This window comes from Mameliella sp. LZ-28, assembly GCF_012274245.1.
GTDB lineage: Bacteria > Pseudomonadota > Alphaproteobacteria > Rhodobacterales > Rhodobacteraceae > Antarctobacter > Antarctobacter albus.
Genome location: NZ_JAANYX010000022.1, coordinates 507,967 through 551,243, shown reverse-complemented (window position 1 = coordinate 551,243; position 43,277 = coordinate 507,967). Strand labels below are relative to the sequence as shown.

Below are 43,277 nucleotides of genomic sequence, written 5' to 3'. Positions count from 1 at the left end.
GCCCACCAGCACCACCGCCAGGCCGGGCGTGATGCCGTTCTCATCCTTCAGCCGCGCCACATGCGCCGCCACCTTCTCGCGGACCGTGGCCGCAAAGGCCTTGCCGTCAATGATTGTTGCGCTCATCCGTCTATCCCTTCCTTGCCGATCACCCGTTCCTCGCGGGCTATCACCGTCTCGATCATGAGTGTCCAAATCGCCCGGGCGAGCTCCGGGTCCAGCCCCTCGGCCCGGGCCCTGTCGCCCACGTTGGCCAGAACCGCCTCGATCCGGCGCGGTGCCCGGGCCGCGATGCCCTCGCGCGCCTTCAGGTCGGGCGCGCGGTCGGTGTAGCCTTCACGCTCTGCCAGAAGGCGCACAAGTTCGCCGTCGATCTCGTCGATGCAGAGCCGAAGTTCCGCCATGCTCTCAATGGTTTCGGGGGCAGGACGCGTCATGGATTTCCCTTTTCGCAATTGAACCTGCCCCTCCCTACCGTCATTTTCCTTCGCCGTCCGGCCCCGGGAAAACAATCCCGCAATATTCCAGGAATTTCTTCCAGAGCCACAGAACCGGCAGCAACAGCACGAACCCGAGTTGGCCTTCCCTGCCGCTGTCACCAGGGATCAGCCAACTTGCCAGAACCGCCCCAATCATCGCCGTCACGATGGTCAGGACCAGCAAACCGAACACGCCCGCGACGATGGTCGTTCCGCGCGGGCGTGTCCTCTTTGTCACTTAGAACAGGCCTTCGATCAGACCTTCGTCGTTCAGGCGGATCGATTCCGCTGCCGGCACACGCGGCAGGCCCGGCATGGTCATGATCTCACCGCAGACCACCACGATGAAGCCAGCCCCGGCCGACAGGCGGACCTCACGCACGGGGATGTCAAAGCCGGTGGGCGCGCCGCGCTGGGTCGGGTCGGTCGAGAAGGAGTACTGCGTCTTGGCCATGCAGACCGGCAGGTTGCCGTAGCCCTGGGCTTCCCATTCCTTCAGCTGGTTCAGGATCTTGCCGTCCATCACCACGCTGTCGGCGCGGTAGATTTCCTTGCAGACGGTCTCGATCTTCTCGGCCAGCGACAGCTCGTCGGCGTAAAGCGGCGCGTAGTTGGCCGCCCCGCTTTCACAGAGCTCGACAACCTTCTTCGCGGTCTCGGTGATGCCTTCGCCGCCCAGTTCCCAGTGCTTGTTCAGGATCGCTTCGACACCCAGCTCGGCGCAGTAGTCCATGACCGCCTGCACCTCTGCGTCCGTGTCGGTGACGAAGTGGTTGATGCCCACGACCGCCGGCACGCCGAACTTTTTCATGTTCTCGATGTGGCGGCCCAGGTTCGGACAGCCCGCCTTGACGGCTTCGACGTTCTCGGTGCCCAGGTCAGCCTTGGCCACGCCGCCGTTCATCTTCATCGCGCGCACGGTGGCGACGATGACAACCGCGTCGGGCTTGAGGCCCGCCTTGCGGCACTTGATGTCCATGAACTTCTCGGCACCCAGGTCGGCGCCAAAGCCCGCCTCGGTCACGACATAGTCGGCCAGTTTCAGCGCGGTCGTCGTCGCGATGACCGAGTTGCAGCCGTGCGCGATGTTGGCGAAGGGACCGCCGTGGACGAAGGCCGGGTTGTTTTCCAGCGTCTGCACCAGGTTCGGCTGCATCGCGTCCTTGAGCAGGACGGTCATCGCGCCTTCGGCCTTGATGTCACGGCAGAAAACCGGCGACTTGTCGCGGCGGTAGGCGATGATCATCGAACCAAGGCGCTCTTCGAGGTCCTTGAGGTTCTTTGCCAGGCAGAGGATCGCCATGACCTCGGAAGCCACGGTGATGTCGAAACCGTCCTCGCGCGGGAACCCGTTGGAGACACCGCCGAGCGAGGAGGTGATCTGGCGCAGCGACCGGTCGTTCATGTCCACCACACGGCGCCAGGTGACGCGGCGCTGGTCGATCTGGGCCTCGTTGCCCCAGTAGATGTGGTTGTCGATCATGGCCGACAGCAGGCTGTGGGCGCTGGTGATGGCGTGGAAGTCACCGGTGAAGTGGAGGTTCATTTCCTCCATCGGCACGACCTGCGCCTTGCCGCCCCCGGCGGCGCCGCCCTTCATCCCGAAGTTCGGGCCAAGCGAGGCCTCACGGATGCAGATCATCGCCTTCTTGCCGATCTTGTTCAGGCCGTCGCCCAGACCGACCGTGGTGGTGGTCTTGCCTTCACCCGCCGGCGTCGGGTTGATGGCGGTGACGAGGATCAGCTTGCCATCGGGGCGCTCCTGGACGCTGTCGATGAAGGCCTGGCTGATCTTGGCCTTGTCATGGCCGTAGGGCAGCAGGTGCTCACCCGGAATGTTCAGCGCATCCCCGATCTGCTGGATCGGCTTCTTGTTGGCCTCGCGGGCGATTTCGATGTCGGACTTGAATGCCATCTTGGTGCTGTCCCTGTTGCGGATGGTTTCGCGATGGCCCAGCCATAGCGATGTGCCGGACCGCCTGTGAAAGCGAATCCGACCTTTTCTTGCGTAACTGCGGCGAAGGTTGCCCGCGTCAGCAGCCATGTGCCGCTGATCGGAAACCCCAGGCTCCGACGGGGCGGATGGTGATCCCGCTGCGCCTATAGATCACTGCTGCACGGGCGCAGAGCAACACGAACTTTCGTATCGGAAACTTCGGTCTCAATTCGTGGAATTCGGCCAAGATCGGCCCGGCTTCAGCCCTCGGGCTGCCAGGCGCGCTGATCGGGGATGTGCAAGCGCAGGACATCGCCGATCGCCACACTGCCCTCTCGGGCGACAGAGGCGGTCACGCCGCGCCGTCCCGCGGCGGCGGGCTTGAAGCCGCGCCCCTTGCCCGGTGCCACTGCCTCGATGCTCTTGGCGGGAAACTGGCAAGGCCGGTTCTGCATGTCCACGGTCAGCGTCGCCCCCGAAGGCGCCTGCAGCCTGGATGATGGCGGGACAAAGCTGAAATCCGGCAATCCGCTGAGAACCATAGAGGCACCCAGCCGCGCCGGGTCAATCGCCTCCACCCCGATCAGGTTGGCGATCTCGGCCAGCTCCTCGGCGCTGATGATGCTCAGTTGACGTTCGTTCCGGATTTCCGTGCCCTTGGGATACTGTGATTTGACACGCGTACAGGAAGACCGCGTCGCCCCGCCGTGGAACGATCCCGCCACGCCGGCAAAGGTCAGGTCCAGCCGCTCTCGCGGTTCGGACAGCAGTTCGACACGGTCGGCATTCGTCACGACCCCCAACCATGTGACGGTTGCTGTGTAATCAGTGGGTTTGAGCGCGGGCATAGGGGCCTTTCTAGGGGGCGGGAACGGATCGCCCTTCACGGGTCAGGGTAAAGAACATGCGCCTCAGGGGGAACAACGCGCCCCCATCGGCGGACAACGGGTAGGCCTTGGGAATCAGTTCGTCATAAGCGGCCACCAGCCTGGCGCGGGCCGTTTCGGGCATGGCCCGCAGGATGGGCCGGGCATAGGTCGCCTCTGTAAACCGGCGTACCGGATGCCCTTCATCGCAGGGCGGAAGCTTCTGGAAATACTCCGTCTCCCAGAGGCTGATTTCTCCCAGGCCTTCAAGCAGGTGATAATACTGCGCCGGTTTCAACACCTCGGGCAGGTGCACGTCCTGAAGCTGCCCGGGGCAGAGTTCCTCGGCCAGAGTGCGCCACAACCGGTGCGAGGGCGCGTTGTTCTGATGCGGCACCTGAACGGCCAGCACTCCGCCGGGGACCAGGCTGTCAACAAGGTCGGACAGGATGGCCTCGTGACCGTCGATCCAGTGCAGAGCGGCATTGGAGAATATCAGTGCAGGCGCCTTTTTCGGTCGCCATTCCGCGATGTCTCTCTCGTCCAAGCGGTCATAAACCCCCTGCCCCCTTGCCTGTTCCAGCATCGCCGGAGAACTGTCGACTCCGATCAGCCTGGCGCCGGTCGTCTTGCAGAACCGCAGGTGAAGGTCGGGCGCCACGTCCCCGGCCCCACAGCCAAGGTCCACAACGTCGCCCACCGGCAATGGCCCGAGCCGCGCCAAGAGATCCAGCGCGGGCAGCAAACGATAACCCCGGAACCTGTGGTAGGTCCCGGGGTCCCAATCGTCTTCTGTCTTCCCGGTCGTCATGCCGAGGGCTCAGGCTCCAGTCCGCCGTCGCCGGAGGGTTTGGACTTGGGCTTGGTCTTGGGGATCGCGGTTAGCGAGGGCTTGTCCTCGACCGCGCCGGAGCCGCCGTCGTCGTCGCCCGCATGGGGCGGATCGCCCCGCATCACGCGCTTGATCTCTTCGCCGGTCAGGGTTTCGTATTCCAGCAACCCTTTCGCCAGGCGTTCCCACTCGTCCTTGCGGTCGGTCAGGATCTGGTAGGCACGTTCATAGGCTTCCTGGATGAAGCGTTTGACCTCGTCCTCGATCAGTTCCTTGGTATGCGCCGACACTGACAGACCCGCGGTATTGCCCTGGTAGCCCTCGTGCGCCTCGGCATAGTCGATGTTGCCGACCTTGTCGGACATGCCCCAGCGCAGCACCATTGCACGGGCCAGCGCGCTGGCCTGCTGAATGTCACCCGCCGGACCGTTCGAGACGTTGGGCTCGCCGTACTTGATGATCTCGGCGGCCTTGCCGGCCATCGTCATCGCCATCTTTTCCTCGCACTCGGACTTGTGCCAGTTCAGACGGTCGATTTCCGGCAGGCTGACCACCATGCCCAGCGCGCCGCCGCGCGGGATGATCGTCGCCTTGTAGACCGGGTCGCACTGCGGCAGGGCCAGCCCAACCACCGCGTGACCGGCCTCGTGGTAGGCGGTCTTTTCTTTCTGGTCGTCGGTCAGGACCATGCTGCGCCGCTCGGCGCCCATCATGACCTTGTCCTTGGCGTTCTCGAAGTCTTCCATCGTCACGAAACGGCGACCGACACGCGCCGCCATCAGCGCCGCCTCGTTCACGAGGTTGGCAAGGTCGGCGCCCGAGAAACCGGGCGTACCGCGCGCGATGATGCGCAGATCGACGTCCGGGCCCAGCGGGGTCTTGCGGGCGTGCACCCCAAGGATCTTTTCGCGGCCCTTGATGTCGGGGTTCGGCACCGTCACCTGGCGGTCGAAACGCCCCGGGCGCAGCAGCGCCGGGTCCAGAACATCGCGCCGGTTGGTGGCGGCCACGATGATGACGCCTTCGTTCGCCTCGAAACCGTCCATCTCGACCAGCAGCTGGTTGAGTGTCTGTTCACGTTCGTCGTTGCCGCCGCCATAGCCCTGGCCACGGGCGCGGCCCACGGCGTCGATCTCGTCGATGAAGACGATGCAGGGCGCGTTCTTTTTCGCCTGCTCGAACATGTCGCGGACACGGCTTGCGCCCACGCCGACGAACATCTCGACGAAGTCGGAACCGGAGATGGTGAAGAAGGGCACGCCCGCCTCGCCCGCGATCGCACGCGCCAGAAGCGTTTTACCAGTACCCGGAGGGCCGACCAGCAGCGCACCCTTGGGGATCTTGCCGCCCAGGCGGCTGAATTTCTGCGGGTTGCGCAGGAATTCGACGATCTCTTCAAGTTCTTCCTTGGCCTCGTCGATGCCCGCAACGTCGTCAAAGGTCACGCGGCCATGTTTCTCAGTCAACAGCTTGGCCTTGGACTTGCCAAAGCCCATCGCTCCACCTTTGCCCCCGCCCTGCATCCGGTTCATGAAGTAGATCCAGACACCGATCAGCAAGAGGAAGGGCAGAAGCGACAGCAGGAAGGACTGGAATCCCGATTGTTCCTGCGCCTCGGCCTTGACCGGAATATTATTGTCCAACAGCAGGTTGGTCAGTTCCGCATCCTCGGGCTTGATGGTGACATAGTCCTGCCCCTCGTTGGTGCGATAGCGCACCTGTTCGCCGTCGATCGTCACAGAGCTGACGTTCTGCGTCTCGACCGCGCGGACGAAATCGGAATACCCGACTTCGCGGCTCTGCAGCGTGGTGCCGCCGCCCGAGAACAGGTTGAAGAGCGCCAGGATCAGGAGGAACAGAACGACCCAGAAGGCGATGTTTCTTGCGTTACCCAAGGGGGGAACTCCTTTGTAAGCTTTGCAGGCTCATAGCACAGCGAGTTGCAGTGTAACATAGAGATCGGCGCCCCGGCTTCAATGCGAGAGCAGGAAGTCGCGGAACACCCCGGCGCGGCACAGGCGCGCAGTATTGCCGGGGCCGACACCCAGGGCATCGCAGGCCAGCAACGTGTCATCCTGCCAGATCGACGGCAGGGACAAGGCGGCGCGAAACGGCGGAGCGCATGGCGGCGTCTCGGCAACCTGCCGCCAGCCGTCCTCTCCAAGGGCGCGGATCGTGCGTCCTGCGTGGTCGGGCGTCGTGACATGCCACCGTCCGTCCCACGTGATACCCGGGGCGATGGCTGTCGCCTCGGCAACCGCAGCCGCCTCGCGGAACATCAGCACCCGGCCCCGGTGGTGGATCACCTCACAACCGTGCAGCGTTCCGCCGCCCCCGCTGACCAGCCGGTCACGCAGCCCTTCCAATGCCTCGGCCCGCGGCGCGTAGTCGGCGCCGGACACAAAGCGCAGCATGGCCGACAGCAGGCGTCGCTGCGTGGCCGGTTCGACCTGTTCGTGCCAATCCGGCGCCAGCGTCAGCCCGCCCCAGCCGGTCTGTGTGCCAACCCCGTCCCAGATCGTCGCGGCGCGCATGGCAAGGGCCAAACGATCATCGCGCAGACGGGCCGCCGTGTCGGCCAGCGTTTCGGCGCCCAGCCCTTCGGCCTGCAAGTCCGCCAACAGGCGCCGCATCCGCACCCGCCCATAGGCCGGATCATCATTCGACGGATCCTCGACCCAGCGCCCTTTGAGGACCGTCAGGTAATGGCGCAACTCGGCACGGCCCATCTCCAGGCAAGGACGCAGGATCTGCATGCCGCCCACATGGCGCCGGGCCGACATGGCCGACAGGCCGTCCACGCCAGAGCCACGCGCCAGGCGCATCAGGAATGTCTCGGCCACGTCATCACGCGTGTGGGCCATCAGCACGTGGGACAGGGATCCGCGCCATGCGTCGATCAGCGCCAGCCGACCACGCCGCGCCGCGTCCATCTTGTTGCCCGTGCCGTCCCAGTGCCAGCGCAGCGTTGTGTGGGGCCAGCCAAGCTCCGCACATTCCCGGGCTACCATCGCCGCCTCATCCGCGGATTCGGGCCGCAGCCCGTGGTCCACCGTCACCACGCGAAGGCGCACACCCCAGACATGGCTCCAGTTATGCGCAAGCGTCAGCATCGCCATGCTGTCGCCGCCCCCAGAGACGGCCAGGCCGATTTCAGAAGGGAAACCCGGACCGATCAACTGGCCCATCGCCTCGGCAAACCGCTGGTCGAGGTTCACCGTCTTACTGGCACCCAAGGCTCTGGCGGCTGGCGGTCGCGCGGGACACCGCGTCCGAGCCGGGATAGCGCAACGCGACCTCGCCCAAGGTGATGCAGGCCTCGCTTACCGAGCCCAGCGCCCCAAGCGCGTCGCCCAGGCGCCACAGCGCCTCGGGCGCGACCTTGGCATCCGGAAAGCCCGAATAGGCCGACAGGTAGCGTCGCGCGGCCTCGCGCGTGTCCCCCTGCGCCTCCAGCGCGCGGCCCTCGCCGATCAGGGCCGCAGGTTCCAGCGGTCCCATCGGGTAGGTTTCGCGGAACTGGGCAAACAGCATCTCGGCGCCTGCGTAATCGCCCTCGTCCAGGGCCTCGAGCGCGGCACGGAAATCGGCTTCTTCGCTGATCGCCAGTTCTCCGTCGAACGGCAGCGCATCCGTGGCCGGGGGCGGCGCGGGCTGCGCCGCGACCGGCGCCGGGCCGACATCACCGCCCAAGGGGTCCGTCTCGCTCAGGCGGCCAATATCACAGTCGGGTTCCAGCTCGCAGATGCGGAACTTCAGGTCGCCGATACGGTTCGTGCCGTCCCTGACAACCTGCCCGATACGGAACTCCAGCTCCTCGGTCTTGGCAGTCACGCGCTGCAGCTCGCTCTCGATCGCGGTGATCCGGTCCAGCGCGGACCCGCCCACCGCGACAGAGGGCGCCCCCGTGGTGTTCAGCTCAGCCCGCAGCTTGCGCAATTCGACCGTCAGGACGGCAAGGTCCTGCTTGACGTCGGCCAGCGTTTCGCCCTGCTGGGCCGCCGCCATACCGCCTGCCAGCAGGCAGGCCCCGAACACCACCGCGCGCAGCATGGCTTACCCCGTCAGGCTGCTGACCGAGATCACGGTCACGGCACGGCGGTTCTTGGCATAGCAGGCCTCTTCCGAGCAGATCTCGAGCGGGCGTTCCTTGCCATAGCTGACGAATTTCAGACGGCTTTGCGGGATGCCCTTGGCCACCAGGTATTCCATCACCGCGTTGGCACGGCGGGCGCCCAGCGCAAGGTTGTATTCCCGCGTGCCCTGCTCATCCGCATGGCCCTCGATGATGGCCAGGTAGTCGGGGTTGTCCATCAGCCACTTGGCCTGCCCGTCCAGCACCACGCGCGCCTCCGCCGACAGGGTCGACTGGTCGACCGCGAACAGCACCCGGTCCCCGACACGGGCCGAGAAATAGGCCGGCGAAGCCGGATCGTCGACGCTGCCCGGCGCATAGGTTCCCGGACCGCCCGCCCCACGCGAAGCGTCGTCGCCACCGAACCGCGACGGGTTGGTACAGGCCGCGGTGGCCAGCGCCGCGCCGATCAGGATGGCCTTGGTGAGATGTTTCATGGATCAGGTCCTGCTCTTGTCATTGCGGCCTGTCTATCACAGGGCGCAATATATGGGAAATGACGTCTTATTGCAGCGGGCCCCAGCTGGGGTCCGAGGCGCCCGCCGGGGTGCGCACCCGTTTCAGGTTACGCCCCGAGATATCGACCGAGTACAGAGCCGACGAGCCCTGCGCGCCCTGCGTCTCGCGCGAGAACATGATAACGCGGCCGTTGGGGGCCCAGGTCGGGCCTTCATCCAGGAAAGAGGCGGTCAGCAGGCGCTCCTCGCCGCCGTCGGTGCGCATCACGCCGATGTGGAACCGGCCTGCGTTCTGCTTGGTAAAGGCGATGCGGTCGCCACGCGGGCTCCAGACCGGGGTGCCGTAGCGTCCGTCGCCGAAACTGATCCGCTGCGCCTCTCCGCCCATCGCCGGCATGACGTAGAGTTGCTGTGTGCCGGAGCGGTCGCTTTCAAAGACGATGCGCTGGCCATCGGGCGAAAAGCTCGGCGCCGTCTCGATCGAGGGTGCAGAGGTCAGCCGCCGTGTCGCCCCGCTCGCCAGGTCCATCGCGAAGATGTCGGTGTTCGATCCCTGCGTCAGCGAATAGACGACCATCCGCCCGTCCGGGGAGAACCGCGGCGCAAAGCTCATCACACCTTCGCCCACCTGCAGGATCTGGCTGGCCACGTCGCCCACGGTCAGGACGTGGATGCGCGGAAAGCCGGTCTCATAGCTGGTGTAGAGGACCCGCCCGCCATTGGGCGAAAAGCGCGGCGCCAGCACCAGCGACGAGTCGTCGGTCAGGTACTGCACATTGGCGCCGTCGTAATCCATGATCGCCAAACGTTTCTGGCGTGCGTCCTTGGGTCCGGTTTCCGAGACAAAAACCACGCGGCTGTCGAAATAGGGCGTCTCGCCGGTCAGCCGGCTGTAGACCTGATCGGCCACCTTGTGTGCCAGCCGGCGCCAGCCGCTGGCGTCAGAGGCAAATTGCATCCCCTGTCCCAACTCCTGGCCCGCGAAGACGTCCCACACCCGGAACTTGACCACCACGCGGCCAGAGGCATCGGCGGAAACGGAACCGGTGATCAGCGCCTGCGCGTTGATCGCCTTCCAGTCGGCGAACTGGACCGGCGCGCCAAAGCTGCTGACGCGGGCGATATGCGCGTCGCGCGGGATCTCGCGGAACAGGCCGGTGCCGGTCAGGTCGGCGGCGACGACGCGGCTGATCTCGGCCGCGAACTGTTCCGCAGCCTGGGTTTCGGCAACGAAATCGGGCACCGCGTAGGGCAAGGGTTCGATCACACCTTCGGTGATCTCGATGCGCAGGGGACCGGACTGGGCCTGGACGGCCACAGGCAGGAATGCCGTGGCACAGGCAAGGACCAGGGCGGCTAGGCGTGCGATCATCTCGGAAAACCCTCCTTCGGGCACTGCTCGGACCGGATGTGGCGGGTCTGTGCCCGCTCTGCGTTAACCTATCCTGATTTCCCCCGCCGCAAAACCGGCAATACCGGGTCGCAGAGGGGGAATTTGCGCAGGAAATCGCTCATTCAAGGCGCAACTCGTGAGGATCGAAGGTCATCTCGACCGCCTTCCAGCGCGCGTAGTCCGAGGCGGACAGGTCGTAGCCCCCGCCCCACTGGCACCGCAGAACCACACGGCGCGCGGATTGAAAGGCCCGGTCGATGGCGGCCTTGCTGCCGGATGAGGCACGGACCAGATGCACGCTGTCCGGCTGGATCTTGCCGTCCGGCAGCACCGAATACGCCAGCGTTACCCCGATGTCCGCGGCCTCGCTGTTCACGTCGATCACCCAGCAGCGCTCAACCGCCTGCGCGAACTCTGCGGCGTAGGATTGCGCCAAGACCGTACCGGGCGCGGCCATCAGGCACAGGACCGCCAGAGCCGCCGTGCCCCTCACCGCAACCTCATCTGGTCGGGATTGAAGGTCATCTCGATCTCTTTCCACTGCTCGTATTTCTCGGCGGGCAGGTCATATCCCCCCTTTTCGCAGCGCAGGACCGCGCGCCGCGCTGCCTGGAAAGCAGTCTGCACCGCCGCCGCGCTGCCGTCAGAGGCGCCGACCATGCGCAGGCTGCCGGGCACGACTCGTCCGTCCTGATCGAGTTCCATCCCGACCGTCACCGTGACGTTCGACGCCTCGGAGCCGTTGTCGACGATCCAGCAGGCCTGCACTGCCAGCCGCAGTGCCTCGCGTTCGCCCCGTGTCATGGGGGGACCGGCGGGAACATCGGGCGGCGCAGCCGACAGGGCATCCGCCAGCGCCGAGGTGATATCGGCGTTGACGTCCGGCAAGTCCGGCGCCGAAGGCTCCGGGTCCGGCGTGCCGGAGGGTTCCGGGGTCGCATCGGGGGCGGGATCGGGACGGGGTGTCGCCGCCTGCGCGACGCGAGGCGTGCGCGCCTGAGGACGCAGCGATTCCGTCGGCGCGAAACGCGGGCCGCCCTCGGGCACGATCTCTGTCGCGGTTTCCGGCGGCGCGGTCGGCACGCGCTCTTCCTCGACGACCTCGGGTGCGTCTGCCTCGGGGTCCACCGCCTCGACACGCTCTTCGGCGCGTTCGGTGTTCGGATCGGGCGGCGCCACGGGTTCGCTGGCCACGCGGTCTGCCGGGCGTGCCTGTGGCCGCAGCGAGGCACTGGGCGCACGCGTTGTGGGCACCGGGGCTGGCTGCGGCGCGATCGGCGCCGGAACGGGTTCGGGATCCGGCAGCGGCGTCGGGGCTGGCACGGGATCGGGTTCCGGAACCGGCTGGGGTTCGGGCACGGGTTCAGGTTCGGGCTGCGGCACGGGCTGGGGTTCGGGCACCGGTTGGGGTTCGGGTTCGGGCTCCGGCACGGGAGCCGGCTCCGGCGCGGGGGCCGGCTCGGGTTCTGGCGCAGGTTCAGGCTCTGGCTCCGGCGGCGGTGCGACGGGCGTTTCCGCTTCGGGCACAGGGTCAGGGACCGGCGGCGCCGTCAGCAGGGCGAAATCCTCTTCGCTCAGCACGGTCACGTCCGATACCTGCATGTCCGGCGGTTCCGCCGAGAACACGTCACCCAGCAGCAGCCAGGCAAACAGCAGGGCATGTGCCCCGCCGGATATGTAGAAATAGCGGTTCATCCGCGCCTCAGCCGCCGTCGGGCCCGTCAAGCGCCGGGCCGCCCACATCCGTCACCAGACCGATCGACGAAAACCCGCCGGCGTTCAACGCCCCCATGATCTGGGCCACGTCCGAATAGGTCACCGACCCGTCCGCGCGCAGGTAGACCCGGTCGTCCGAGCGTTCCGCCGCGATGGCCCGCAGCCGGTTCACCAACTCGTCGCGGGCGATCTCGGTGTTCTGGATCAGCACCTTGCCATCTGCCGACAGCGTCACGGTCAAGGGTTCCTGCGGATCGCTGGGCAGCGCCTGCGCCGCCGTCTTGGGCAGCTCTACCGGCACACCCACAGTCAGCAGGGGCGCCGCCACCATGAAGATGATCAGCAGCACCAGCATGACGTCCACGAAGGGCGTCACGTTGATTTCGGCCATCGGCTGTGCCCGGCTCCTGCGCGATCCGCGCCGCCGCTTGCCGCCTCCGGATTTGACGACCCCTGCCCCCATCGCTCAGGAGTCCAGCTGGCGCGAGAGGATGGTGGCGAATTCGTCGGCAAAAGCCTCGTAGTTGCCCACGATCCGGTCCGCGTCGGCAGAGAACTTGTTGTAGAAGACAACCGCCGGAATGGCTGCCAGCAGGCCCAGGCCCGTGGCCAGCAGCGCCTCGGCGATACCGGGTGCGACCACCACCAGCGATGTGTTCTGCTGTTCGGCAATCTGGATAAAGGAATGCATGATCCCGAAGACGGTGCCGAACAACCCGATGAAAGGCGCGGTAGACCCGACGGTGGCCAGCACCGGCAGACCACGCTGCAACTGGTCCGCCTCTTTCTGGATGGCGACATCCATCGACCTGTCGATCCGGCTTTGCGCATTGGCGATCAGCCCGCCGTCCTCGCGGTGGCTGCGTCGCCATTCCATCATCCCCGCGGCAAAGACGCGTTCCGACCGCCCCGAAGGTTCCGGGCCAAGCTGTTCGAACAGCTCGTCCAGAGGTTCCCCGGACCAGAAGGCCCGGTCGAACCGCGTCGCCTCACGCCGGGCACGGCGGTAGCTGACGAATTTCTCGATGATGATCGCCCAGGCCCATACCGAGGCGACCATCAGCAACAGCATGACGAGTTTGACCGTCAGCGTCGCGCGCATGAAAAGACCCCAGAAGGAGAAATCGATCTCCGAGGCGAGGGCAAGCGTTCCTGCTTCCATAGACCTGCTCATTTCCTGTCGGCCCCTGTGGCCGGGGCTCTGATTACAGCGATTTCTACCCGATTTGCAGGGGAAAGGCCAACACATTGGCACTGTACCGCCTCTGCACATGCAAATGGGCGGTTCCATGCCGGGCACAAGCCCCCGAGAGTTCGATTTGGCTTGGCTGCCGAAAGTGTTACAGTCGGGATCAGATCCAATCAGGAGGTTTCATGCCCCGCCCGCTCTGCCTCATCATCGGGCACGGACCGGGCCTTGGCGCAGCCTATGCCCAATGCTTCATGGAAGCGGGCCATGGTCTCGCCCTGCTCAGCCGGTCAGGCGCGCGGTTCGAGGGACGCGCCCAGCCCGGCGCCACGGTCTCGGCCTTAGCTTGCGACGCCGCCGATCCCACGGTGCTGACGCAGGCCCTGGACGACGCAACCCGCGACCACGGCCCACCCGATGTGCTGATCTACAATGCCGATCTCGCCATGTTCGGCACGCTCGACGATCTGGACGAAAACCAGTTCGAGCAAAGCTGGCGGGTCGGGACGCTTGGGCTTTATACCGCCGCCCGTACGCTGGGCCGCAAAATGGCGGCACGCGGCTCGGGCACGATCATCGTTTCCGGCGCCACCGCAGCGCTGCGCGGGCGCGACTGGACCACGGTCTTTGCCCGACCAAGGCGGCGCAACGCGTCCTTGCGCAGTCACTGGCCAAGCAGCTGGGCCCAAAGGGAGTGCATGTGGCCTATATCCTGATCGACGGGGTCATAGATACCGCCGATACACGGTCGGATTTTGCCAAGGGGAAACCGGACGATTTCTTCATCCAGCCCGACAGGATCGCCGCCACCGCCTTGATGCTTGCCCGACAGGACCGCTCGGCCTGGACCTTCGAAATCGACCTGCGCCCTTTCGGCGAAACCTGGTAGGACGGCTCAGTGCACCTGCTGACGCAACGCCACAGGCAAGCGCGCCGGCTGGCCTTCACGCGTGACACAGACCGCCGTCACCTCGGCCCGAAAGATCACCTCTTCGCCCCGCACGACCTCTTGCGACATCACCAGGCGCACGCCGGTCATGCTCTTGACCGCTGTCCGCACCTCAAGCGCATCGTCGTATTTCGCAGTCATCAGGTAATCCGCCTCGATCCGCCGCACGACAAAGACGATACCCTCCTCCTCGCGCATGGCGTTCTGGTCCAGGCCCTGCTGCTTGACCCAGTCGCTGCGCGCACGTTCGATGAATTTCAGGTAGTTGGCGTGGTAGACGATCCCCGCCATGTCGGTGTCTTCATAGTAGACGCGGATCGGGAAACGATGCATGGGCGGGCTCCTTCCTGGCAGCGCGACCCTAGGCGCGGCACCCGGCACGGGCAACCCCGTCTCAGCGCTTGCGCCGTCCACCGGCGCTGCGGCTGTGAAAGGTCGGCGGCCGCTTGGCGACCCAGGCGAGGAATTTCGCCATGTCGGGATGCGCGCGCAGTTTTTCGACCGTGTTCAGATCGCGCGCCAGCTCGGCCTCGGTGAACCGGGCGTGGATCTCGCTGTGACAGATCTGGTGCAACAGGACGACCGGCCCGCCCTTGCCGCCCTTCAGCCTTGGCACGAGGTGGTGCAGGCTCTGCCGGGCCTCCGGCGGAATGCGGCGCAGGCACAACGGACAAATCGGTTCTGATCCCTGTTCCAAATCGCTCCCCTTGTGGCCGGTACTGGCATTGGGCAAGAGAATGTGACGACGACGCCAAGGATCAAGCCAAATGGATTTCGACCTGACCAACCAGCCCGAGATCGTGCAGCAGGCCTATGCCTATGTCCTGCAGGGTTGGGAGATCGCCCATGAATGGCTGGTCTCGCCCGCCGCCTGGTCACAGTTCGGGCTGCTGGCCGCCGCCTTTCTGCTGGCCTGGCTGCTGACCCGCCGGCTGCGCCCCTGGCTGACCCGCGTCCTGACGCCTGAGGCCTCTCGCCAGTCCCTGCTGGCCTCGACACGGCGGTTCCTGCTGATCTTCGTGCCGCTGCTGCTGCCCCTCCTGGCCTGGGCATTCACCGGCATCGGCGAGAGCCTGACCAGGGCGATCTTCAACTCGGGCGCGGTGATCGCCTTCGGCAAGCGCGTGTTCCTGCTTCTCGCCGCGCGTATCCTTGTGCGCGAGATCGTGCAGGACGGCTTCCTCAAGGTGTTGGGACGGATGATCCTGCTGCCGGTCATGGCGCTGTATGCCGTCGGCCTGCTGGACGTGGCCACGGAACGCCTGAACGAGCTGACGGTCAGCCTGGGCAACATCGAGTTCACCTTGATGTCGGTGATCCGGGGCATCATCGCCGGGTCGATCCTGTTCTGGCTGGGTCGCTGGTCCAACGACCAGACCGGCGCCTATATCCACAAGCAGGAGGACATGCGCCCCGCCACCAGGCAGCTGGCCGCCAAGGCCGCCGAGTTCAGCATCTTCGGCCTGGCCTTCCTGCTGCTCATGAATATCGTCGGCATCCCCCTGACCTCGCTGGCGGTTCTGGGCGGTGCCATCGGCGTCGGCCTTGGCCTCGGCCTGCAAAAGATCGCCTCGAACTACATCTCGGGCATCATCCTGCTGTTGGAAGGGCAGGCCACGGTGGGTGATTACGTCGAACTGGACAGCGGCGAGGCCGGGACCATCGTCAAGACAACCGCTCGGGCGATGATCCTGGAAACCTACGATGGCCGTTGGATCGTCGTCCCGAACGAGGATTTCATCACCACCCGCGTCATCAACTATTCCGACCAGGGCAGCGCCAACCGCTACGAGGCGCCGTTTTCGGTCAGCTACAAGACCGACATCAACCTGGTCCCCGACATCGTCGAGGCAGCGGTGGCCAAGCATCCCGGCGTGCTGGACACGCCTTATCCTCCGGATTGCGAGCTGCGCGGCTTTGGCGATTCAGGCGTGGATTTCGCGGTCGAATTCTGGGTCAACGGGATCGACGACGGGGCGAACAAATATACCTCTGACGTGTTGTTCCTGATCTGGAACGCGCTCAAGGACCACGACATCGAGATCCCATACCCACATCGTGTCATCGAATTGCAGCACCCGACCGAAAGCCCCGCGCCCGAGGCGCAGGAGGCGTGACGGGACAGGCGCTTGTGATCGGCGGAGGGCCTGCCGGGCTTATGGCCGCCGACGCCCTGCTGAGCGCAGGCCGGTCGGTGACCTTGGTCGAGGCCAAACCCTCGTTGGCACGCAAGCTGCTGATGGCCGGAAAGTCGGGGCTGAACCTGACCAGGATGGAAGAACCGGGTCGTTTTCTGGCCGCCTATGGCGCGGCGGCGGCGCACCTCGCGCCGATGATTGGCGCCTTTGGCCCCGGCGAGGTCGCGGCCTGGGCCGAGGGACTGGGCCAGAAGACCTTTACCGGATCGACCCTGCGGCTGTTTCCCGAGGTCATGAAAGCCTCTCCCCTGCTGCGCGCCTGGCTGGCCCGGCTGGATGCCCTGGGGCTGGAGGTGCGGACCCGCTGGCGCTGGATGGGCTGGGACACGGACGGCGGGCTGTGTTTCGACACGCCCGAGGGGCCACGGACCGAATATCCCGACATCACCGTTCTGGCCCTCGGCGGTGCCAGTTGGGCACGGCTGGGCTCGGACGGGGTCTGGGCCGGGCATTTCCGGCACGCCGGCCTGCCGGTCACGCCCTTTGCGCCCTCCAATGTCGGGCTGGCGGTGGACTGGTCCGATCACATGAAACGGCACTTCGGCGAACCGCTGAAAAACATCACGCTCACCGCCGGGGACATGACCAGCCGGGGCGAGGTGGTGATCTCGGCCCGCGGATTGGAAGGTGGAGGCATCTATCCGCTGACACCTGCGCTACGGACCGGCCACACCCTGCAGATCGACCTGAAGCCGGACATGGATCTCGCCTCGCTGACGGCACGGCTGTCCCGTCCGCGGGGCAAGCAAAGTCGGGCCAACGTTCTGCGCAAGGCCTTGGGCCTGACAGCCGCCGCGCAGGCCCTGTTGATGGAATATGCGCGCCCGCTGCCGGATGATCCGCAGGCACTGGCCAAGACCGTCAAGTCTCTGGTTCTGCACGGAGCAACCCCCAGGCCGATGGACGAGGCGATTTCGACCGCCGGCGGTGTCCCTTTCGCGGCGCTGGACAACGGGTTGATGCTGCGTGACCTGCCCGGCACCTTCTGCGCCGGCGAGATGCTGGACTGGGAGGCGCCCACGGGCGGCTACCTGCTGACCGGCTGCCTGGCCACCGGCCTCTGGGCCGGGCGCCACGCGGCGGACTGGCTGGCCGCGCAACCTGTGCGCAATCGGGATCGCTGAGGAGACGCCCTACTGGATCGACTGACCCGGCGTCGACCAGGCCAGCGAGATACGACGGTTCAGCGCCCGCCCCTCCGGCGTGGCATTGTCGGCCACCGGCCGGTCAGGACCATAGCCCAGCACCTCCATCGCGGCGACAGGCACCCCACGCTTGGCGATCTCTTTCGCCACGACTTCGGCCCGCAGGCGGCTCAGCATCCGGTTGACGCCCTCGGCACCGAAATTGTCTGTATGCCCCCCGACGCGCAGGGTCAGCCCGCCCTGCCCCACGCAGACCCGTGCCACCGCCGAAAGCGCGTTCACGCCCCGGATCGACCGCGCGTCCAGCCGTGTCTCTCCCGAGAGAAACCGCACCGGTTCATCGCTTTCGGCCAGGCGGCTCTGGCGGGCGCATTCGGCCACCGAGGGCGCGAACTCCAGCAGCGGCAGCCAATAGCCCGCCAGAAAAACCTGCTCCGCCCCCAGGGCGATGTTCTGCCGCCGCGTGTCGGCGGGCGGGTAGTCTTGCAGCAACGACAGCGTCAGACTGTCATTCGGTCCCAGAGCCGCGCGGGTCGCCGCCTCGATCTGCTCCAGGTCGACGCCGGGAGAGAGGACAGCCTCGACAGAGAGCTGCCCCGGCGCAAGCGTGATGGTCAGTGTTTCCGCCTCTCCCAGCCAGGGTTCGACGGCCCTCAACAAGGGCGCGGCGCCCGGCAGCGCGGTATCCCTATCCTGCTGCAGGGTGCCACCGACAGGCGGCAGCCCCAACAGCCCGGCAATCGTGGCCGCATCCAGATCGACGGGCAATACACCGCCAAGCGACAGCCCGGTCTCGGGATGATAGATCAGGGTCGCATCCGGATCGCGGCCATCGTCCTGCAACTCGACACGGCTGCGCAGGTCAGCGCCTTGCGGCAAGGCCGCAAGCAGCGTCTCGACCCTTGCGGCACTGTCTGGATCGGCAAGAACCGCGTCCAGCGTGATGGAGGCCTCCTCCAGCAGGAGCTTCCCCTCGATCACCTCGGCAAAGGCCTCCTCTACCGCCGCAATGCTGGCAGCCCAGCCAAGCGTGTCCGGGTAAGGCGACTGCGACAGGCGCGAGACGTCGGCGCCCAGTGCCTTGGCCACACCCTCGGACGGGATGCCGTCCGGCAGAACCCCGCTGGCGGAGACCGCACCGTTCACCCGGTCAAGCTGTAGCCAGAAAGGTTGCGGCAGCGCCTCGGGCAGTTGCGACACGTCCAGACGGTAGCTGGCCGGCAGGGCCGCGCGCAGGGCCGCCAGGGCCTTGTCCATCTCTGGCCCCCCGCTCAAGGTTGTCAGCACCACGGCACCTGGCGTCACCAGCGCCACCCCTTGTTCCGCCGCGCCCAGGACCTTGACCGCGCCGATCATGGCCGGCCCGAGGTCCGGCAGCTCCGGATCGACCGGCCCGTTGACCAGCGCATTATCCTGCACGCTGTCAAACGCGCCCGTCAGGACCTGTACGTTCAGGCCCGGCGGCAGTTTTCCCCGCAGCGACACGCCGCGGCGCGGGTGACGCTCGGCCACCAGAAGGAAAGGCGCGCCATCGTCACGCACGCCAATCTCTCGCTTGATCGACAGGCCCTTGGGCAGCGTGTCGAGCCGCGCTGCCACTGCCCGCGCCTCGGCAGGCCAGAGCGCCTCTCCCCGGATCGTGCCACTTGTTCCGGAGACAGTGACCTCTGCCCGGTCCAGCAAGGCCGCACTTTCGGAAAGCACCAGCAGCGCCTTGTCCCAGTCGGCAATTGGCGCACCGCGTGCCACCTGAAGGGCCGTGACCGGTGTGCCATTGATCCGACCCAGCGCCTCGGCGGTGGTGGCTGCGGTGACATGACCGTTCAGCCGCACCCCCTTGTCGTCCTTGCGCAGGCCATAGGTGAACCGTCCGACCCGGGGCAGAACCTCCAGGCGGGCACGCACCTCTTCGACACCGTCGATACCGCGCAGCGCGCGTTCAATGGCGCGCCGGTCCGCGTTGCTCTGGACCAGCCCTTCGACCGTGATCACCCGTCCCTGAACCGTCAGCGCAGGCGGATCGGGATACTCGGCCAAAAGCGCCGTCGCCTGCGCGCGCAGTCCGGCCTCGATGGTCGGCTCGTCGCTGGGCACCTGGAACAGGCCAAGGCCCGCCAGGGTCAGGAAGATGACCAGCGCGCCGATGGCTTCGACAAGCGCCTTGGCCGTCATCGGATCAGATCGCGGCCTTGCGGCTCTCGTCCAGGTAGATCTCGCGCAGGCGCAGGGCGCGCTGTCCCGGCGTCCCATCGCCCAGCGCCACGCCGTCGATCTCGACCACCGGCATCACGAAGGTCGAGGCCGAGGTGATGAAGGCCTCATCGGCGCCTTGTGCTTCCTCGATCGTGAAGTTGCGCTCTTCGACCTCCATCTGCGCCTCGCGGGCAAACCGCAGGACGGCGGCACGGGTGATGCCGTGCAGGATGTCGTTGGACAAGGCGCGGGTGACGATCTTGTTGCCCTTGATGAAATAGGCGTTGTTCGAGGTGCCTTCGGTCACGAAACCGTCCTCGACCATCCAGGCGTCGTCGGCACCGGCCTTCTTGGCCATCATCTTGCCCATCGAGGGATACAGCAGTTGCACCGTCTTGATGTCGCGGCGGCCCCAGCGGGCATCCTCGATCGAGATCACCTTGATGCCGGTCTTGGCTGCGGGGCTTTCCGCCAGGCCGGGCTTGTTCTGGGTGAACAGGACGATGGTCGGCACGGTCGTCTCGGGGTCAGGGAAGACGAAATCGCGGTCGTCCGGGGCGCCCCGCGTGATCTGCAGATAGACCAGCCCGTCCACGATCCCGTTCTTCTCCACAAGGTCGCGATGGATCTGCAGCAGTTCCTCGGGGGTGACGGGGCTGCGCATCTCCAGCTCGTCCAGCGACCGCTGCAGGCGTTTCGCGTGGCCGTAGAAATCGATCAGCTTGCCCCCCAGCACCGAGGTGACCTCGTAAACGCCATCGGCCATGAGAAAGGCCCGGTCGAAGATCGAGACCTTGGCCTCGTGTTCAGGCAGGAAATCTCCGTTCACATAAACGGTACGGGTCATGGGCGTGATCCTTGAAAGCGGTGTCCAGCGTCTTGTAGGCAGGGCGCCTGCGGGCTGCAAGCCTCCGCCCCCGGGGGCAGCGGCGGCATGCCGTCTCAACCCCAGAGCGCGGCCACGGGCGGGTGCACGCCCTCGGCATCGAATTTCAGCGGCACTTCACGGTCCTCCGCCAGCAACAAAGGCCCGTCCAGGTCCGTGACAAGCGCCCCCTGGGCCAGCAGCACGGCCGGCGCCATTGCCAGGGACGAGCCGACCATGCAGCCCACCATGACATCATAGCCCTCGGCCAGTGCCGCATCGCGCAGGGCCAGCGCCTCGGTCAGGCCGCCGGTCTTGTCCAGCTTGATGTTCACCACGTCATACTTGCCCTTGAGCGCGGGCAGCGAGGCGCGGTCATGACAGCTTTCGTCGGCACAGACAGGCACCGGGCGCTCCATGCCGATCAGCGCCTCGTCCTCGCCGGCCGGTAAGGGTTGTTCGACAAGCGCCACACCCAGCCGCACCAGGTGCGGCGCAAGGTCGGCGTAGACCTCGGCGCTCCAGCCCTCGTTGGCATCGACGATGATCCTGGCATCCGGCGCACCGCGGCGCACCGCCTCCAGCCGGGGCATGTCATCAGGCGTGCCCAGCTTGATCTTGAGCAGGGGCCGCGCAGCATGTTTGCGCGCCGCCGCTTCCATGTTCTCGGGCGTGTCCAGCGACAGGGTATAGGCGGTGATTTCCGGTCCTGGCCTCGCCAGACCGGCCAGTTCCCACACCCGTTGCCCGGCGGCCTTGGCCTCCAGGTCCCAAAGCGCGCAATCCATCGCGTTGCGCGCCGCCCCTGCGGGCAGAGCCTCTTGCAGTGCCATGCGGGAAATCCCCGCGGGCAGGGTCCCGATCTCGGCGGTCACTGTGTCCAGCGTTTCATCGTAGCGGGCATAGGGCACGCATTCCCCCCAGCCCATGACCTTGCCGCGCGAGACCCGCACGGTCAGGACCTGCGCCTCGGTTCGGCTTCCACGCGAAATGGTAAAGGCCTCGGCCAGCCGGAACACGTCTCGTGAAACAGTGATCGTCATGCCCGTCCTCCCTGTGCTTCTTCTTGGTGTAAATACCCCACGTCCGCAACCGACCACCCCAGTGCGGCGCACCGAATGATGCGCCCCAAGGGACGGCGGGCGGGGCGTCTTTCGCGCAAAGCGCGAAACAGCGTCCGGCCAGGGGCCGGACCGCCCGTTGTCAGAGCGCAGCCAGTGCCTCGGCCAGCCGGTCGGCACCGTGCCGGAACGGGTCCACCGTGGGCAAACCAAGGCGCGCTTCGACCTCTTCGCAATAGCGCACCGCCTCCGCCTCGCCCATGTGCTGCGTGTTGATCGACACGCCGACGACCTGGCAGCCGGGATTGGCGACCTTTGCCAGCGACATCGACAGATCCCGCACCTCTTCCAGCGAGGGAAGACCATAGTCCGGCAGCCCGCGCATGTGGGTCCGCGTCGGCTCGTGGCACAGGATCAGCGCGTCGGGCTGACCACCGTGGATCAACGCCAGCGTCACGCCGCTGAACGAGACGTGGAACAGGCTCCCCTGCCCTTCGATCACGTCCCAATGGTCGGGGTCGTTGTCCGGCGTCAGCCATTCGATGCTGCCGGCCATGAAATCCGCAACAACCGCGTCCAGCGGCACGCCGTCGCCAGTGATCAGGATGCCGGTCTGGCCGGTCGCCCGGAAGGTCGATTTCATGCCCCGGTCGCGCATCGCCTTGTCCAGCGCCAGCGTGGTGTACATCTTGCCCACCGAGCAATCGGTACCCACGGCCAGCACCCGCTTGCCGGTTCGTTTCTTGCCATCCGCGATCGGATAGTCGACCTCGGGCACCCGCACGTCGTGCAGGGCACGGCCCGTGGCCTCTGCCACGGCCTTGAGATCGGGCTCGTCCCGCAGCAGGTTGTGCAGCCCCGAGGCCAGGTCGAAGCCTTCCTCCAGCGCCTCGACCAGGACCTTTTTCCAGGTCTGGCTGATCTTGCCGCCGCGGTTGGCGACGCCGATCACCAGCGTCTTGGCCCCGGCTGCCTTGGCCGCTGCCAGATCCATGTCGGGCAAGCCCAGGTCGGCCTTGCACCCGTCCAGCCGGAACTGTCCGACACAGTTTTCCGGCCGCCAGTCGCGGATTCCCTGGGCCACCTTGGCCGCCAGCGGGTCGGGCGCATCGCCCAGGAACAGCAGATAGGGTGTCTCGATCATGGACGCCTCCGAAATCAGAATTTGCCCGACCATGCCAGAACGCCTGCCGAACTGCCTTGCGTTCCTGCGCTGATTTACAGATTTCTTCGACGTTTCTTGCGTGACCTGAGCAATTTGCCGAAGAATCGTGCAGCCAATTGGGAATGCCGCTCTGCAGCGAAATTTGCTTGCGGAGGCTCACGCAGTTTTATAACCCGTACACCAAGGTATACGCAATTTTCTGACCGAAAGGCCCTGCCCCATGTCCTTCCGCATCCAGCCTGCCGCCCCGGCCCGCCCCAACCGCTGCCAGTTGTTCGGCCCCGGCTCGCGCCCGGCGATCTTTGAAAAGATGGCAGGATCGGCGGCCGATGTCATCAACCTCGACCTAGAGGACTCGGTGGCCCCCACCGACAAGGACAGCGCCCGCGCCAATGTCATCAAGGCCATCGGCGAGGTCGACTGGGGCAACAAGACCCTGTCGGTCCGGATCAACGGGCTGGACACGCCCTATTGGTACCGCGACGTGGTGGACCTGCTGGAACAGGCCTCCGAGCGGCTCGACCAGATCATGATCCCCAAGGTCGGCTGCGCGGCGGACATCTATGCCGTCGATGCGCTGGTGACGGCGGTGGAACGCGCCAAGGGCCGGACCAAGCCGATCAAGTTCGAGGTCATCATCGAAAGCGCCGCCGGCATCGCGCATGTCGAGGAGATCGCCGCCGCCTCGCCGCGCCTCGTGGCCATGAGCCTCGGCGCTGCCGATTTTGCCGCCTCGATGGGCATGGCGACCACCGGCATCGGTGGTACGCAGGAAAACTACTACATGATCCACGACGGGCAAAAGCATTGGTCGGACCCGTGGCATTGGGCCCAGGCCGCGATCGTGGCCGCCTGCCGTACACATGGCGTTTTGCCCGTGGACGGGCCCTTCGGCGACTTCAGCGACGACGAGGGGTTCCGCGCCCAGGCGCTGCGCTCGGCCACGCTGGGCATGGTCGGCAAATGGGCGATCCACCCGAAACAGGTGGCCCTGTCCAACGAGGTCTTCACCCCCACCGATGAGGCCGTGAACGAAGCGCGTGAGATCCTCGCGGCGATGGAAACGGCCAAGGCAAACGGCGAAGGCGCCACCGTCTACAAGGGCCGCCTTGTCGATATCGCCTCGATCAAGCAGGCCGAGGTGATCGTCCGCCAGGCCGAGATGATCGCCGCCAACTGACCTGACGGGCCGGGCCTTCTGGCCCGGCCCTACCCTGCCCGGGTCTGACCCGCCTTGCGCAGCCGTTTCAACAGGGCCGTCTTGGCCGCACCCAGCGCCGCATCGTCCAGGTCAGACTGGTTGAGCGCCAATAATTCCGCCACTGCCTCTGCCGGCTGCACGTTCTGCCGTGCCAGCGGCAACAGTCCACCACGCGACACGCCCAGCCGGTCCAGCGCCACGCCCAGCGGACCAAGCGGATCGGTGCCGCACGCCTCCAACCGGGTGGAGGATACCTCGGCCTGCCTGCCCAGCCTTTCCGCCACCCTTGCCACGACCGCATCCAGCTCTGCCGCATCGCGAAAGCCTACGGCGAATTGCTCTGGCCCCACAGTCAGTCGCTGGCTGCGCAGGAGTTGCCAGTAAAGACTTTTCAGCCAGGCCTCTGGCGCGCGGGTTGTGAACCAGACTGACAGCGAAAGGTCCGGCACCTGACGTGCCAGGACCTCGACCATGTGCCCCAGCAGCTCTGGCGCGGTTGCATAGGTGGTGACGGATTTCCGCCCCGGCAACAGACCGCAAAGGTGTTCCGAACTGACAAGCAGCGGGCGCGGATCTTCCGGGTCGACGCGCTGCGCGAACCCGGCCACCGCGTCGCGAAACGCCGCAACGCGATTGGCATTGATCCCCACGGAGACACGCCGCGCAGCGAAGTTCAGCGGCTCTATATCATGCGGCAAGACAAGACGCAGGCGCGGCGCAAGGGTTTCGCGCTGTGCGTCAGCCCCGCGTTGCAGGCTGGTGGTGCCCGTCTTGTGAAAGCCCGGATGGATCAGTACCCGCATGCCCTGCCCCGTTCTGCCCTGATCGTCCTTTCCCTAGCGGGACCCGCCAGAGCGCGACATGCTGCGGGACAGATCAAGCCCGCTCATCCTTGGGCGATCCCATGACGACATAGGACGTCAGCGTGCGGACCTGCGGCAACGCCCCCAGGATGTCGGTATGGAAATGCTTGTAGGCGGTCAGGTCCGCCACCTCGACCCGCAACAGATATTCCACCGGCCCGGTGATGTTGTGACACTCGCGCACCTGGGACGCCGCCGCCATCGCCTGTTCAAAGGCCAGTTGCGACGGCTTGGTATGCTGGTTCAAGCCGACGGTGATATAGGCGGTAAAGCCGATACCGCGCTTTTCGGCGCTGAGCACCGCGCGATAGCCCCGGATCACCCCGGTCTTTTCCAGCGCCTGCGTGCGGCGCAGGCAGGCCGATGGCGACAGCCCCACCCGTTCGGCCAGGGCCAGGTTGCTCAGCCGCCCGTCGGCGGAAAGCTCTCGCAATATATTTCGGTCAATGGCGTCCATTTCGATCATCAATTGCAGAAATAGACAGAATGCGCTGAATTTTGCAATCATATCGCGCGCCCTCTCCGCAAATATTGCGCCATGACACCTGACCTGCTCCTTGCCCTCGCGCTCTTTGCCGCCGCCACCGTGTTCTCTCCCGGTCCGAACAACCTGATGCTGATGACATCGGGGGCGAACTTCGGCCTGCGCCGTACCCTGCCCCACCTGGCGGGTGTCGCCTACGGGTTTCCGCTGATGATCCTGCCGGTGGGACTGGGCGTGATGCAGGTCTTCGAGATCTGGCCCTTTGCCAACACGCTGCTCAAGGTCGTCTCGGTCGTGTACCTGCTTTGGCTGGCATGGAAGATCGCCAACCAGGCGGCGCCGGGCGAAGCGGGCAGCAATGCCCGCCCCCTCAGCTTTTTGCAGGCCGCGGCCTTTCAGTGGGTCAACCCAAAGGCCTGGTCGATGGCCTTGGGCGCGATCACGCTTTATGCCGCCAGCCGCGACCTTGTCGCCGTGGCCTGGGTCTCTGGCACCTACGCCGTGATCGGCACCGCCTCGGCCGTGACTTGGACGGTGCTTGGCACAGGTCTGCGCCGCTGGCTGGATCACCCCGGACGGCTGCGCCTGTTCAACTGGAGCATGGCAGCGATCCTGCTGGCCGCGATGGTGCCGGTCCTGTTCGGCTGACGTCAGCCCAGCAGGGGCACATGGATTTCGGTCAGCAGCGCCTCGGGCGGCGTATCGGTGGGATCGTTCAAGTAGACCTCGAACGAGGGGCTGTCCGCAGGCATCCGACCGGAGTCGGGCAGTGCCACGCCATAGGCATGGTCCCAGGCCGCCGGCAGACCCGCATAAGCCCCCTTGAAGGTCAGAACGAGGTGATCGCCGTCCGGCAGGGGAATGTCCTGCAGGTCCTCGGGCATGGCAAAATCCTGCTCTACCAGGATGCCCGCGGCGCTGCGCAGGTCCGGCTCTGGCGTGTCCGCGGGCGAGTCGTAGTAGATGGCGGCCATACCGCGCGCCTGTGGCCACAGCCCCCTGGCTGAGAAAATCGCCGCCAGTTCGGTAAAGGCGCGGGCGATCTGGTGATAGTCCCCCTTGTGCGGTAGCGCCGCCAGACGCGCGGGCGCGCAATTGCGGATTTCGACAGGGTACATGGAAGCGTCTCCTTTGCGCAGGGTCAGGGTCATGCGATCAGCCTGTCCGGCGGCGCGGAAGGCCAGCGGCGTGATGCCGTAGTGCGCCTTGAAGGCGCGGTTGAAGCTCTGGGCATTGGCATAGCCCACGCGGGCGGCGATTACCTCTACCGGGTCACCCCCCTGCACCAGCCATTTGCCAGCGCGGTGCAGGCGCAGCCGGCGCACGGCCTGCGCCACGGTTTCGCCGGTCATCGCGGCGTAGACCCGGTGAAAGTGAAACCGCGACATCGCCGCCACATCCGCCAGCGCGTCCAGCGAAAGGTCGCCGTCGGGCCTGTCGACGATATGGCGCATGACCCTGCGGATGCGGGCCTCATATGTGGCAGCGGGGTGGTCCTGTCGGGTCATCACGGGTGTCCTCTGTCTGCCGGGACCATAGACCGGCCCGCTGCGACAAATCTTGCTTTATTGCATCCCGCGCGCGGCGAGGCCATATAGCGCCCTGCAAGGAGACCCGGATGACGCATTACCTCGACTTCGAAAAACCCCTGGCCGAAATCGAAGGCAAGGCCGAAGAACTGCGCCGCATGGCGCGTGACAACGAGGAAATGGACGTGGCGGCAGAGGCTGCCGCGCTCGACCGCAAGGCCGAGACACTGCTCAAGGATCTCTATGCCAAGCTGACGCCCTGGCGGAAATGCCAGGTCGCCCGCCACCCCGACCGGCCGCATTGCAAGGACTATGTCGAGGCGCTGTTCACGGAGTTCACGCCGCTGGCCGGCGACCGCGGCTTTGCCGACGACCACGCGGTCATGGGTGGCCTGGCCCGTCTGGACGATCGTCCGGTGGTGGTGATCGGCCATGAAAAGGGCAACGACACCAGTTCGCGGATCACCCGCAACTTTGGCATGGCCCGGCCCGAAGGCTATCGCAAGGCGATGCGCCTGATGGAGATGGCCGACAAGTTCGGCCTGCCGGTGGTCACGCTGATCGACACGCCCGGCGCCTACCCCGGCAAGGGGGCCGAGGAACGCGGCCAGTCGGAAGCCATCGCCCGGTCGACCGAGAAATGCCTGCAGATCGGCGTGCCGCTGGTCTCCGTCGTGATCGGCGAAGGTGGATCCGGCGGTGCTGTGGCCTTTGCCACCGCCAACCGGGTCGCGATGCTGGAACACGCGGTCTACTCGGTGATCTCGCCCGAGGGCTGTGCCTCGATCCTGTGGAAGGATTCCGACAAGATGCGCGAAGCCGCCGAGGCCCTGCGCCTGACCGCGCAGGATCTCTACCAGCTTGGCGTCTGCGACCGGGTGATCCCCGAACCGCTGGGCGGCGCGCACCGCGACAGCGAGGCCTCCATCGCCGCCGTGCGCAGCGCGATCGGCGGCCTTTTGGGCGATCTCGACGGCATGTCGCGCGAAGACCTGATCCGCGCCCGCCGCGACAAGTTCCTGAACATGGGGTCCAAGGGCCTGGCGGCCTGAACCTCAGCCTTTGCCGTTGCCCTGGGAATTGCAGCCGCGGCGCCTGTTTCTGCGCAAAGCTGTCTTCAGGGCTACAACGTCGACCCGGCCAAATCGCTGCCCGCGACTCCGGTCCCCGGCCTGTACAGCGGCTGGAGTTGCGTTGCCGGCGAACGCTATCGCGAGGCGCTGTTCGTCGACAACGAGAGCCGCATCAAGGCCGCCGACTTCCAGAGCCTGAGCGCCTGGCAGGCCCAGCGCGCTGTGCTGGCCGACAAGTTGGCCCGGGCCGAGACGCGGTTGCGCGACGCCAAGACCGGCGAAGCGCGCAACTTGGCGATCAGTTCCACCCTGAACGCGGTTGGCGCGGCGCTGACGCTTTATGGTTGTCCCGCGGCCCTGACGGGTGCGGGCGGGGTCTCCTGCGTCGGCGGACTGGCGGTGGCTGGCGTCGGCCAGCTCTATTCGGTGCTCACCACAGGCGGCTCGGTCGAGATCGCTCTGGATGCACTGAACGACACGCAGGAGCTTCTGGAAGGGCATGACAGCATGCCCGCGGCGGAACTGGATGCCGCGCTGAGCGCGGCCCCGAAACAATTTGCACGCGCTCGTGACGATGCGTCAGGGCTTTGTCGGGTGACAGGGGCGCCTGCGTCCCGGCACTATCCTTGGTATGGAGCTGCTATTCGCATACGGGGCCGGGCTGCTGACCCTGATCAATCCCTGCGTGGTGCCGGTGCTGCCTATCGTCATCGCCACCGCCCTGCAGGCCAGCCGAGCTGGCCCGCTGGTCATGGCGGCAGGGCTCAGCCTGTCCTTCGTGGTGCTGGGCGTCGGGGTCACGGCCTTTGGCCATGCGCTGGGAATCGGCGTCGACACGGTGTCCCGGTTTGGCGTCGTGCTGATGGTATTCTTCGGCCTGGCACTGTTGCTGCCGCAGGCGGCAGGCGTGCTTGAGACGGCCACCGCCGGCCTGTCGGCCCGTGCCGATGCGCAGATGGACCAAATTGACCGGGGCGCATTGCGCGGGCAATTCCTGGGCGGGGTTCTGCTGGGCGCCGTCTGGAGCCCCTGCATCGGCCCGACGCTGGGCGGTGCCATTTCCCTGGCCAGCCAGGGCCAGGATCTTGGCTGGGCCGCGCTGATCATGCTGTTCTTTGCACTTGGCGTTTCGACCCTGATCCTGGGACTGGCCTATGGCACGCGCGGCGCGGTCGGCCGCTACAACAGCCAGTTGCGCGCCCTTGCGGTCCGTGCGCGCCCGATCCTGGGCGCGACCTTCGTGGCCGTGGGGCTGGCGCTTTTCTTCAACCTTCATCACCTGGTCGAGGCCTGGCTCATCGGCGTCTTGCCGCCCTGGTTGATCGACCTTTCCGTTTCCCTCTGACCCCAACCCCAAGACACGGACCCACAAAGGAGCCTTCTCATGGATCGCCGCCGCTTTCTGACCCTGACCGCCGGAACGGCCCTCGCCCTGCCCCTCGCCGCCCGTGCGGCACCGCTGGCCTACAAGCCCGGCCTCGTGACCACGCACCTGGACAAGGGCGAGACCGTCTTTCTGGATTTCAAGGCCAGCTGGTGTTCGACCTGCGCCGCGCAGGAACGTGTCATCAATGCCCTTAAGTCGGAAAACCCGGACTACGAGGCGCAGATCACCTTCATCGACGTGGACTGGGATGAACATGGCCGCTCTGAACTGGCCCGCTCGCTGAAAATCCCGCGTCGGTCCACGCTGGTTGTCCTGAAGGGGCAGGCGGAACTGGGGCGGATCGTCGCGCAGACCTCGCGCGCGTCGATCAAGGGGCTGATGGACACCGCCCTGACCGCGGCGATGGCCTGAAGCCGGGCGGGCGTCAGGCCCCGCCATCCGCCTTGCGCACAGCGCGCACGGCCAAGAGCGTGACCACCGGGCCGATCAGTTCGAAGACCACTGTGGTTCCGATGGTCAGGGTCAGCAGGATGTCCCCGACCGCCGGCATTTCTGCCGCGGCGACCAGGGCCATGCCCACCGCGACACCGGCCTGCGGCAGCAATGCCGGGCCGATCCAGCGGCGTTCCGCGCGTGTCAGCCCGCCGAACAGGCCGCCCAGCCATCCCCCGGCAAGGCGTCCCAGGATCCGCAGGGTCACATAGCCCAACCCGATCCAGCCAACAGCAGAGAGTGCGTCCAACTGCATCGACGCCCCGGCCAGCAGGAAAAAGAGGATCAGGAAAGGACGCTCGACCATCTCGATCTCGTGGAAGGCGCGTTCGTGGTGTTGCGCACGGTTGGCGATCACCGCCCCCGCCGCCATGCCCGCCAACAGAAACGACACCTCCAGCCAGAGCGCCAGCCCGGCGGTCAGGAAGACAAGGCCCAGCGCCTCGATCCGCGTCGGCTCGCCCGGGCGCAGGCGCCCGGTCAGAACGGCACCGGGCAAGCCGATGACCAGGCCAAGCACCAGCGCGCCGCCAACCTCCCATAGGGCGACGAGCAACAACCCGGGATCAAAATCACCAATGGCGACGGCCTGCGCGGCCACTACCGCCAGGGCAAATACCATCATCCCCCAGGCGTCGTCGATGGCGACGATGCCGCGCAAGGTATCGGCAAAATCGCCCTCGCCCCCAGCCTCGCGCAGGGTTTCCTGCGTGGCCGCCGGGTCGGTCGCCGTGGCCACTGCGCCGATCAGGATTGCCAGCTCTGGCGGCAGACCCGCCAGCCAGAGGCCCGCGGCCACGACCACCATCGTCGCCAGCACCACCGCAACGGAGACCGTCAGGATCGCCCGCCCGTGCGCCGCTACCTTGTCGCGGCGCAACGACGACCCCAGCAGAAAGGCCACCATCGTCAAGGCTACGATCGACAGCGGCTCGTACCAGAGAATCGCCGCCTCTGGCAGCAGCGCCAGTCCGGACGACCCGATCAGCACGCCGATGACCAGCAGCAAGGTCACGCCGGGCACGCGCGTGCGCCGGCCGAGTGCGTCAGCCGCAAGCCCCGCCAGGAACAAGACGCCCAGCGCGATGAAGACCGGTCCAAATTCCATGAGTCTTTCATGCCGCATCGCGGCAAGCCTGCCAATGGGGCGCGTTTCAGCCCGCCAGCATTCGCAACCCTTGCGTCACGTCCGAGCGTACCGCCAGCCGCAGACCCGGCTCGTCGCCCGCCTTGAGCGCCGCGATGATCAGGCGGTGATACTGTGGCGGTTCCGACCGCCGCAACCGACCGTAAAGCGCCCGCATCGTCGGCCCCAGTTGCAACCAGACGGTTTCCGCCATCGCCAGCATCGCTGGCGCCTGGGCCCGCAGGTAAAGCGTACGGTGAAACTCCAGGTTGGTGCGGATATAGCCTACCGAATCTCGGTTCGAAACGACGTCGGCAATGGTGGCATTGATGGTCTGCAGCCGGTCGATCAGCGCGATATGCGCGCGCGGCAAGGCGCGCGAGGCCAGCTCGACCTCGATCAGGGCACGCAGGGCGGCCAGCTCCTCGATCCGTTCGTTCGAAAGTTCGGGCGTGGACACCCGCCCGGACGAGGACATGGTCAGCGCCCCCTCGGCCACCAGACGGTTCACGGCCTCGCGCGCCGGGGTCATCGAGACATCGAATTCCCGGCCGATACCGCGCAGGGTCAGCGCCTGACCCGGCGCCATCTGCCCGTGCATGATCCGTGTGCGCAGCCCGCGATACACGCGGTCATGGGCGGAGGCGGCGATCTCTGGTTTGGGTGCGGCTTGCATGGCTCTTTTGTGATCACGTTTTCGACGCCGGTCAATGGCCCGCAGCCGTCGGTGTGCCCGCGTTAACCCTTGCAGGCGAAACGGGCTACACGGCGGATGTGAATCAAAGTTATCTTCAATTTAAGATTTTTCCGACGGTTCCGGGGGCGGGCCCTGGACTGTACCACGCACCGCTAGAGAGTTTGTCATGACCCGTACCGCACCGATGTCCGCCTACAAGACGCTTGGAGTCACGCCCGAGGACGATTTTGCCACCATCCGGCGGGCATGGATCAGGCTGGTCAAGGCGAACCATCCGGATGTCACCGGAGGCGATCTCGAGGAAGGTACACGCATGCTTGCCGAATTGAACAACGCCTATGACGCCCTGCGTTGGCACAATCCCGAAAAGTTGCGGATCATGAAAGAGCGTGAGGCGCGGGAGCGGCGCGACGAAAAAGGTTGGCGTGCGCGTCGGCGCAACGCGCAGACACAGGGGCCCCACGGCGACAGCGCGCAGGCCGGTCAGCCATCGCAAGCCCAGCGCGAGGCGGCACCGAAGGCCGCCGCACAGCCCCGGCAAGAGCCGCCTCTATACGAACGACGTGAAACACTGTGGGCCAGCTTCGTCTCCGCCCAGGCAAAGGAGCGGTTCCGGGCCGGTCAGCGCCTGTGCACCGCCGCGTCACAGGTCGACCCGCGCAAGTTGCTGCGCCGCGCCTAACCGGGCTGCCCACGCGGCATCAAGCGGTCAGTCGAACTGGTATCGGTGCAGCTCTGCTCCGTGTTCCTTCAGCCACTTTCGGGGACTGCGCCAGTCGCCATAAAGCGCCTCGACCTGCCGCCAGAAGGCCGGGGAATGATCCATGTGCCGCAGGTGCGCCACCTCATGCGCGGCGACATAATCCAGCACCTCGGGGTGGCCCAGGATCAGCCGCCAGGAATACATCAGGCCACCATCATGGGTGCAGCTGCCCCAGCGCGAACGCGTATCCCGTAGCGTCAGCCGGCTGTACCCCCGCCCGAGCCGAGCCGAATAGCGGTCAGAGGCCTCTGCCAGACGGTCGCGCGCCCGTGTCCGCAGCCAGCCCTTCAGTCGCGCCGCCATCCGCTCCTCGGGGCCGGGCACCAGCAACACGCCATCTGATTGTCGCACCTGGCGACCGCTGCCGCCGCGCACCTCGTGCAGGACGCCTTCGACAGGCACGCGCGCGCCCGGGCCGACGGTCACCGACCCCGACACACCGGCGAGGTGCCCGCGCAGCCAGCTTTCCTTGGCGCGCAGAAAGGCAAGCCCCTCGGCCTCGGGCACCTTTTGCGGCAGGGTCAGCGTGACCCGCCCGTCCAGCTGCGAGATTCGCAGGGACAGGCGGCGGGCCCGCGCCGACCGCCGCAGGACAACCGCAACCGGAGGGTTGCCAGCCAAGGTGATTTGCCCCATATGCCCCCTGCCCCGCTGCTTGCTGTCAAAGCTTTTGACATCCCTCACCTGATATGGCAGGGGGCGTGGATTGTCGACAGACACTGAGAGTTGAAGGGGATCACCCATGCCCAAGGAAGAATGGGGCACCAAGCGTGTCTGCCCCACCACTGGCAAGCGTTTCTACGACCTGAACCGCGACCCGATCGTCAGCCCCTACACCGGCGAGGTGGTCAACCTCGAAACCGGCAAACGGAGCATGATAGCTGCGGATTCGGCGGATGCGGCCAACAAGTCCAAGGCCAAGGAGTCCGAGGAAGAAGTCGACCTGATCGACGACGATGACGTCAACGTCGATCTCGACGACGACGATGTTCTCGAGGATGAGGACGACGACAACGTTTCCCTGGACGATATCACGGACGTCTCGAACGAAGACGACGACTCCTGATCGCTGGTCACCAGCGCAGAACACGGCAACGCCGGTCGGTTTCTCCGACCGGCGTTTTTCTTTGTTTCCTCCGCCGCGTGGGTCTCTCCCCAAGCTCCACCAGGAAATTCTCTCTCCGCCGCAATTTTCCGCTTGATCCCATCGGCAGCAGGGCGTAATCACCCGCGCACGGCGCCGCTGGCGTCGCCCGGGAATGGGGCCTTAGCTCAGCTGGGAGAGCGCTACAATGGCATTGTAGAGGTCAGGGGTTCGATCCCCCTAGGCTCCACCATCCCCCTCCAGTCAGACGACGAAGCGCCCTCAGACCGAGGCGAAGCAGCCCAGCGCGGGCCCGTGAACACCGATGTCCAGCGGTCCGAAATCACTGTCGACACACAGACTGAAATACCCCGCCTTCGGCAGGAAGAGCACCGAATAGGCCCCGTTCGAACGGGTGACGCTGTAACAGGTGTCGGTCAAGCCACCGCTGAAATTGACGGTGATGGGACGCGGGCGGCGCACGCGCATCCGCGCGAAATCCTCAAGCAGCAGCCGGTCCCCCCGGCTTGCCACCGCAAAGTCCGCCAATTCCTCGTCGACAAGCCGCGTCACATGCGCGGGCCAATCCTGCTGGGTCATGGACGTCAGATTAAGGCGCGACGCACCAGGTTCAAGCCCGCTACCAGCAGGACCAGCAGGGTTGCCCGACGAAAAGCGCGCTGGTCGATCCGGTTCTGAACCCGCGACCCAATCCACATGCCGGCCAGTGCCGGTGGCACCAGCGCCAGCGACAGCCAGACCGTCGCCGCGTTCAGCACGCCTGACCCGATGTGCGCCAGCGTCAGCGCCACCGCGCCCAGCCCGTAGATCACGCCCTGTACGCGCATCTGTTCGCGCTTTTCGGTGCCCATCGCCGTCAGGTAGGCGACTGTCGGCGGCCCCCAGACGCCCGAGAACCCGCCAATGAAGCCGGCGAATACCCCGATCCCGATTTCCAGCCCCCGGTGCCCTTCGCTTGCGACGCGCGGTTGCCAGCCAGCAAGCTGCAGGACCGCGAAAAGGGTGATCGGTGCGCCGATCATCAGCAAAAGGACCTGCGCCGGCAGCACTGCCACCAGTTGCGCGGACAGCAGCAGCATCACGCAGGCAACGGCCAGGAAGACCCGGAACCGGCGCACGGATTGGATGGCTGCACTTGGCCCCTGCGCCAGCGCCTGGAAACCGTTTGTCACCAGCGTCGGCAGGATCAAGCCCGCCAGGGCCAGTTCCGGCGCCACGAGACTGCCAAGGCCGGAAACGAGAATCATCGGCATTGCAAAACCGACCAGCCCCTTGATCACTCCGGCAAGCGAAGCAATTCCCAGGGCAAGAAGCACCGTAAGCGGGGTCAGGTCAGCAAGAATTCCGGGCATGACGGCCTCTTAGCATGTCCTGCCGCGACCGCACGCGGATTCATCAGCGCGCAACAAATGAACAATACCGCCGCACCTCAGGCATTTTTGTTGCGCTGCACCTGCAAAGTAGCTAGGACCGTCGAGAAGATGTATGCTGACCCTAAATTCTGGAACGCATGTTTCACTATACGCGCAATGGGGTGGCCCCGCCAGCCCGCTCGGCGACAAAGAGAGAGGACCTGTTGAATGGCGCATGACGGACAAGACCTGAGCCTTGGCAGCGTGATTCTGCCCGATCTTCTGACCCTGACCGGAGACTCGATCGCCCCGATCGAAGGCATCCTGGAAACCGCCCGCACCCATGTTCGGGAAACGGTGGTGGCCGATGGCCGCGTGTCCGGCGCGCTGGTCGAACAGAACCAGTTTGCCGCTCACGGGCTGGCCTGGCTGGCAACCTACGTCGAATCTCTGCGCCAGATGCAGGCCTGGGCCAAGCGCCTGGAAAGCGAAGGCACCTTTGGCGAGGTCGAACAGCTGATCCACCAGATCGCCTTCGGCGAGTACCTCTCGCAGATCCACGGCGGCATCCAGATGAACCAGGGCGAGATCGTGCGCCTTGCGGACATGGGCCTGAACCAGGACGAACGCCGCGCCATGCTGACCGACCAGGTCGAACACCTCATGCAGCACGGCAACAACCCCGGCGCCCGCACCCGCCTTGTGCAGCTGATGGAAGAACGCCAGGCCGAGGTCACGCATGGCCGCACCGGGCTGGACGAAGAGCTGGAGATGATCCGCGACCAGTTCCGCCGGTATGCCGTGGAAAAGGTCGAACCCTACGCACATGAATGGCACCTCAAGGATGAGCTGATCCCGATGGAAATCATCGAGGAGCTGGCGGAAATGGGTGTCTTCGGCCTGACCATCCCCGAGGAATACGGCGGCCTGGGACTGTCCAAGGCCTCCATGTGCGTGGTCTCCGAGGAACTCTCGCGCGGGTACATAGGTGTCGGATCCCTGGGCACGCGGTCCGAGATTGCCGCAGAACTGGTGATCGCGGGCGGTACAGAGGAGCAGAAGCAGAAATGGCTTCCGCGCTTTGCCAGCGGTGAAACCCTGCCGACCGCGGTCTTCACCGAACCCAACACCGGCTCCGACCTGGGCTCGCTGCGGACGCGCGCGGTCAAGGACGAGAACGGCGATTACAGCGTCACCGGCAACAAGACCTGGATCACCCATGCGGCGCGGACCCATGTGATGACTCTGCTGGCGCGGACCGATCCGTCGACGGACAACTACAAGGGCCTGTCGATGTTCCTGGCCGAGAAGATCCCCGGCACCGACGAAGACCCCTTCCCCACCGAGGGCATGACCGGCGGCGAGATCGAAGTGCTGGGCTATCGCGGCATGAAAGAGTACGAGCTTGGCTTCGACGACTTCAAGGTCAAGGGAGAGAACCTCCTTGGCGGCGAAGAAGGCAACGGCTTCAAGCAGCTGATGGAAACGTTCGAATCTGCCCGCATCCAGACCGCCGCGCGTGCCATCGGCGTGGCGCAGGCGGCACTGGACGTCGGCATGCAATATGCCATCGACCGCAAGCAGTTTGGCAAGTCGCTGATCAACTTCCCCCGCGTCTCGGGCAAGCTGGCGATGATGGCAGTGGAAGTTATGATCGCCCGCCAGTTGACCTATTTCTCGGCCTGGGAAAAGGACCACGGTCGGCGCTGCGACCTCGAGGCCGGCATGGCAAAGCTGCTGGGTGCCCGCGTGGCCTGGGCCAATGCGGACAATGCGCTGCAGATCCACGGCGGCAACGGTTTCGCGCTGGAATATACGGTCAGCCGCATCCTGTGCGACGCCCGCATCCTGAACATCTTCGAGGGTGCCGCCGAGATCCAGGCACAGGTGATTGCGCGTCGCCTGCTGGCCTGACCGGCGCCCGGTCCCGGAGACAAAGGCCTCGTCACATGGCGGGGCCTTTTGCGTTTGACACCACATGATCCGGATCAAGGACCGCTGCAACGCGGCATGCTCTTGGGAGCCAAACACATCCCAGGAGATCAATATGTCCTTTACCGAGAAATTCGCCGAAACCCGCAACAACCTGCGCAACCTGCGCAAGGCGATCCCCGACACCTTTGCCGGTTTCGTCACGATGGAAAAGGCGGCCAGCGCGGACGGCGTGCTGAGCCACAAGGAAAAGGAACTGATCGCGCTTGGCATCGCCGTGGCGCTGCGCTGCGAGGATTGCATCACCAGCCATGTCGGTGCCTGCCACCGCGCCGGCGTCACGCGCGAGGAAATGGTCGAGGCCCTCGGCACCGCCATCCAGATGTCGGGCGGACCGGGCCTGATGTATGCCTCCAAAGCCCTTGCCGCCTTTGACGAGGTGTCCGCCGGCACCTGAGACGGGCTGCGGCAGCCTGCCGCGACGGAAACACATTCTGCCATCGTTATATGAATGCAATTTCAGACAACGGATGGATCCGATGACCAGATACCTTGCTCTTGCCCTAGCACTTGCCCTTCCCACCGCGCCCCTCCTTGCCCAGCAGGGGCGGCCCGGCGCCCATTTCGTCGAGAACTGGGATCTGGACGGGGATGGCAAGGTCACGGCCAAAGAGGCCGCCGAGCGCCGCGCCAATGTCTTTGCCGCCTTCGACGCGAACGAGGACGGCTTTCTCGACGCCGAGGAATATGTCCTGTTCGACAAGGCGCGCGAGGCCGATATGGCCGCGCAGGGCAACCACGGCCGGGGAGCCATGAAACGCGCCGCCGACGGCATGCTGCTGGAACGCAACGATGTCGATGGCGATGGAAAGGTCAGCCTGGAGGAATTCACAGGCACCGCCGCCGACTGGATCGCCTGGCTGGACGGCGACAAAGACGGCGTCGTGACCACCGCCGATTTTGGCCGCGGCATGGGCGCGGGCAAGAACTGACGTTTCGCCGCCTTGCCCCCGTGCCGCAAAAGACTGCGCGCGGGGGCAAGATGGTCGACTATACCGCTGAAACGTGATCCTTGGCTGGCAGGGATCATCGCGAAAGAGGCGGCATGTCAGCCAGGCCGGACAAAGTGGTTCTTGCCGTTATTGTCAGCATCGTGGCCATCGTCCTGTTCGACCTGATGGGCCTTCTCATCAAGCGATTGTCACCCCACTACGGCGCGGCAGAACTCTCGGCCTACCGAAACATCTTTGGCCTGCTGCCCAGCGCGATCGTCCTGTGGATGAACAGCACCTGGCGAAACGGAGGTCGACGGCTGGGCATTCGCCAATGGCAGCTTGCAATGGCACGGGGCGTAGCCGTCACTTTTGCGCAGTACCTGTTCTACCTGTCGCTTGGCCTTATGGCTTTTGCCACCACAACCACGATTTCCTATTCCACCGCGCTGTTCACGACTGCCCTTTCCGTCCCGCTTCTGGGCGAACGTGTCGGCCTGATCCGATGGTCCGCGGTCGCCCTGGGCTTTGTCGGCGTCATGATGATCATGCAGCCGGGCACCGCCGGTTTTTCATGGCGCATGCTGCTGCCGTTCGGCGCGGCGGCGCTTTATGGGTTTTCCGGCGTTTCCGCGCGCCTGATCGATCCAGAGGTCCCGCCCCCCCTGTTCAACCTGCATTCCTCGGCCGTCGCGGTGCTGGGATCGCTGACGCTGGCCCTGTCGGTTGGAGGGTTCACCCCGGTGGCTAACCTGCAGGACCTGGGGCTTATCGTGTTGATGGGGCTTTTCGGCGGCACGGCGGTGCTGTGCCTCGTCGTGGCCTACCGGATGACCGAACCCAGTAACCTGGCGCCTTTCAGCTATCTGGGGATACCCATCGCCTTTGGCTTGGGCTGGTTGTTCTTCGACGAGGCGCCAATCGACGATCTGTTGCCCGGAGCGCTGCTGATCGTCTTTGCCGGCCTGATGATCCTCTACCGGGAACGGCGCCTCCGCCGCACCGGTCAGAAGACAGGCTGACCCGCGCGAACCCCGCGCAGATCAGCTTGGTGCAGGCGGGCCTCAGCCGCGCAGCGTGCCGCCGGTGGCCTTGGTCACCTTCTCGACGATCTTGGCGGCGACCGCCTCGATGTCCTTTTCCTTCAGCGTCTTGTCCGTGGGCTGAAGGCGCACGGTGATGGCGAGAGACTTCTTGCCCTCGCCAAGGCTGCCGCCGATGAACTCGTCAAAGACGCGCACCTCGTCGATCAGCGCCTTGTCCGCGCCCTGCGCCGCATTGACCAGCGTCAGCGCCTCGACATCCGCGTCCACGACAAAGGCAAAGTCGCGCTCGACCGCCTGCAGATCGTTCAGCACCAGCGCGGGCCGTGTCGCGCCGCTCTTGCGCGGCATCGGCACCTCTTGCGGCCAGAGCGTGAATCCCACCGCCGGTCCCTTGACGTCCAGCGCGGCCAGAACCTTTGGGTGCAGCTCTCCGAAGACGCCCAGCACCTTCTTGGGGCCAAGGCAGAACTTGCCATGCCGCCCGGGGTGCCACCATTCCCGCGCCCCGCGCAGGATCTGCATCTTGGCAGGTGCGCCCATCGCGGCCAGCACCGCCTCGGCATCGGCCTTGGCGTCATACAGATCCACGGGCCGCGAGGCACCGTGCACGTCCTTGGGCCCGCTGCGCCCCACCAGCAGGCCGGTGACCTGCACATGCTGTTCGCCCGGCTCGCCGCCGTGGAAGGCATGGCCGACCTCGAACAGCGCCTGGTCCATGAAGCCCCGCGCCTGGTTGCGCGCCGCTGCCTGCAAGAGGCCCGGCATCAGGGCGGGCCGCATGTGGCTCATCTCGGAGCTGATCGGGTTGGCGAGCATATGCGCATCGTCACCGCCGCCAAACAGCGCCGCCGCCGCCTGGTCGATGAAGGTATAGGTCACGCATTCATTGTAGCCCAGCGCAGCCACGGTCCGCCGCGCGCTGCGCTCACGCAGTTGCATCGGCGACAGGACGGGACGGGTCACGCCATCGCTGAGGCGCGGCAGCGGCTTGCCCTCCAGCTTGGTCAACGAGGCGACGCGCGCCACCTCCTCGACAAGATCGGCCTCGCCCAGCACGTCGGGACGCCAGGACGGCACATGCGCCATGTCGCCTTCCATGCGGAACCCCAGCGCCTCCAGCGTGCGGCGCTGTTCCTCGGCAGGGATCTCCATCCCCACCAGAGAGATGACGCGGTCCGTGTCCAGCCTGTAGGCGCGCGCGGTGTCCGGCACCTCGCCCGCAACGACAAGCTCGGAGGCCTCGCCGCCGCAGAGATCGAGGATCATCTGTGCCGCATCCTCCATCGCCTGCAGGTCATACTCGGGGTCGATGCCGCGTTCGTTGCGATAGCGCGCGTCGGAGTTGATCTTGAGCGCGCGGCCCGTGTGCGCGATCTGGATGCGGTCCCAGACGGCGGCCTCGAGGAAGACGTTGGTCGTCTCTTCGGTACAGCCGGTTTCCAGCCCGCCCATGATGCCACCGATGGACTCGATGCTCTCGGCGTCGGAAATCACCACCTGACCGTCCGAGAAGGCATAGGTCTTTTCGTCCAGGCCCACCAGTGTGTCGCCCTGTTTCGCGCGATGGATGCGCAGCGTCTCGCCCTTGACCTTGTCCGCATCAAAGACGTGCAGCGGGCGGTTGCGGTCGAAGGTGAAGAAGTTGGTGATGTCCACCAGGATGGAGCGCGGGCGCAGCCCGATGGCACGCAGACGGTCCTGCAGCCAGGCCGGCGACGGGCCGTTCTTCACGCCCCGGATCAGGCGCCCGGCGAAGATGTGGCAGCCGCCCTCGCCTTGCGTGTCCGCGTCGATGGTGACGCTGATCGGACAGGGGAACTGGCCCGCGACCTTTTCCACCTTCAGCGGCTTGAGCGTACCGAGACCGCGCGCCGCCAGGTCGCGCGCGATGCCGTGCACGCCCAGTGCGTCCTGCCGGTTTGGCGTGATGGCGATCTCGATCACCGGATCGACCTTGGCCGGGTCGTTCTGTGCCAGCCAGTCGGTAAATTTCTGGCCGACCTCGCCAGAGGGCAACTCGATGATGCCGGTGTGTTCGTCGCTGAGTTCCAGCTCGCGCTCGGAGGCCATCATGCCGTGGCTTTCGACCCCCCGGATGTTGCCCACCGACAGCGTCACGTCGATGCCCGGGACGTAGTCGCCCGGCTTGGCCAGCACCACGGTGATCCCGGCGCGTGCGTTGGGCGCGCCGCAGACGATCTGTTTCAGGCCTTCATCGGTTTCCACCTTGCAGACGCGGAGGCGGTCGGCGTCGGGATGCTGTTCAGCCTCCTGCACCTTTGCCAGCGTAAAGGCGGAAAGCGATTTCGCCGGATCGACGACCTCTTCGACCTCGAGGCCGAGATCGGTCAGCGCCTCGGAGATCTCGTCGACCGATGCTTCGGTGTCGAGGTGTTCCTTGAGCCAGGAGAGGGTGAATTTCATCGCTTCATGCCCCGCAAATGCGTCACGTCGCGCCGTCCTTAGCGGATCGGGTGATGGGAGGAAAGAGGGGGGCGGTCCGCCAGCTGAAACCGCAGGCAAAAGGGGGCTCTGCCCCCTCGGCCTGCGGCCTTCGCCCCCGGAGGTATTTTCAGCCCAAAGAAACATGGGCGCGCGCCCAGCGAGGCCCGCCAGCCAGGATGGCCCGGCGCGGCTTAGTCGTCGTCGCGGATGATGTCGGGAACGCCCAATCTGTCGTTCAGGCGGTTCATTTCGCGTTCGACCAGGCCGATGTTGCTGTCCCGCACGGTGGGCAGAAGGGCGCGGGCGCGGCGCACCTGGCCATAATCAAGCTCGGCGGTGATCAGCTCCGGGTCCTGTCCGGCGATGGCAAGAGGATGGCCGAAGGGGTCGAGGATCCGCGAGCCACCCCAGAAATTCAGATCCTCTTCCGGCCCGGTCCGGTTCACCATGATCGAGGGCGCGCCATACATCATCGAGTAGAAATGCAGCGTGGCCGTCCAGCCCGAGGGGTTGTCGAACGCCTCTCCCACCGCCTCGACCCCGCTGGAGATCGGCGAAACCAGCAGCGTCGCGCCATGCAGGAAGGCAAGATGCACCAGTGCCGGGTTCCAGAGATCGGCGCAGATCAGCAGGCCAAGGCGCCAGTCCTCGGTGATCTCCTGCGTGTCCACGAAGCGGCCCTGGGCGTAGTATTTCGTCTCGATCAGCTTGCCATAGGAGGGGAGATTGATCTTGCGATGGATGTAGATCAGCTTGCCGTTCTTGTAGACGCCCGCCGCGTTGTAGAACTGTGCCGCCGGGCCTTCCTCGACGAAACCGACGATCAGGATCGTGTCCCCCGCCGCGCGACTGAGCTCGATCAGGCGCGGGTCGTGCCGTTTCATCGTCACGTCCAGCAGGTTTTCGGCCCCGTAGTGACCAACTAGGCTGAGTTCGGGGAAAACCAGAAGGTCCAGCCCCCTGGCCTGGCTCACCCAGCGGTGATGTTCCTCGAAATTGGCGTCGAGATCGCCGATCCGGCTGCCGAACTGCGCGGCGCCGACGGTGAGCGTTCCGGACATCATGCACCTCCCCTTTGGTCCCGCCTGCCATGCCCGGCCGGCAAGCGTCAATCGCGATAGCGCTCCGCCAGGACCTCGGCGTCGCCCATTGCCGCCAGCCTCAATTCCCGAACCAGCCGCAGGGTCGGTTTCAGCGCGAAGAAGACCGATCCGATGACGAAGAGCCAGATCGCCTGCGTCTCCAAGGCTGGCCAGAAGAACAGGATCGAGCCGATCAGGAAACAGAAGGCGGCGATGAAATCGACGGTGGTATGGGCAATCTCGAAGGCTGCATAGACGCGGCGCGTGTCGGCGCTGCGCTGGCGATTTTCGTGGGTAAAGAGCGCCATGTCAGCGTGCGAGCGCCCGGAAGGATGTGGTCATCGGGCCAAAGCAGTCACCCAACGAGAGGGTGAAGGAGGTCGGAAAGGCGGGCCTGTCGAAACTGATGAGCGCCTCGCCCCAGTCATGGCTGGGCTGGCCCCCGAGGCTCATGGCGGCAAAGCAGGTGCCCGGCCCCTGCCCGACCCAGAAGGCCCGGTGCACGGAGCGGTCCTGGTAGTTGCCGGCCAGTCCCGGGATGACCAGCATGGCCGGATAGCCGTTCGGATGCGTGAAGGACAGGACAGCCGCGCCGCCAGTGTCCTCTTCGTAGACGACAGGACCTTGCGCGCTGTCCCAGACCTCGTCACCGAGGGCGGGTGTTGCAAGAAGGACGGCGAGAGAGAGGGCGCGGAACATGGGCTGTCTCCGGGGTTGTGTGCCTGCGCAGAGTGTCATGGAATCCCGCGCGGGGACAGGGGGACATTCCCGCCACACCACGGTGCTCTCACTATCCGAAGGGGAGGTTTCTGGAAATCGCGTCTTCGCCCCCGAGGAACCGCATCCAACCCGTGACGGCCAACCAATGCACAATCACCGCAGGCATGACTCGCCCAGTGGCCACCACAAGCACCATGTTCACCAGTCCAAGCCAGGCGGTCAGCAGAAGGAAACACGGGTCCCAGAAAAACACGCGGGCGTCCGGCCAGATGAGCCAGGCCGTCGCTGCGTGTTGCAATACATAGCCCGCCAACAAGACCGCGCCCAAGGGCAGCAGCCGTTCTCTCCGCACCCACAAAAGTGGGGCGCGAAAGATCAGCTCTTCGACCAACGCCGGGGCGATCAGGA

At 65.8% G+C, this 43,277-nt stretch carries 49 protein-coding genes, 1 tRNA gene and 1 pseudogene (1 of these 51 running past the window's edge); 16 read left to right on the top strand and 35 right to left on the bottom strand.

Features of this window, described 5'->3' with window-relative positions; genetic code table 11:
• The 15 genes and pseudogenes from G9Q80_RS15210 to tolQ all read right to left on the bottom strand — a co-directional run.
• Nucleotides 1–126, bottom strand: a pseudogene (locus G9Q80_RS15210) (bifunctional methylenetetrahydrofolate dehydrogenase/methenyltetrahydrofolate cyclohydrolase); the annotation flags it as partial.
• The gene (locus tag G9Q80_RS15205) at nucleotides 123–437 is read right to left on the bottom strand and encodes a chorismate mutase (protein ID WP_069208028.1); all 315 of its coding nucleotides are present in this window, start codon (nucleotides 435–437) and stop codon (nucleotides 123–125) included. The gene G9Q80_RS15205 and the pseudogene G9Q80_RS15210, both read right to left, overlap by 4 nt.
• A 40-nt stretch (nucleotides 438–477) precedes the next feature.
• Entirely contained in the window at nucleotides 478–717 is a 240-nt protein-coding gene (locus G9Q80_RS15200) for a hypothetical protein (protein ID WP_133066377.1), read from the bottom strand.
• A complete protein-coding gene (locus G9Q80_RS15195; protein WP_088670281.1) occupies nucleotides 718–2,394 on the bottom strand; it encodes a formate--tetrahydrofolate ligase in 1,677 nt (558 codons plus the stop codon). It lies immediately after the preceding gene.
• A 281-nt stretch (nucleotides 2,395–2,675) separates the two neighbouring features.
• Nucleotides 2,676–3,263, bottom strand: a complete 588-nt coding sequence (locus G9Q80_RS15190; protein WP_069208025.1) for an MOSC domain-containing protein — start codon at nucleotides 3,261–3,263, stop codon at nucleotides 2,676–2,678.
• A gap of 10 nt (nucleotides 3,264–3,273) precedes the next feature.
• A complete protein-coding gene (locus tag G9Q80_RS15185; RefSeq protein ID WP_088714513.1) occupies nucleotides 3,274–4,092 on the bottom strand; it encodes a methyltransferase domain-containing protein in 819 nt (272 codons plus the stop codon).
• Nucleotides 4,089–6,008 (bottom strand): ATP-dependent zinc metalloprotease FtsH, encoded by a 1,920-nt coding sequence (ftsH, locus tag G9Q80_RS15180; RefSeq protein ID WP_043142086.1) that lies wholly within the window; start codon nucleotides 6,006–6,008, stop codon nucleotides 4,089–4,091. Before ftsH ends, G9Q80_RS15185 begins: the two co-directional genes overlap by 4 nt.
• Nucleotides 6,009–6,086: 78 nt before the next feature.
• Nucleotides 6,087–7,349 carry a tRNA lysidine(34) synthetase TilS gene (gene tilS / locus G9Q80_RS15175; RefSeq protein WP_232788162.1) on the bottom strand — a complete coding sequence of 421 codons (1,263 nt, stop codon included), beginning with the start codon at nucleotides 7,347–7,349 and terminating at the stop codon, nucleotides 6,087–6,089.
• Nucleotides 7,336–8,166 (bottom strand): tetratricopeptide repeat protein, encoded by an 831-nt coding sequence (locus G9Q80_RS15170; RefSeq protein ID WP_088714512.1) that lies wholly within the window; start codon nucleotides 8,164–8,166, stop codon nucleotides 7,336–7,338. Before G9Q80_RS15170 ends, tilS begins: the two co-directional genes overlap by 14 nt.
• 3 nt (nucleotides 8,167–8,169) lie before the next feature.
• Nucleotides 8,170–8,685, bottom strand: coding sequence for a peptidoglycan-associated lipoprotein Pal (pal, locus tag G9Q80_RS15165; protein WP_069208023.1), 516 nt, complete (start codon nucleotides 8,683–8,685; stop codon nucleotides 8,170–8,172).
• A 67-nt stretch (nucleotides 8,686–8,752) separates the two neighbouring features.
• Nucleotides 8,753–10,078, bottom strand: a complete 1,326-nt coding sequence (gene tolB / locus G9Q80_RS15160; protein WP_043142096.1) for a Tol-Pal system beta propeller repeat protein TolB — start codon at nucleotides 10,076–10,078, stop codon at nucleotides 8,753–8,755.
• A 139-nt stretch (nucleotides 10,079–10,217) separates the two neighbouring features.
• Nucleotides 10,218–10,592 carry a cell envelope integrity protein TolA gene (gene tolA, locus G9Q80_RS15155; RefSeq protein WP_088714511.1) on the bottom strand — a complete coding sequence of 125 codons (375 nt, stop codon included), beginning with the start codon at nucleotides 10,590–10,592 and terminating at the stop codon, nucleotides 10,218–10,220.
• Nucleotides 10,589–11,794: a cell envelope integrity protein TolA gene (gene tolA / locus G9Q80_RS15150; RefSeq protein ID WP_074622387.1), complete on the bottom strand. Its 1,206-nt coding sequence runs from the start codon at nucleotides 11,792–11,794 to the stop codon at nucleotides 10,589–10,591. The genes tolA (G9Q80_RS15155) and tolA (G9Q80_RS15150) overlap by 4 nt, the downstream gene beginning before the upstream one ends.
• A gap of 7 nt (nucleotides 11,795–11,801) precedes the next feature.
• Nucleotides 11,802–12,278 (bottom strand): protein TolR, encoded by a 477-nt coding sequence (tolR, locus tag G9Q80_RS15145; protein WP_043142100.1) that lies wholly within the window; start codon nucleotides 12,276–12,278, stop codon nucleotides 11,802–11,804.
• A gap of 3 nt (nucleotides 12,279–12,281) precedes the next feature.
• The gene (gene tolQ, locus G9Q80_RS15140) at nucleotides 12,282–12,977 is read right to left on the bottom strand and encodes a protein TolQ (RefSeq protein ID WP_043142103.1); all 696 of its coding nucleotides are present in this window, start codon (nucleotides 12,975–12,977) and stop codon (nucleotides 12,282–12,284) included.
• A gap of 212 nt (nucleotides 12,978–13,189) precedes the next feature.
• On the opposite strand from tolQ, the gene G9Q80_RS15135 reads away from it, so the two are divergent.
• Both G9Q80_RS15135 and G9Q80_RS15130 read left to right on the top strand, forming a co-directional pair.
• A complete protein-coding gene (locus G9Q80_RS15135) occupies nucleotides 13,190–13,720 on the top strand; it encodes an SDR family NAD(P)-dependent oxidoreductase (RefSeq protein WP_088714510.1) in 531 nt (176 codons plus the stop codon).
• Nucleotides 13,705–13,893, top strand: a complete 189-nt coding sequence (locus tag G9Q80_RS15130; protein ID WP_088714509.1) for a Rossmann-fold NAD(P)-binding domain-containing protein — start codon at nucleotides 13,705–13,707, stop codon at nucleotides 13,891–13,893. Before G9Q80_RS15135 ends, G9Q80_RS15130 begins: the two co-directional genes overlap by 16 nt.
• A 6-nt stretch (nucleotides 13,894–13,899) precedes the next feature.
• On the opposite strand, the gene ybgC is transcribed toward G9Q80_RS15130, so the two are convergent.
• On the bottom strand, nucleotides 13,900–14,286 hold the full coding sequence (ybgC, locus tag G9Q80_RS15125) for a tol-pal system-associated acyl-CoA thioesterase (protein ID WP_088714508.1): 387 nt from the start codon (nucleotides 14,284–14,286) through the stop codon (nucleotides 13,900–13,902).
• Nucleotides 14,287–14,347: 61 nt separating this feature from the next.
• On the bottom strand, nucleotides 14,348–14,650 hold the full coding sequence (locus G9Q80_RS15120; RefSeq protein WP_083242147.1) for an HNH endonuclease family protein: 303 nt from the start codon (nucleotides 14,648–14,650) through the stop codon (nucleotides 14,348–14,350).
• Between the two features lie 70 nt (nucleotides 14,651–14,720).
• On the opposite strand from G9Q80_RS15120, the gene G9Q80_RS15115 reads away from it, so the two are divergent.
• On the top strand, nucleotides 14,721–16,070 hold the full coding sequence (locus G9Q80_RS15115) for a mechanosensitive ion channel family protein (RefSeq protein ID WP_052244505.1): 1,350 nt from the start codon (nucleotides 14,721–14,723) through the stop codon (nucleotides 16,068–16,070).
• Nucleotides 16,067–17,275 (top strand): TIGR03862 family flavoprotein, encoded by a 1,209-nt coding sequence (locus G9Q80_RS15110; protein ID WP_269799296.1) that lies wholly within the window; start codon nucleotides 16,067–16,069, stop codon nucleotides 17,273–17,275. The genes G9Q80_RS15115 and G9Q80_RS15110 overlap by 4 nt, the downstream gene beginning before the upstream one ends.
• Nucleotides 17,276–17,284: 9 nt before the next feature.
• On the opposite strand, the gene G9Q80_RS15105 is transcribed toward G9Q80_RS15110, so the two are convergent.
• The 4 genes from G9Q80_RS15105 to dgcN all read right to left on the bottom strand — a co-directional run bounded on the left by G9Q80_RS15105 (nucleotide 17,285) and on the right by dgcN (nucleotide 22,559).
• Nucleotides 17,285–19,468, bottom strand: coding sequence for an OmpA family protein (locus G9Q80_RS15105; RefSeq protein ID WP_168246492.1), 2,184 nt, complete (start codon nucleotides 19,466–19,468; stop codon nucleotides 17,285–17,287).
• A 4-nt stretch (nucleotides 19,469–19,472) separates the two neighbouring features.
• Nucleotides 19,473–20,336, bottom strand: a complete 864-nt coding sequence (locus G9Q80_RS15100) for a D-amino-acid transaminase (RefSeq protein WP_088714506.1) — start codon at nucleotides 20,334–20,336, stop codon at nucleotides 19,473–19,475.
• A 95-nt stretch (nucleotides 20,337–20,431) separates the two neighbouring features.
• Complete coding sequence (gene dgcA, locus G9Q80_RS15095) at nucleotides 20,432–21,397, bottom strand: N-acetyl-D-Glu racemase DgcA (RefSeq protein ID WP_043142119.1); 966 nt, start codon at nucleotides 21,395–21,397, stop codon at nucleotides 20,432–20,434.
• A gap of 160 nt (nucleotides 21,398–21,557) precedes the next feature.
• Entirely contained in the window at nucleotides 21,558–22,559 is a 1,002-nt protein-coding gene (gene dgcN, locus G9Q80_RS15090; protein ID WP_043142583.1) for an N-acetyltransferase DgcN, read from the bottom strand.
• Between the two features lie 241 nt (nucleotides 22,560–22,800).
• Between dgcN and G9Q80_RS15085 the strand changes: the two genes are divergently transcribed.
• Nucleotides 22,801–23,760: an L-malyl-CoA/beta-methylmalyl-CoA lyase gene (locus G9Q80_RS15085; protein WP_088714505.1), complete on the top strand. Its 960-nt coding sequence runs from the start codon at nucleotides 22,801–22,803 to the stop codon at nucleotides 23,758–23,760.
• A 29-nt stretch (nucleotides 23,761–23,789) separates the two neighbouring features.
• Here the strand turns inward: G9Q80_RS15085 and G9Q80_RS15080 are convergent, their stop codons facing one another.
• Both G9Q80_RS15080 and G9Q80_RS15075 read right to left on the bottom strand, forming a co-directional pair.
• Nucleotides 23,790–24,584, bottom strand: coding sequence for a hypothetical protein (locus G9Q80_RS15080; RefSeq protein WP_088714504.1), 795 nt, complete (start codon nucleotides 24,582–24,584; stop codon nucleotides 23,790–23,792).
• 73 nt (nucleotides 24,585–24,657) lie between these two features.
• Complete coding sequence (locus G9Q80_RS15075; RefSeq protein WP_088714546.1) at nucleotides 24,658–25,110, bottom strand: Lrp/AsnC family transcriptional regulator; 453 nt, start codon at nucleotides 25,108–25,110, stop codon at nucleotides 24,658–24,660.
• Between the two features lie 72 nt (nucleotides 25,111–25,182).
• Between G9Q80_RS15075 and G9Q80_RS15070 the strand changes: the two genes are divergently transcribed.
• Nucleotides 25,183–25,776 (top strand): LysE family translocator, encoded by a 594-nt coding sequence (locus tag G9Q80_RS15070; RefSeq protein WP_074622378.1) that lies wholly within the window; start codon nucleotides 25,183–25,185, stop codon nucleotides 25,774–25,776.
• A gap of 2 nt (nucleotides 25,777–25,778) precedes the next feature.
• Here G9Q80_RS15070 and G9Q80_RS15065 read toward each other — a convergent pair whose 3' ends face one another.
• The gene (locus tag G9Q80_RS15065; protein ID WP_088714503.1) at nucleotides 25,779–26,636 is read right to left on the bottom strand and encodes an AraC family transcriptional regulator; all 858 of its coding nucleotides are present in this window, start codon (nucleotides 26,634–26,636) and stop codon (nucleotides 25,779–25,781) included.
• Between the two features lie 110 nt (nucleotides 26,637–26,746).
• Between G9Q80_RS15065 and G9Q80_RS15060 the strand changes: the two genes are divergently transcribed.
• Nucleotides 26,747–27,709, top strand: a complete 963-nt coding sequence (locus tag G9Q80_RS15060; RefSeq protein WP_043142130.1) for an acetyl-CoA carboxylase carboxyltransferase subunit alpha — start codon at nucleotides 26,747–26,749, stop codon at nucleotides 27,707–27,709.
• A gap of 3 nt (nucleotides 27,710–27,712) precedes the next feature.
• On the opposite strand, the gene G9Q80_RS15055 is transcribed toward G9Q80_RS15060, so the two are convergent.
• Nucleotides 27,713–28,231: a hypothetical protein gene (locus G9Q80_RS15055; RefSeq protein WP_088714502.1), complete on the bottom strand. Its 519-nt coding sequence runs from the start codon at nucleotides 28,229–28,231 to the stop codon at nucleotides 27,713–27,715.
• A 130-nt stretch (nucleotides 28,232–28,361) separates the two neighbouring features.
• Between G9Q80_RS15055 and G9Q80_RS15050 the strand changes: the two genes are divergently transcribed.
• Together G9Q80_RS15050 and G9Q80_RS15045 are read left to right on the top strand one after the other, a co-directional pair.
• A complete protein-coding gene (locus G9Q80_RS15050) occupies nucleotides 28,362–29,075 on the top strand; it encodes a cytochrome c biogenesis CcdA family protein (protein WP_088714501.1) in 714 nt (237 codons plus the stop codon).
• 39 nt (nucleotides 29,076–29,114) lie between these two features.
• Nucleotides 29,115–29,528, top strand: a complete 414-nt coding sequence (locus G9Q80_RS15045; protein WP_088670267.1) for a thioredoxin family protein — start codon at nucleotides 29,115–29,117, stop codon at nucleotides 29,526–29,528.
• Nucleotides 29,529–29,541: 13 nt separating this feature from the next.
• Here the strand turns inward: G9Q80_RS15045 and G9Q80_RS15040 are convergent, their stop codons facing one another.
• Both G9Q80_RS15040 and G9Q80_RS15035 read right to left on the bottom strand, forming a co-directional pair.
• On the bottom strand, nucleotides 29,542–30,717 hold the full coding sequence (locus tag G9Q80_RS15040; RefSeq protein WP_088714500.1) for a cation:proton antiporter: 1,176 nt from the start codon (nucleotides 30,715–30,717) through the stop codon (nucleotides 29,542–29,544).
• A gap of 46 nt (nucleotides 30,718–30,763) precedes the next feature.
• The gene (locus G9Q80_RS15035; protein ID WP_043142144.1) at nucleotides 30,764–31,411 is read right to left on the bottom strand and encodes a GntR family transcriptional regulator; all 648 of its coding nucleotides are present in this window, start codon (nucleotides 31,409–31,411) and stop codon (nucleotides 30,764–30,766) included.
• A 187-nt stretch (nucleotides 31,412–31,598) separates the two neighbouring features.
• On the opposite strand from G9Q80_RS15035, the gene G9Q80_RS15030 reads away from it, so the two are divergent.
• A complete protein-coding gene (locus G9Q80_RS15030; RefSeq protein ID WP_088714499.1) occupies nucleotides 31,599–32,114 on the top strand; it encodes a J domain-containing protein in 516 nt (171 codons plus the stop codon).
• A gap of 27 nt (nucleotides 32,115–32,141) precedes the next feature.
• Here G9Q80_RS15030 and G9Q80_RS15025 read toward each other — a convergent pair whose 3' ends face one another.
• The gene (locus tag G9Q80_RS15025; RefSeq protein ID WP_088714498.1) at nucleotides 32,142–32,831 is read right to left on the bottom strand and encodes a M48 family metallopeptidase; all 690 of its coding nucleotides are present in this window, start codon (nucleotides 32,829–32,831) and stop codon (nucleotides 32,142–32,144) included.
• Between the two features lie 106 nt (nucleotides 32,832–32,937).
• Between G9Q80_RS15025 and G9Q80_RS15020 the strand changes: the two genes are divergently transcribed.
• Entirely contained in the window at nucleotides 32,938–33,261 is a 324-nt protein-coding gene (locus G9Q80_RS15020) for a TIGR02300 family protein (RefSeq protein ID WP_043142153.1), read from the top strand.
• Between the two features lie 195 nt (nucleotides 33,262–33,456).
• Nucleotides 33,457–33,532 (top strand) — tRNA-Ala (locus tag G9Q80_RS15015).
• A 29-nt stretch (nucleotides 33,533–33,561) separates the two neighbouring features.
• On the opposite strand, the gene G9Q80_RS15010 is transcribed toward G9Q80_RS15015, so the two are convergent.
• Together G9Q80_RS15010 and G9Q80_RS15005 are read right to left on the bottom strand one after the other, a co-directional pair.
• Complete coding sequence (locus tag G9Q80_RS15010; protein ID WP_074622371.1) at nucleotides 33,562–33,879, bottom strand: hypothetical protein; 318 nt, start codon at nucleotides 33,877–33,879, stop codon at nucleotides 33,562–33,564.
• Between the two features lie 5 nt (nucleotides 33,880–33,884).
• Complete coding sequence (locus tag G9Q80_RS15005) at nucleotides 33,885–34,652, bottom strand: sulfite exporter TauE/SafE family protein (protein ID WP_043142158.1); 768 nt, start codon at nucleotides 34,650–34,652, stop codon at nucleotides 33,885–33,887.
• A gap of 228 nt (nucleotides 34,653–34,880) precedes the next feature.
• Here G9Q80_RS15005 and G9Q80_RS15000 point away from each other — a divergent pair, with 228 nt between their 5' ends.
• The 4 genes from G9Q80_RS15000 to G9Q80_RS14985 all read left to right on the top strand — a co-directional run bounded on the left by G9Q80_RS15000 (nucleotide 34,881) and on the right by G9Q80_RS14985 (nucleotide 38,598).
• On the top strand, nucleotides 34,881–36,566 hold the full coding sequence (locus tag G9Q80_RS15000) for an acyl-CoA dehydrogenase family protein (RefSeq protein WP_088714497.1): 1,686 nt from the start codon (nucleotides 34,881–34,883) through the stop codon (nucleotides 36,564–36,566).
• A 133-nt stretch (nucleotides 36,567–36,699) separates the two neighbouring features.
• Nucleotides 36,700–37,041 (top strand): carboxymuconolactone decarboxylase family protein, encoded by a 342-nt coding sequence (locus tag G9Q80_RS14995; RefSeq protein ID WP_043142594.1) that lies wholly within the window; start codon nucleotides 36,700–36,702, stop codon nucleotides 37,039–37,041.
• A gap of 82 nt (nucleotides 37,042–37,123) precedes the next feature.
• Nucleotides 37,124–37,576 (top strand): EF-hand domain-containing protein, encoded by a 453-nt coding sequence (locus G9Q80_RS14990; protein ID WP_088714496.1) that lies wholly within the window; start codon nucleotides 37,124–37,126, stop codon nucleotides 37,574–37,576.
• A 113-nt stretch (nucleotides 37,577–37,689) separates the two neighbouring features.
• A complete protein-coding gene (locus G9Q80_RS14985; protein WP_088714495.1) occupies nucleotides 37,690–38,598 on the top strand; it encodes a DMT family transporter in 909 nt (302 codons plus the stop codon).
• Nucleotides 38,599–38,640: 42 nt separating this feature from the next.
• Here the strand turns inward: G9Q80_RS14985 and pheT are convergent, their stop codons facing one another.
• The 5 genes from pheT to G9Q80_RS14960 all read right to left on the bottom strand — a co-directional run.
• The gene (gene pheT, locus G9Q80_RS14980; protein ID WP_088714494.1) at nucleotides 38,641–41,046 is read right to left on the bottom strand and encodes a phenylalanine--tRNA ligase subunit beta; all 2,406 of its coding nucleotides are present in this window, start codon (nucleotides 41,044–41,046) and stop codon (nucleotides 38,641–38,643) included.
• 212 nt (nucleotides 41,047–41,258) lie between these two features.
• Entirely contained in the window at nucleotides 41,259–42,131 is an 873-nt protein-coding gene (locus G9Q80_RS14975) for a nitrilase-related carbon-nitrogen hydrolase (protein ID WP_088714493.1), read from the bottom strand.
• Between the two features lie 44 nt (nucleotides 42,132–42,175).
• Complete coding sequence (locus tag G9Q80_RS14970; protein WP_088714492.1) at nucleotides 42,176–42,457, bottom strand: YrhK family protein; 282 nt, start codon at nucleotides 42,455–42,457, stop codon at nucleotides 42,176–42,178.
• A 1-nt stretch (nucleotide 42,458) separates the two neighbouring features.
• On the bottom strand, nucleotides 42,459–42,848 hold the full coding sequence (locus tag G9Q80_RS14965; RefSeq protein ID WP_088714491.1) for a hypothetical protein: 390 nt from the start codon (nucleotides 42,846–42,848) through the stop codon (nucleotides 42,459–42,461).
• A gap of 91 nt (nucleotides 42,849–42,939) precedes the next feature.
• Nucleotides 42,940–43,277: the 3' portion of a CPBP family glutamic-type intramembrane protease gene (locus G9Q80_RS14960; protein WP_088714490.1), read on the bottom strand. It continues 97 nt past the right edge of the window; only the last 338 of its 435 coding nucleotides appear in the window; the start codon falls outside the window, past its right edge; the stop codon is at nucleotides 42,940–42,942.

What these genes read in the sequence shown, in the direction of transcription:
- G9Q80_RS15000 (WP_088714497.1), top strand. Translation starts at nt 34,881, where the DNA reads ATGGCGCATGACGGACAAGACCTGAGCCTTGGCAGCGTGATTCTGCCC.
- tolR (WP_043142100.1), bottom strand. Translation starts at nt 12,278, where the DNA reads ATGGGGGCAGGGGTCGTCAAATCCGGAGGCGGCAAGCGGCGGCGCGGA.
- tolB (WP_043142096.1), bottom strand. Translation starts at nt 10,078, where the DNA reads ATGATCGCACGCCTAGCCGCCCTGGTCCTTGCCTGTGCCACGGCATTC.
- dgcA (WP_043142119.1), bottom strand. Translation starts at nt 21,397, where the DNA reads ATGACGATCACTGTTTCACGAGACGTGTTCCGGCTGGCCGAGGCCTTT.
- dgcN (WP_043142583.1), bottom strand. Translation starts at nt 22,559, where the DNA reads ATGATCGAGACACCCTATCTGCTGTTCCTGGGCGATGCGCCCGACCCG.
- G9Q80_RS15080 (WP_088714504.1), bottom strand. Translation starts at nt 24,584, where the DNA reads ATGCGGGTACTGATCCATCCGGGCTTTCACAAGACGGGCACCACCAGC.
- G9Q80_RS15185 (WP_088714513.1), bottom strand. Translation starts at nt 4,092, where the DNA reads ATGACGACCGGGAAGACAGAAGACGATTGGGACCCCGGGACCTACCAC.
- G9Q80_RS15025 (WP_088714498.1), bottom strand. Translation starts at nt 32,831, where the DNA reads ATGGGGCAAATCACCTTGGCTGGCAACCCTCCGGTTGCGGTTGTCCTG.
- G9Q80_RS15190 (WP_069208025.1), bottom strand. Translation starts at nt 3,263, where the DNA reads ATGCCCGCGCTCAAACCCACTGATTACACAGCAACCGTCACATGGTTG.
- G9Q80_RS15035 (WP_043142144.1), bottom strand. Translation starts at nt 31,411, where the DNA reads ATGCAAGCCGCACCCAAACCAGAGATCGCCGCCTCCGCCCATGACCGC.
- G9Q80_RS15170 (WP_088714512.1), bottom strand. Translation starts at nt 8,166, where the DNA reads ATGCTGCGCGCGGTGGTGTTCGGGGCCTGCCTGCTGGCAGGCGGTATG.
- G9Q80_RS15055 (WP_088714502.1), bottom strand. Translation starts at nt 28,231, where the DNA reads ATGCCCTTCCAGAAGCTCCTGCGTGTCGTTCAGTGCATCCAGAGCGAT.
- G9Q80_RS15075 (WP_088714546.1), bottom strand. Translation starts at nt 25,110, where the DNA reads ATGATCGAAATGGACGCCATTGACCGAAATATATTGCGAGAGCTTTCC.
- G9Q80_RS15105 (WP_168246492.1), bottom strand. Translation starts at nt 19,468, where the DNA reads ATGACGGCCAAGGCGCTTGTCGAAGCCATCGGCGCGCTGGTCATCTTC.
- G9Q80_RS15030 (WP_088714499.1), top strand. Translation starts at nt 31,599, where the DNA reads ATGACCCGTACCGCACCGATGTCCGCCTACAAGACGCTTGGAGTCACG.
- G9Q80_RS15050 (WP_088714501.1), top strand. Translation starts at nt 28,362, where the DNA reads ATGGAGCTGCTATTCGCATACGGGGCCGGGCTGCTGACCCTGATCAAT.
- G9Q80_RS14970 (WP_088714492.1), bottom strand. Translation starts at nt 42,457, where the DNA reads ATGGCGCTCTTTACCCACGAAAATCGCCAGCGCAGCGCCGACACGCGC.
- G9Q80_RS14975 (WP_088714493.1), bottom strand. Translation starts at nt 42,131, where the DNA reads ATGATGTCCGGAACGCTCACCGTCGGCGCCGCGCAGTTCGGCAGCCGG.
- ybgC (WP_088714508.1), bottom strand. Translation starts at nt 14,286, where the DNA reads ATGCATCGTTTCCCGATCCGCGTCTACTATGAAGACACCGACATGGCG.
- G9Q80_RS15070 (WP_074622378.1), top strand. Translation starts at nt 25,183, where the DNA reads ATGACACCTGACCTGCTCCTTGCCCTCGCGCTCTTTGCCGCCGCCACC.
- G9Q80_RS15085 (WP_088714505.1), top strand. Translation starts at nt 22,801, where the DNA reads ATGTCCTTCCGCATCCAGCCTGCCGCCCCGGCCCGCCCCAACCGCTGC.
- pal (WP_069208023.1), bottom strand. Translation starts at nt 8,685, where the DNA reads ATGAAACATCTCACCAAGGCCATCCTGATCGGCGCGGCGCTGGCCACC.
- G9Q80_RS15100 (WP_088714506.1), bottom strand. Translation starts at nt 20,336, where the DNA reads ATGACCCGTACCGTTTATGTGAACGGAGATTTCCTGCCTGAACACGAG.
- G9Q80_RS15065 (WP_088714503.1), bottom strand. Translation starts at nt 26,636, where the DNA reads ATGACCCGACAGGACCACCCCGCTGCCACATATGAGGCCCGCATCCGC.
- G9Q80_RS14990 (WP_088714496.1), top strand. Translation starts at nt 37,124, where the DNA reads ATGACCAGATACCTTGCTCTTGCCCTAGCACTTGCCCTTCCCACCGCG.
- tolA (WP_074622387.1), bottom strand. Translation starts at nt 11,794, where the DNA reads ATGAACCGCTATTTCTACATATCCGGCGGGGCACATGCCCTGCTGTTT.
- G9Q80_RS15115 (WP_052244505.1), top strand. Translation starts at nt 14,721, where the DNA reads ATGGATTTCGACCTGACCAACCAGCCCGAGATCGTGCAGCAGGCCTAT.
- G9Q80_RS15135 (WP_088714510.1), top strand. Translation starts at nt 13,190, where the DNA reads ATGCCCCGCCCGCTCTGCCTCATCATCGGGCACGGACCGGGCCTTGGC.
- G9Q80_RS15060 (WP_043142130.1), top strand. Translation starts at nt 26,747, where the DNA reads ATGACGCATTACCTCGACTTCGAAAAACCCCTGGCCGAAATCGAAGGC.
- tolQ (WP_043142103.1), bottom strand. Translation starts at nt 12,977, where the DNA reads ATGGAAGCAGGAACGCTTGCCCTCGCCTCGGAGATCGATTTCTCCTTC.
- G9Q80_RS14985 (WP_088714495.1), top strand. Translation starts at nt 37,690, where the DNA reads ATGTCAGCCAGGCCGGACAAAGTGGTTCTTGCCGTTATTGTCAGCATC.
- G9Q80_RS15195 (WP_088670281.1), bottom strand. Translation starts at nt 2,394, where the DNA reads ATGGCATTCAAGTCCGACATCGAAATCGCCCGCGAGGCCAACAAGAAG.
- G9Q80_RS15045 (WP_088670267.1), top strand. Translation starts at nt 29,115, where the DNA reads ATGGATCGCCGCCGCTTTCTGACCCTGACCGCCGGAACGGCCCTCGCC.
- G9Q80_RS15020 (WP_043142153.1), top strand. Translation starts at nt 32,938, where the DNA reads ATGCCCAAGGAAGAATGGGGCACCAAGCGTGTCTGCCCCACCACTGGC.
- G9Q80_RS14965 (WP_088714491.1), bottom strand. Translation starts at nt 42,848, where the DNA reads ATGTTCCGCGCCCTCTCTCTCGCCGTCCTTCTTGCAACACCCGCCCTC.
- G9Q80_RS15010 (WP_074622371.1), bottom strand. Translation starts at nt 33,879, where the DNA reads ATGACCCAGCAGGATTGGCCCGCGCATGTGACGCGGCTTGTCGACGAG.
- G9Q80_RS15005 (WP_043142158.1), bottom strand. Translation starts at nt 34,652, where the DNA reads ATGCCCGGAATTCTTGCTGACCTGACCCCGCTTACGGTGCTTCTTGCC.
- G9Q80_RS15205 (WP_069208028.1), bottom strand. Translation starts at nt 437, where the DNA reads ATGACGCGTCCTGCCCCCGAAACCATTGAGAGCATGGCGGAACTTCGG.
- pheT (WP_088714494.1), bottom strand. Translation starts at nt 41,046, where the DNA reads ATGAAATTCACCCTCTCCTGGCTCAAGGAACACCTCGACACCGAAGCA.
- G9Q80_RS14995 (WP_043142594.1), top strand. Translation starts at nt 36,700, where the DNA reads ATGTCCTTTACCGAGAAATTCGCCGAAACCCGCAACAACCTGCGCAAC.
- G9Q80_RS15040 (WP_088714500.1), bottom strand. Translation starts at nt 30,717, where the DNA reads ATGGAATTTGGACCGGTCTTCATCGCGCTGGGCGTCTTGTTCCTGGCG.